Source organism: Arthrobacter sp. 05N428_2 (genome assembly GCF_056397065.1).
The window spans coordinates 57,672-114,708 of the sequence record NZ_JBFTMR010000006.1 but is presented as its reverse complement, the minus strand read 5'-3'; the positions used below and the strand labels follow the sequence as shown (position 1 = coordinate 114,708).

The window sequence follows — 57,037 nt, the reverse complement described above, 5'->3', positions numbered from 1 at the left end:
TCCCGGAAGCGGCCGTCGGTGACATCGATGATGGCGGGCGGTGCCGCGCCGTCCTGCTGCTCCGTGTCCGTCTGCTGGCCGGCGGCGGCGATCCCGGCAAGACGCAGCCGGGTGCGGGAGCCGAAGGAAGTGACCGGCTCGGCCCAGCCCAGCCAGGCGGAGTCGGGCGACCAGCTGAACCCGTCGATGCTGCCCTCGCCGATGCTGCTCAGCAGGGTGAGGGCGCCGGTGCGCGTGTCCGCTAGGTAGATGTCGCCGAAGGAAGTGCCGACGGCGATCCAGTTGCCGTCGGGGCTTGCCTCCATGGCGCTGGCCCGGCTCGGCGTGGGGAAGTCGATCCGGGTCGGCTGGCCGGCCGCGGCACGCTCCATCGCGGAGGTGGCTCCGCCGGGCGCTGCGTCGCCGGCTCCGTCGCCGTGGGTTGAACCGTCCTGGGTTGCACCGTCCCGGGCCGCGCCGGGGGCCGCATCCGCAGCGACGACGGCAGCCGGGGCGGGGGCACCCTGCCCGGTCAGGGCGGCGGCGGAGACCGGCCTGGGCAGCGACGCCGGGGCGTCGGTGCCCTGCGGGGCCTCGCTGGCCTCCGGCGCGGTGACTGGCGCCGGGGCGGCCGCCTGGCCGTGCTGGGCGTGGCCGGTGACGGGCGCGGCGATGGACTTCAGGTAGAGCGCTTCGGCTCCCTCATGGTCTGCGATGTAGGCGATTCGGCCGGCGCCGAAGGGGCGCGGCAGCCGGGCGCGGACTCCCGGAGTGGCCTCGACGATGCGTGAGGGGCCGTCCTTATGCCGCAACCAGTGCAGGGTTCCGTGGGCTTCCACGGCGCTGGATTCCCCGGTGTGGTCGGGGATGACGTCGCCGAGGTGGCGGGAGGGCTTCAGCGCGGACGGGCGCCGGGACTGCGAGGCGGACCCCAGCGTGATATCCAGCTTGACGGCCTCGGCGTCGGCGTCGAGGCCGGGCAGGAGCCACAGCTCGCCGGCGGATTCAAAGACCACGCGGCGGCCGTCGGTGGCTGCGTGCCGGACGTAGAAGTCCTCGTGGTCCGTGTGGCGGCGCAGATCCGTGCCGTTGGGCAGCACGGAGTAGAGGTTGCCGTAGCCCTCATGGTCGGAAAGGAAGGCGATCCTGCCCTGGACCCACATGGGGTCGGTGAGGTTGCCGTCAAGTTCCGGCGCGAGCCGTTCGAATTCGCCGTTGCCGTCTGCGTCGATCCACAGTTTGCCGGCGGCGCCGCCGCGGTAACGCTTCCACCAGGCCGGTTCGCGGGACAACGCGCTGGCCAGGACCACCGGGCGCTCGTCGCCGACCACGGTGCCGAAGGCCACGGACTCGACCGGTCCGAACGGCAGTTCCGCGGCCCAGCCGCCGGCGACCGGCAGGCTGTAGGCGTGCGTGAGGCGGCTGTCCGCCTGCCGGAACGCACTCGTGACCACCACGTCGCCGCCCGGGGTGAAACCCTTCACCTTGGTGGAGCCGTGGCCGAAGTAGCTGAGCTGCCGGTATCCGCCGCCGTTGACGTCGGCGGTGACAACCTCCGGCGCCGTCCCCTGGATGACGGTCCACACCAGACGCTGGCCGTCGGGGGTGAAACGGGGGTTACGGGCGGGCAACTGCAGCGAGGAAACCCGCCAGGCCCGGCCGCCGCCGAGGGGCGCGATCCAGACGTCATCCTCGGCCACGAAGGTGACCAGATCGCCGTGCAGATGCGGGAAACGGAGGTAGCTCGAAGAGGTCATCGTACGATCATAGTCAAAAGCGCCCCTGCCGCCGGGGAGGTTTCCCTGCCGTGCCGGGCATGGTGAGATGGATCATGCGAATCCTAGTTGCCGGCGCCTCCGGGCTGATCGGAACCGCCCTGTCCAACACGCTGCGCGGCAGCGGGCACGACGTCGTGAGCCTGGTCCGGCGGCCGCCCGCCTCGGCCGCCGAGTTCCGCTGGGATCCCGCCGCGGGACGCATCGACGACGCGGCCCTCAAGGGCGCCGACGCCGTCATCAACCTTTCCGGCGCCGGGATCGGCGACCAGCCCTGGACGGCTCGCCGGATCAATGAGCTCAGCACGTCGCGGCTGGGTCCGACGCGGACCCTGACCGCGGCGATGGGCCGGATGGCTTCGCCGCCGCCGGTCTTCGTGAGCCAGTCGGCTTCCGGCTATTACGGCGACGCCGGCGCGGCCGTGCTGCGCGAGGATGCCCCGGCGGGCAGCGGCATCCTGGCCCGGATCTGCACGGACTGGGAAGCCGCGGCGCGCGAGGCGCCGGCCGGGGTCCGCGTGGTTACCCCCCGCACCGGCGTGGTGCTGAGCCGCAGCGGGGGTGCCCTCGGCCGGCTGCTGCCGCTGCTGCGCCTGGGCGCGGGCGGTCCGTTCGGCAACGGCCGCCAGTACTGGCCGTGGATCACGCTTCCGGACGTCGCCGGCGCCTTCGAGTTCCTGCTCACCGCCCCGCTCTCCGGCCCGGTCAACGTCTGCGCGCCCGAGGCCGCGGACGTGAATTCGCTAATTGCCGGTCTTGCCGCTGCACTCCACCGGCCTGCCTTGTTGCGGGTGCCGGCGCCGGTCCTGCGCCTCGCGCTGGGCCAGTTGGCAAATGAACTGCTGCTGGCCAGCCAGCGGATGGAGCCCGCGGCGCTGGCCGGGGCCGGATTCCGGTGGCAGCACGCCTCGCTGGCCCAGGCCGCGGCCTGGGTGGCGGCCCGCGGCTAGCCTCCGGCGGCGCGGGTGGGCCCGGCACCAGCCGCCGGCGGCCCGGGAAGGATTTCCTGGATCCGCCATCTGCCGTCCACCGGCAGCAGCACCAGGCGTAGCCGCTGTTCCGCGGCCGCCGGGGCTTCGGCGACCACCGTCCCCGTGCCGTCCCGTTCCCGATAGGGCGGCGACGCCACGCTGAGCGTCACGACCGCGCGCGCGGCCGTGCTCTCCGGCAGGCTCTCGACCGACGAGAGCCGGGCCTCAAAGCCGTCGAGCACGTGGCCGGACTCGACCAACCGGGCGCCCACCTCGGCGTCGGCGGCGGCGGCAGGTGACGCAGGGACAGTGACTTGCTCCAGCAGCCCCAGGCGCCCGCTGCCAAGGGCGTAGGAGCGGAGGCCGGCGAGGCCGCGAACGGCAACTTCCGGTCGGGCCGCCGCGAGCAGCTCCTGCAGTTCGGCCGGAACGGCTCCGGCGGCCGCGTCGGCGTCGGTCTGGGCAGCCCGCGCGTCGCCCGGCGCAGCGGCCGGCGCAGGCGCCCGCGTGGTTACCGGTCCGGGCAGCAGCGACGCCGCGAAGAGTCCTGCAACCGCAAGGAGCGCCGCCAGAACCAGTGCGGCGGCCGCCCTCCTCACGCCGGCCAACCTCAAGCCGGCCCGCGGGAAGCCGGCCTGGCGGCGGGCTTGGCGGGATGCGTGCCGTGCGGCGGTCGGCCCGGCCGCGGGACCGCGTCCCAGGCGCTGTCGGCGGCGAACCCGGCCCCGGAACGCGCGCAGCCGGGCCGCCCGGCGTTCCCGCCGACTCACGGGAAGCGACCGCCGGGTCAGCAGCTGCGGCAGCACGGTCGGGTGCACCGACACCGAGAGATCCACGGGGGCGGCCGGGGCGCTGCCGTAGATGGCGGCGGCCAGTTCGGAGGCGGACGGCCGCAGGCGCCGGTCGCTGCGCAGCCCCGCCTCCAGGGCCTCCGCCAACCCGGGCGGAACACCCGGGACCAGCAGCGGCAGCGGCGGACGCTGTAGCTCCGGCTCCGGCGCCCTGCCGGTAAGGCAGTACCAGCCCACCGCTGCCACGGCATAGACGTCGCCCTCCGGCTGCAGCCCGGTACGCACAGCATCCACCGGTGCGGGATCGCGGAACCCGTCCGTGCCGGCCCGGGACAGTTCCTGCGGGTCCGCCAGCATCCGGGCCACCCCCAGATCCGCGAGCAACGGTTTGCCCTGGGCGGTGAACAACACGTTGCCCGGTGACACGTCGCCGTGCGTAAAGCCCTTCCCGTGCAGATACGCAAGCGTCTGCGCTATTGGCGTCAGCACCGTGACCGCCTCACCCGGGCCCAGGCTGCCGCGGGCCGCCAGCAGCTCCGCCAGCGATCCACCCGGTGCATAGTCCAGCACCAGCCCCAGCCCGTCGCCGCCGGTCCGGTGGCGCACCCGCACCACGGCCTGCGCCTTGACCAGGTGCTCGTGGTCCAGGGCGGACAGGATCCGCACCTCTCGGCGCACCGCATCCTCGGCGCCCCCGGGCGGCGGCCGGTCCCCGGCGACGGCCCGGCGGGGGCGGGCCGGCGCGAAGCATTTGAGCGCCACGTCCCGACCCGACGCCCGGTCCGTGGCGAGCCAGACGGCAGCCGTGCCGCCGCGGCCCAACAGCCGCCCGACGTCGTAACCGGAGACCTCCGGGGCCGGTCCGGGATCCGGACGCGAAGACAGCTCGTATTCATCCATAGCTCAGGAATAGCCGATCCGCGGGATCCCCGCAGAAGTTATCCACAGGCATGAGAGCTTCGCCACAGAATCAGTAGGCGCGACGGCCGGGGACTAAGCTGAGTGCCATGACTCTTCAGTTCTCCCAGCTGGGTCTCGCTCCCGATTTCGTCGACTACACCCGCGGCTGGGACGTCCAGCGCGAACTCCACGAGAAAGTCGTCGCCGGGACCGCACCCAGCACCGTTCTGCTACTCGAACACTCCTCGGTGTATACCGCCGGTAAACGCACCGAGGACCATGAACGCCCCTTCGACGGCACCCCCGTGGTGCCGGTGGACCGCGGCGGCAAGCTGACCTGGCATGGCCCGGGCCAGTTGGTGGGCTATCCCATCATCAAGTTGAAGAACCCGGCTGGCATCCGGGACTACGTCGAGCGGCTCGAAGCCGTCATCATCGCCGTCCTGGCCGACTACGGCATCGACGCCGTTCGGATCAAGGGCCGCGCCGGCGTCTGGCTCGAACAGGACGAGAAGGGCCCGGCACGCAAGATTGCCGCCATCGGCATCCGGGTCCACGAGGGCGTGACCATGCACGGCTTCGCCATCAATTGCAACAACGACCTCGCCCCCTACGGCCAGATCATTGCCTGCGGCATCGCCGACGCCGGCGTCACCACGATCGCACAGGAGATCGGCCGGGACGTCACTCCGGCCGACCTCGTTTCGCGGATCATCGAGGAACTGCGCAACAATGAAGAAGCCCTAGTTGCAACCCATGAAGGAGCCCTACTGTGACACTGGCACCAGAAGGCCGGAAGATGCTGCGCATTGAGCAGCGAAATGCGGCCACCCCGGTGGAACGGAAGCCCGAATGGATTAAGGCCAAGGTCCAGATGGGCCCGGAGTTCGTCCAGCTCAAAAACCTGGTCAAGAAGGAAGGCCTCCACACCGTCTGTGAAGAGGCCGGCTGCCCCAACATCTTCGAATGCTGGGAAGACAAGGAAGCCACCTTCCTGATCGGCGGCTCCGAATGCACCCGCCGCTGCGACTTCTGCCAGATCGACACCGGCAAGCCCTCCCCGGTGGACATGTTCGAACCCACCAAAGTGGCCCGCTCGGTCCAGGCCATGGCGCTGCGCTACGCCACCGTCACCGGGGTTGCCCGCGACGACCTCGCCGACGAGGGCGTCTGGCTCTACGCCGAAACGGTCCGCAAGATCCACGAACTGAACCCCGGCACCGGCGTCGAACTCCTGATCCCCGACTTCTCCGGCAAGCCCGAGCACATCGCGGCGATCTGCGATTCCAAGCCCGAGGTGTTCGCGCACAACGTCGAGACCGTCCCGCGGATCTTCAAGCGCATCCGTCCCGCGTTCCGCTACGAGCGGTCCCTGGATGTCATCACCCAGGGCCGCAAGCTCGGCATGGTGACCAAATCCAACCTGATCCTGGGCATGGGCGAGACCCGCGAGGAAATCTCCGAGGCCCTCCGCGACCTGCACGACGCCGGCTGTGACCTGATCACCATTACCCAGTACCTGCGCCCGTCCGAGCGCCACCTGCCGGTGGACCGCTGGGTCAAGCCGCAGGAATTCGTGGACCTGCAGCAGGAAGCCGACGAGATCGGGTTCCTCGGCGTGATGAGCGGGCCGCTGGTGCGCTCCTCCTACCGCGCCGGCCGGCTCTGGGCCACCGCGATGCGCAAGAAGGGCTGGGAAATCCCCGCCCAGCTCGCGCACATCGAAAGCTCCGGCAGCACCCGGCAGGAAGCCAGCTCGCTGCTCGCCGCACACTCCTGAAAGACCCCGCACACCATTGCCGCCCAGGGCCGGCGCCGGAGCAATCCGGCGTCCGGCCCTGAGCCGTGCATCACGTAGAATTAAGGCACTATGGCGAAATCCTCTGACTCCAGCACGTCCAATTCTTCAGCCAACGGTTCTTCGGCCGTTGAGCCGAAGCGTGGCCTCTTCTCCCGCAAGCCCAAGGAGGCCAAGGTCAAGAAGCCGAGCCGGCTGAAGCAGATCGGCGAGGTCTTCCAGATGACCCGCCGGCACGACCCGATGGCCCAGTGGCTCATGCTGCTGGCGTTCCTCGGCGTCGTCGCTGTCAGCTTCCTGGTCGGCTTCCTGCTGGACAACTGGATTACCGGCCTGATCATCGGCATTCCGCTGGGCGTCCTAGCGGCCACCTTGATCCTCTCCCGCCGCGCCGAGCGGGCGGCGTTCGCCCAGATTGAAAACCAGCCGGGCGCCTCGGGCGCCGCGCTGGGCACCCTCCGCCGCGGCTGGGTCACCGAAGACCAGCCGGTCGCCGTGAACCCGCGCACCCAGGACGCCGTCTTCCGTGCCGTCGGACGGCCCGGCGTCGTGCTGGTCAGCGAAGGCCCCAGCCACCGGGTCAAGCCGCTGCTCGACGGCGAACGCAAGCGCCTCGCCCGGATCCTCCCCAACGTCACCATCCACGTGATCGAGAGCGGCCGGGGCGAGGGCCAGGTGCCGCTCAGCCAGATCGCGAAGAAGATGGGCAAAATGAAGAACGAATTGACCAAACTCGAGGTCAACACCGTCTCCAAGCGCATCTCCTCGCTCGGCAACCGCCTGCCGATCCCCAAGGGCATTGATCCGTATAAGGCCCGCCCGGACCGCAAGGCTGCCAGGGGCCGCTAGGTCGGCTTCACTAGGACGAGCTTTCCAGGAGCGCCCCGCTTACCGGCATCAGGCCGGGACCCGGGGCGCTTCCTTTTACCCCGCACGACTTCCGCACGACAACACCTGAACGACGACGGCGCCACCTTGCGCGGCCAGGACCGAAACCGGAGACGACCCCATGAACCTTTCCTCGAAGACCGCCATAATCAGGATCTTCCGGGTCCTCGCCGTGGCCGAAGCCTGCAGCTGGGCGGCCCTGCTGGTAGGGATGTTCCTCAAGTGGGTCATCCGGACCACCGAACTAGGCGTGGAGATCGCCGGCCCGATCCATGGTGCGTTCTTCATCGGCTATGGCATCGCCGCACTGGCACTGTGGCGGCAGCAGCGCTGGCCGTTCCGGGTGGCCCTCCGCGCCGGGCTCTCAGCGGTGCTGCCGTTCACCACAATCTGGTTCGAACATTGGGCGGCACGGCACGGTTATCTGGACGAAGAGCCGCGCGAAGTCGCATCAACGCCAGCCGAGGAGACGGCCGGGGTCTAGCCTCCGCGGGGTCCGCCCTGCGCCCAAATCAGCACGAATTCCGGCGTCGACCTCGCCCTCGTCTCCCCGATTCCGGTTACCGTCTTAACGCCCGGTTTTCGCGCGCCGTTCTACGGGGTCGCTTGAGTTAACAGCGGGCGCGGCGTCCCTGCCACGTCAGAACCATGGCCCATTCGGCAGAATCGGCCGCTCTGCGGGGCGCCGTGGCGGCCCTCGTCGGCAATCGGCGCGTTCTCAGTCTGCGCAGAGGTGACCCAGCGGCCACCTGCGGCAAGGGGCATAGGTCTAAGACGGGGACGGGGTGGGAAAACCCCCTGAGCCCCGCTGGTTGCGGAGTACACCTGCGCCCGGCGGACCCGCCCCTCGCCATTCACCACCCTGGACGCGATTCGCCACAACCGGCCGCTCTGCGGGGCGCCATAGCGGCCACCATCGGCAAATCGGCGCGCGGGTGCTCCGCCAGGTCGCCAACGTTAGCCAGTTGGTGCAGGCTCGGCGAGGTCCGCAGCCTCCCATCGTCGGATCCCATCGTCGGGACCCAGTTGCGGGCGAGACGCCTACCCGGTGCCGGCGACCACTACATCCGGACGAGGACCGTGTTCATGGCTTTGTCGTGCAGGCCGCGGTGGTCGGGGTCGAAGATGACCGCGGGGATCACCAAGCAGAGCAGCACGCTGCGGACCAGGGCCGCGAGCGGGCCCGCCGGGCCGCCGCCGAGCCGGACGACGTGGATCCCCATGATCCGGTGGCCGATGCTGTACCCCAGCGTACCGACCAGGAGGGCTTGCTCGACGGCGAAGACCGCGAGGGTGGCCCATGAGTTGCCGGCAAAGGCGAAGTTGCTGATCAGCAGGGCGATCCCCCAGTCAACGCAGATGGCCACGATCCGGCGGCCCGCGCGGGCAATCGAGTCAGTACCGGACTCAGGCAGGCCCAACCGCTCCCCCGGATACTTAGAGATGCCGGACGTGTCCGGTCCGGTGAGCCACGAGCCTATGTCTTTACGATCAACCACCCTCCAAGCCTATCGGCTCCCGGGAGGGCTCCGGACTGTCCACCACTTGGACTCCCGCTGGTCACGTTACGGACCCGGATAGGCCACACTGTGGACAACGACTAGCTTTAACACGTCAGCGCATTCTGTAACCTGCCCGAAACAAAGCGGACACCGCGGGGAAATCCCATGTCCTTAGGGTGGTAACAGTTGCCAGCGGCGAGCTACGCGGGGCGGACGTTGCGTTTTCCCCGCCGTCCGGCTGCGCTGGACCACACGGCCTGACGGCCAGATCTTTTCATATGCGTAAGGAGCATAGATGTTCAAGACTGCGGACGAAGTCCTCAAGTTCATCAAAGACGAAGACATCAAATTCGTCGATATCCGCTTCACCGACCTCCCGGGCGTCCAGCAGCACTTCAACGTGCCCGCCAAGAGCGTAGACGCGGACTTCTTCGTCAACGGCCAGCTCTTCGACGGTTCGTCGATCCGCGGCTTCCAGGGCATCGCCGAGTCGGACATGCAGCTCATCCCGGACGTCACGACCGCGTTCGTTGATACCTTCCGCTTGGAGAAGACCCTTGCGCTGAATTTCTCCATCGTGAACCCGCGGACCGGCGACCCGTACCACCGCGACCCCCGCGGCGTGGCCGAGAAAGCCGAGGCCTACCTGGCCTCCACCGGCATCGCGGACACCGCATTCTTTGCCCCCGAGGCCGAGTTCTTCGTCTTCGACAACGTGCAGTACCAGTCCTCCCCGCAGGGCAGCTTCTACAAGATCGACTCCGAGGAAGCACACTGGAACAGCGGCCGCGAAGAAGAGGGCGGAAACCTCGGCTACAAGACTCCGGTCAAGGGCGGCTACTTCCCGGTCTCCCCGACCGACAAGCAGGCCGACCTGCGCGACGCGATGTGCATCGCGTTGGATGAGGCCGGCCTTGAGGTCGAGCGCAGCCACCACGAGGTCGGTTCCGCCGGTCAGGCTGAGATCAACTACAAGTTCACCACCCTGACCCACGCGGCCGATGACCTGCAGAAATTCAAGTACGTCATCAAGAACACCGCCGACGCCTGGGGCAAGTCCGTCACCTTCATGCCGAAGCCCGTTTTCGGTGACAACGGCTCGGGCATGCACTGCCACCAGTCGCTGTGGACGGGCGGCGAGCCGCTGTTCTACGACGAGAAGGGCTACGCCGGCCTCTCGGACACCGCCCGCTGGTACATCGGCGGCCTCCTCAAGCACTCCTCCGCCGTCCTGGCCTTCACCAACCCGACGGTGAACTCCTACCGCCGTCTGGTCAAGGGCTTCGAAGCTCCGGTCAACATGGTCTACTCGCAGGGCAACCGCTCCGCCGGTATCCRCATCCCGATCACCGGCTCCAACCCGAAGGCCAAGCGCATCGAGTTCCGCGCTCCGGACCCGTCGTCGAACCCCTACCTGGCGTTCGCCGCCCAGCTGATGGCCGGCATCGACGGCATCCGCAACCGCATCGAACCCCCGGCTCCGATCGACAAGGACCTCTACGAGCTCCCCGCCGAGGAAGCCAAGGACATCCCCAAGGCCCCGGGCACGCTCGAGGAAGCCCTGGAAGCCCTCGCCGAGGACAACGAGTTCCTGCAGGCGGGCGGCGTGTTCACCCAGGACCTGATCGACACCTGGATCGAGTACAAGTACGAGTACGAGATCCGCCCGCTGTCGCTGCGCCCGAACCCATACGAGTTCGAGCTCTACTACGGCGTCTAAAGTCCACGCACACAGAGGCCGGTCCGAGGTTTCAAACCTCGGGCCGGCCTTTGCGTTGTGCCCGGCCGCGCCTGGTCTTCCCTTGGTGGCCTTTAGGTTGTCGTCGCCGCCTCAGCGCTTGCCGTACTTCTTGTGGACGGCCTGCTTGCTAATGCCGAGGCACACCGCAATTGCCTCCCAGGAGAGCCCGGCCCGGCGGGCGCGGAGCACCGCCTCGGTTTCCGTGCGGGCCAGCTCCTTGTGCAACTCTGCTACCGCGTAAAGCGCCTCCGCCGGCCCCTTGCCGTCCATCGAGCCAATCAGCGTCTGCATGGCGCACCTCCTGGCGTCAACATTAGTTGACGGGGGGAAGCGACGTCAACGAAGGTTGACGGGGCGGCTCGAACAAGCTGGAAAAGCCGGATACCGCAGCGTGGTCAGTAATTGGACGCGTACCGATCCTGCCTTGACGCAGGTTGCGTGCGGACGGGGAGAGCATCAATCTTTGCCAGTGCCCTGTGGGTTGCCACGATCAACATAACGAACCCCACCAAGGCGAGCACACCCCCGACGAACACCACACCCATGAACACGGCCACCATGCCGCCGTCTCCCCTCGAAGCCGACCAGGTCAAAAACAAGACCGCGACATAGCTCAGGAGCGGGCCCCCGAACAATAACGAAATACCGGCCACGAAGACTCCGGCTGCACGCTTGAACTCCACAATTCCCCCAATTTTCACGATGTCCTTCGCAAGCGTACAGCGGACCTGCCGGGCGTGCCCGGCAGCGACGCGACGCCCCGGACGAAGTGCCCTGGCGCCGCGCCGCGATGCGCTGTGGCAGCCCCGGAGGGCCGGTTCAGAACCCCCGGTACATGATCCGTTGCGGGCCGGCGTCGCCGCCGAGGTATTGCCCGCGGTCTTCGAAGCCGGCCTTGCGGTAGGCGGCCTGCCCGGCCGGGTTGGCCTCATTGACGGACAGGACGACGCCGCGCTGGTCCCCGCCCAGCGCGGCCGTCAGCCGGGCAGCCTCCCGCACGGCCCCGGCCGCGCCGGCGGCGCCGAAACCCCTGCCCTGCCGCCGCCGGTCCACGAGGAAGCCGCGGAGCAGCCAAACCGAGTCGTCATCGGCCCAGCCGGCGGCGCGGGCAGCGCCGGCCTGCAGGGTCGCGACGCCGACGGCCGCGCCGTCCGAATCGAGGACGTATGGAAAGCGGGTGTCCTCCTCGAGGCCCACCAGCATCGTCCGCAACGGGTCGCCGACAAACTGCTGCTGCCCCTCGCCAAGCTCCAGCCCGGCAACCTCGCCCAGCTTGATCGCCCGGGCGTCGTCGTCGAGGTTTTTCAAGGCGATCAACCACACGTGTTGGGACATGACTGAAACCTATCCAATCGACCGCTCAGAGGACCTTGGAGAGGAACTCCCGGGTCCGGGGCTGCTGCGGGTTGCCGAACAGGTCCTCCGGCGCACCCTGTTCGCAGATGACGCCGTCGGCCATGAACAGGACCCGGTCCGCCACTTCACGGGCGAAGCCCATCTCGTGGGTGACCAGCACCATCGTCATGCCTTCCCGCGCCAGGTCCTTGATGACCTGCAGCACCTCGCCCACCATTTCCGGGTCCAGCGCCGACGTGGCCTCGTCGAAGAGCATGATGTCCGGGTTCATCGCCAGTGCCCGGGCAATGGCAACGCGCTGCTTCTGGCCGCCGGAGAGCGACGCCGGCCGGGCATCGGCCTTCTCGGCGAGTCCGACGCGTTCCAGCAGCTTCAGGGCGCCAGCCCGGGCTTCAGCCTTGCCCTGCTTCCCCGATTCGACCGGTGCCAGCATGATGTTCTCGATCACGGACATGTGCGGGAACAGGTTGAAGTGCTGGAAGACCATGCCGATATGCCGGCGGACCTCGTTGATGTCCACCTTGGGGTCGGTCACGTCGAAGCCGTCCACCGTGACGTGGCCCCCGGTGATGTCCTCCAGCTTGTTCAGGCAACGCAGGAAGGTGGACTTGCCGGAGCCGGACGGCCCGATCACGCAGACCACCTCGCCCTCGGCGACCTCGGCGTTGATGCCCTTGAGGACGTTGTTGGTGCCGAAGGACTTGGTCAGCTCCCGGACGGAGATCTTGCTGGGTGCAGTGACTGCAGCGCTCATTTGTTGAACCTCTTATCCGCAACGTTGGCCAGCTTGGTCAGCAGCATGATGACCACGAAGTACAGGACAGCGACGATCAGCAGGGTTTCGGTAATCCGGAAGTTCCCGGCGTAGATCTGCTGGCCCTGGTAAAGCAGTTCGGCGAAGCCGATGGCGAGCAGAAGCGAGCTGTCCTTGAGCATGATGATCAGCTGGTTGATCAGGGAGGGCGTCATGATCTTGAACGCCTGCGGGACCACGACCTTTTGCATGGACTTCGCGTAGCCAAGGCCCAGGCTGCGGCTGGCTTCGAGCTGGCCCGGGTCCACGGACTGGATGGAGCCCCGGACGATCTCGGTGATGTAGGCGCCGGAGTTGAGGCTGAGCGTCAGCACGCCGGCCACCCAGATGTTGATCGGCTGGCCGGTCAGCTGCGGGATGCCGAAGTAGAAGAAGAACGCCCAGACCAGCAGCGGCGTGCCGCGGAAGACGCTGACGAAGGTGGTGGCGATCCCGCGCAGGACAACGTTCGTGGAGATCTTCAGGAAGCCCATCAGCAGGCCGATCAGCATGGCCACGGCGAAGGAAATCGCGGTGACCAGGACGGTGTTGCCCAGGCCCTTCATGAGGGCGGGGAAGCTGTTGACCAGCAGGTCCCAGAAACTGGTCGGGGTGGCCTGCGTCGGGTCTTTGAGGTACTTGTCCAGGATCTCCTGGTACTTGCCGCTGGACTTCAGGTCCGCCAGTCCGGTGTTGAACGCCTGCAGCAGTTCCGGGTTCCTGCCCTTGTTGACGGCGAATCCGTAGGAGCCGCCCTTTTCCTTCCCGGTCACGGCCTTGAGGCCGTTGTTCTGGCTGATGCCGTAGGCCAGCACCGGGTAGTCATCGAAGACGGCGACGGCGTTCCCGGACTTTACGAGCTCGTACATGGTGGCGGACTGGTCCAGTGACTTGACCGTGAAGCCGTACTTATCGGCTATCGACTTCGCGAACGTTTCGCCCTCGCTGCCGGTCTTGGCCGTGACGGTCTTACCCTTCAGGTCACCGTAGCTCTTGATGTCCGAGTTGGCCTTTGCGACTGCCATCTGGACGCCCGACTCGAAGTAGGGGTCGGAGAAGTCGTAGATCTGCTTGCGGGGCTCCGTGATGGACATGCCGGCGATCACGCCATCCACTTGGTTGGACGAGAGCGCCTGCAGGGCCGCGTTGAAGCCGAGCGACTTGATCTCGACGGCGAATCCCTGCTTCTTGGCGATCTCCCGGATGATGTCCATATCGATGCCGGTCAGTTCACCGCCCGCGTCGCGGAACTCGAACGGGGCGAACGTGGTGTCCGTCCCGATGACAAAGGTCTTTCCGGAAAGGCTCGACGGCGCGGCGGCCGGATGCGCTGAACCGGCGGTGACCGACGGTGCGTCCGTCGGCGCCGCGGCGGCGCCTACGGCACCGAAGAGCATGGCGGCAAAGGCCAGCAACGCTCCGATGACCGTGACCCACCGCGGCCTGGCGGCCCCGGTCTGCTGGAGTCTGGGCAAGTTCAAACAACCCCTAGGTAAGTGCGACAACCGGTCCCCAGGACCGGCAAAGTACCCCTCGAGGTTACCCGCATTTGTACGCCGGTAGCGGACACGGCCTGCACAGCCGCCTATTGGCCGTAAAAGACGCGCTCAAAAACGGCACGTGCCCGGCGGCTGAGCCGCAGGTAGTCCTCCTCCAGCGCGGCGGCATTTCCGTGCCCGTAGCCGCACCAGCGGGCCACCGCCTCAAGGTCGCGTCGTGAGGACGGCAGCAGGTCCGAGGCCCGGCCGGTCCAGATCACGTTGGCCGAACGGATCCGGCTCGCCAGCCGCCAGGCCCGCAACAACAGCACCACCTCCCCGGCCTCCAGCAGCTCCAGGCTGGCAGCCGCCTCGAGGGCCTCCACGGTGGAGGTGGTCCGTAGCTCCGGGTGCCGCCCGGCGTGCCGCAACTGCAGCAACTGGGCGAGCCATTCGACGTCGCTCAGGCCGCCGCGGCCCAGTTTCAGGTGCCGGGCCGGGTCCGCGCCGCGGGGCAGCCGCTCGGCCTCCACCCGGGCCTTGACCCGCCTGACCTCGCGGACGTCGTGGTCGGACAGCCTGTCCGGGTACCGGATGGGATTGATCAAGGCCACGAAATCGGCGGCGAGCTGGTCGTCGCCGGCCATCGGCCGGGCCCGCAGCAGCGCCTGGGCCTCCCAGACGAGGGACCAGCGCCGGTAGTACTCGGCGTAGGACTCGAGGGACCGCACCATCGGCCCGTTCTTGCCTTCCGGCCGCAGGTCCGCATCCACCGCGAGGACACGCTCGGCGAGGATCGCGGGCCTGAGCGGCTGGGTCAGCAGGCTGGAGAGCTTCCCGACGATCCGCGCTGCCTGCTGCTGCGCCTCGTCCTCCGGAACGCCCGGCAGGCCGCGGTGCACATAGATCACGTCGGCGTCGGATCCGTAGCCGATCTCCCGGCCGCCCTGGCGCCCCATCGCCACCACCAGCACATGGGTCTTCAGCGGCTCCCGCGCGGTGACCACCGTCTCGGCGACCCGGAGCGCGCCGAGCACGGCGGCGCGGTCGGTATCGGCCAGCGCCTCCCCCACCTGGTCCTGGTCCAGCAGCCCGGCGCTGTCCGCGATGGCGATCCGCAGGATCTCGCGGCGACGGATCAGCCGGATGAGGCGCATCGCGTTTTCGGGGTCCGCGTGGCGGGACATCTTGGAGGTGATCTCCAGCCACTGCGCCTCATAGCTGAGCGGGAGCAGATCCTTGTCCGAGCCCAGCCACGCGACGGACTCGGGCGAGACTTCCAGCAGATCCGAGATCAGCCGCGAATTGGAGAGCACATGGCACAGCCGCTCGGCAGCCGCCGTCGAATCCCGGAGCAGGCCAAGGTACCAGTGCGTGGTGCCGAGCGCCTCGCTGACCCGCCGGAAGGCCAACAGGCCGCCGTCGGGGTCCACGCCCTCGGCGAGCCAGCCGAGGAGAATCGGCAGCAGCTGCCGCTGCAGCGCGGCGCGGCGGCTGACCCCGCCGGTGAGCGCCTCAATGTGGCGCATGGCGCCGGGCGGGTCGAGGTAACCGAGCGCGGCGAGCCGGCCCTGGGCGGCTTCCGGGGTGAGCCTGGCGTCCTCGCTGCTCAGCGCGGCCGCGGTGTTCAGCAGCGGCCGGTAGAAGATGCGCTCATGCAGCTCCCGCACGGACCTCTTGGTCTTCCGCCACGCCGCGAGCAGCGCATCGGGATGCGGGCGCTCGTTCGAGAACGGGCCCAGCACCGCCTTGGCGAGGGAGCGCAGCGAGGCTTCCTTGACCGGCATGAGGTGCGTGCGGCGCAGCTGGAACAGCTGGATCCGGTGTTCGAGCAGCCGGAGGTAGCGGTAGTCGCGGTCGAATTCCTTGGCGTCGGACCGTCCAATGTAGCCCCCGGCCGAGAGCGCAGCGATGGCCGAGGTCGTGTCCCGGCAGCGCAGGCTCTCGTCCGCTTTGCCGTGCACCAACTGGAGCAGCTGGACGGTGAATTCGACGTCGCGCAAGCCGCCGCGGCCCAGTTTGATCTGCCGCTGTTCCTCTTCGGCAGGGATGTGGTCCGTGACCCGGCGGCGCATAGACCGGACCGACTCGACGAACCCCTCGCGGCCGGCGGAAGACCAGATCAGCGGCGCGACGGCCGCCTCGTAGCGGGCGCCGAGCCCGGCGTCGCCGGCGATGGTGCGCGCCTTAAGCAGGGCCTGGAATTCCCAGCTCTCGGCCCAGCGCGCGTAGTAGCTCTCATGCGAGGCCAGGGTGCGGACCAGCGGCCCGGACTTGCCCTCCGGCCGGAGGTTGGCGTCCACCTCCCACAACCCGGGCTCCCGGCTGGTGGACGTGATGGCCCGCGAAATGCCCGAGGCCAGGGCGGTCCCGATGCTGTTCGCCCGGGAGTCTTCCAGCCTGCCGGCGTCGATCACGTAGATGACGTCGACGTCGGAGATGTAGTTCAGCTCGCGGGCGCCGCACTTGCCCATCCCGATCACGGCCAGTCCGACGTCGGCCACGTCGCCGGCGCCGAACTGCGCCGCCGCCTCGGCCCGGGACACGGCCAGGGCTGCCTCGATCGCGGCGCCGGCCAGGTCCGCCAGTTCGGCCCCGACGGAGGGCATGAAGTCCAGCGGATCGGCGGCGCAGAGGTCCTTGACGGCCAGCTCCACCAGGCCGCGCCGGTAGGCCGTGCGCAGGGCGACGTAGCCCTCCTGGCCGGTCAGGCCCGCGACCGGGCGGTCGGCTTTGGGGTCGGCCCGGACGGCGTGCAGGAGCCGGGTGCGCAGCGCGTCGGCGTCCGCGGGCCGGGGTTCCGGGCTCGCCTTGGCCTGGAAGGCTTCCAGGTGTTCGGGGTGCCGGATGAGGAACTCGCCGAGGGCTTCGGACGCCCCGAGCACCCGGTAGAGCGGCTCGCTGCGGTCCGGGTCCGCGGCCGCAAGCCGCCGTAGGTCCGGGTGTTTCTCGATCAGCCGGACCAGTGACTGGAGCGCCGTGTCCGGGTTGGCCGCCAGCTGTAGCCCGGCGAACAGGGCGTCCTGGTCCAGGCCCTCGAGTTCCGGGGCGGCCAGGAACCGTTCGCCCTTCTCGAGGTCGTTGAAACCGGCGGCGATGAGGCGCCGCGCCAGGCTCACCGCGGCCGTCCTAGAGGATGGCCAGGTTGCGCCGCAGCTCGTAGGGCGTCACCTGCAGGCGGTAGTCCTGCCACTCCGCGCGCTTGTTGCGCAGGAAGTGCTCGAAGACCTGCTCGCCCAGGATCTGCGGCATGAGCTCGGATTCTTCCATGGTCCGGATCGCGTCGTGCAGGCTGGCCGGCAGCGGATCGTGGCCCATCGCGCGGCGCTCGGCCGAGCTGAGCGACCAGATGTCGTCCTCGGCGGCGGCCGGCAGCTGGTAGCCCTCCTCGATGCCCTTCAGGCCGGCGCCGAGCAGCACCGCGTAGGCGAGGTACGGGTTGGCGGCGGAGTCGATGCCGCGGTATTCGATCCGCGCCGACTGGCCCTTGCCCGGCTTGTACAGCGGCACCCGGACCAGGGCCGAGCGGTTGTTGTGACCCCAGCTCAGGTAGCTGGGTGCCTCTCCCCCGCCCCAGAGCCGCTTGTACGAGTTCACGAACTGGTTGGTCACGGCCGTGAATTCGGGGGCGTGCTTGAGGATCCCGGCGATGAACTGCCGGGCCGTTTCGGAGAGCTGGAACTCCGCGCCGGCCTCATAGAAGGCGTTGGTGTCGCCTTCGAACAAGGAAAAGTGGGTGTGCATGCCGGAGCCCGGGTGCGCCGTGAACGGCTTGGGCATGAACGTGGCGTAGGTGCCCTGCTGCAGGGCGACCTCCTTGATCACGGTGCGGAAGGTCATGATGTTGTCCGCGGTCTGCAGGGCATCGGCGTAGCGCAGGTCGATCTCGTTCTGGCCCGGTCCGGCCTCGTGGTGGCTGAACTCCACCGAGATGCCCACGGATTCCAGCATGGTCACGGCCGTGCGGCGGAAGTCCTGCGCCACGCCGCCGGGCACGTGGTCGAAGTAGCCGCCCTCGTCCACCGGAACCGGTGCACCGTCCGGGCCGGGTTCCTGGGATTTGAGCAGGTAGAACTCGATCTCCGGGTGCGTGTAGCAGGTGAAGCCGAGGTCCGCGGCCCGGGCGAGGTTGCGTTTAAGGACGTTGCGCGGGTCCGCCGCGGAAGGTTCGCCGTCGGGCGTCAGGATGTCGCAGAACATCCGGGACGTCGCTTCCGTCTCGCCGCGCCAGGGCAGGATCTGGAAGGTGGCCGGGTCCGGCTGCGCCAGCATGTCGGATTCGAAAACGCGGGCGAGCCCTTCAATGGCGGAGCCGTCGAAGCCTAGGCCCTCTTCGAAAGCGCCCTCGACCTCTGCCGGCGCCAACGCCACGGACTTGAGGGACCCCACGACGTCGGTGAACCAGAGGCGCACGAAGCGCACGTCGCGCTCTTCGATCGTCCGCAGGACAAACTCTTGCTGGCGGTCCATGGTGCTGCCTCTTTCCGGGTGGGATCCGTGCCCCGGACCTGGCCCGACTCCACGTCGGGGCCGTCACGCGGCTGCTCACGAATCACTCTACTAAGCATTCCCGGCGATTGCTGGACGGGCGTCCCTGCACCGCGGCTGCGGCCCCCCGGCATCCCGTGGCAACAAGTCGGCGCGCCGCCAACCCGCCTCGGCGCCCCGCTTTGTGACAGGTTTTCAGCGGCTTGCCCCGCCGTGGTGGCTGGGACACGGGATCTCCCAGTACGCTCGTGGCATGGCCCCCAGCGATAGCCCAGAATCCCGCATGTCCGCAGAACTCGCCGCACCCTACGGTGCCGGCCCGTCCCCGGCCGTGCCGGCAGCGGCCGCCAAGCCCGCGGCCCGGATCCGCACGCACCACCTGCGCGAGGCGAAGCGCAACGGTGAACACTTCGCCATGCTCACAGCCTATGACCAGTACAGTGCCGAGATCTTCGACCAGGCCGGCATCGAGGTGCTGCTGGTGGGAGATTCCGCCTCGAACAACGTCTTCGGCAACGAAACCAGCCTGCCCGTCACCGTGGATGAGCTGATTCCGTTATGCCGGGCCGTCGCCCGCTCCGCGCGGCGCGCCCTGGTGGTGGCCGACCTGCCCTTCGGCAGCTACGAGGTCTCGGCCGAGCAGGCGGTCGCCACCGGTGTGCGGTTCCTCAAGGAGGGACTCGCCCACGCGGTGAAGATGGAAGGCGGCAGGTTTTACGCCGACACCGTCCGGGCGATGGTGCAGGCCGGCATCCCCGTGATGGCGCACATCGGCTTCACGCCGCAGAGCGAGCACTCCCTCGGCGGCTACCGCGTCCAAGGCCGCGGCGACGACGCGCAGGGCCTCATCGACGACGCCGTGGCGCTGACCGAAGCCGGGGCGTTTTGCGTGCTGATGGAAATGGTTCCGGCGGCAGCGGCGGCCGCCGTGGACGCCGCCGTCGAGGTCCCCACCATCGGCATCGGGGCCGGCAACGCCACCACCGGCCAGGTGCTGGTGTGGCAGGACATGGCCGGGCTGCGCGGCGGGAAGATGGCCAAGTTCGTCAAGCGGTACGCGGACCTGCGGACCGCCCTGGCGGACGCCGCGAAAGCCTACGGCGAGGACGTGCGCTCGGGCCAGTTCCCCGGCCCGGAGCACTCCTTCTAGGCCTGCCTAGGCCTGCGTGGCCGCCTCGGGTGTCTTCAGCGTGCCCGTGTTCGCTGCGGCCTCAGCCTGCGGCGGGCTCGGCGGCGGCGTCGTCGACCTTGATGGCGGACACCTCAAACTCCAGCGTGACCTTGTCCGATACCAGCACCCCGCCGGAATCCAGGGCGGTATTCCACTTGAGCCCGAAATCCTGGCGGTCGATACGCCGGGACCCTTCAAAGCCCGCTCGCAGGGTGCCCGTGGGATCCCGTTCGACGCCGATGAAGTCGATCGGAATCGAAATTTCTTTCGTGATGCCCTTAATCGTCACGTCGCCGCTGACGATGAAGTGGCCTTGGTCCACCTGGTCCACCCGGCTGCTCACGAAGGTGATCTCCGGAAACCGGGGGGCGTCAAAGAAATCGTTGGTCCGCAGATGCTGGTCGCGGTCCGCGTTGCGGGTGTCGATGCTCGCGACCTTGACGGTCAGCTCGACCTTCGAGCGTTCCGGGTTCTCCGCGTCCACGGTAATGAAGCCGTCGACGTCGTTGAAAGCTCCGCGGACCTTGGTGACCATTGCGTGCCGGGTCGAAAAACCGATGCGCGTGTGGGCCGGGTCGAACCGCCACTGTCCTGCATATTCGGGGCTGAGTTCGGCCATCTTGTGCCTCCTTGCACTACCGGTGGAGCCGGTATTCGGATGTAGGTAAAGTCATTCTTGCCCACGGAAGACCGCTTTGGACAGTGCGCGGCCGGGCTGCATCCTAGTCGTCGTCGCCCTTGTCCCAGGCCTCGTTGCGGGCCTTGACCTTCTCGAGCGCGTGTTCGGCCTCCTCGCGGGTTTTGTAGGGGCCGATCAGCTGGCTCCAGTCGGACATCGCGTCTTCCTCGATCTCATGGGTGTTGACGTTGTACCAGTACTCGGTCATCGGCTCTCCTTCGCGGTTCCTGCTGCTGCCTTTTGCGGTTTCTCTTGTCCCGGCCCTACATTCCCCCGGGCGCCGTATTCCCCAGGCTTTGCCCGGGGGCTTATAGAATCAATGTATGCCTTCTCTTACCTCGACTGCACCCATTGGCACCCTTGTCCCGGGAGCTGTGAGCCCCCAGCTTGCCGTGCCGGCGTCCATTCCGCGCCCCGAGTACGTCGGCAGGCCCGCTCCGGCCAAGTTCACCGGCTCCGAGGTCAAGTGCGCCGAGACCATCGAGAAGATCCGGATCGCCTCGCGGATCGCCGCCCAGGCCATTGTGGAGGTGGGAAAGCACATCGTTCCCGGCGTCACCACCGACCAGCTGGACAAGGTGGGACACGAGTTCCTGCTGGACCACAAGGCGTACCCCTCCACCCTCGGCTACCGCGGCTTTCCCAAGTCCCTGTGCTCCTCACTCAACGAAGTGATCTGCCACGGCATTCCGGACAGCACTGTGGTCCAGGACGGCGACATCCTCAACATCGACATCACGGCGTTCATCGGCGGCGTGCACGGCGACACCAACTACACCTTCCTCGTGGGCGACGTCGACGAGGAGTCACGGCTCCTGGTCGAACGCACCGCGGAGTCCCTGCGCCGCGCCATCCGGGCGGTGGCACCGGGCCGCGAAATCAATGTGATCGGCCGGACCATCGAGTCCTATGCCAAGCGCTTCGGCTATGGCGTTGTCCGGGACTTCACCGGCCACGGCGTCGGCGAGGCCTTCCACACCGGGCTGATCATCCCGCACTACGACGCAGCCCCGGCTTACAACACCGTGATGGAACCCGGCATGGTCTTCACCATCGAACCCATGCTCACGCTCGGCACGGTCGACTGGGACATGTGGGCCGACGATTGGACGGTCGTGACGCGCGACCGCAGGCGGACCGCCCAGTTCGAGCACACCCTGCTGGTCACGGAGACCGGCGCCGAGGTCCTCACCCTCCCCTGATTTCGCAACACCGCCCGAAGCGCCACCCGCCCCTGCCACGAACGGAACCCCATTGGCCAACAAGGACGAGAAGACGAAGAAGAACGCCCCGCTGATCGGCATCGACATCGGTGGCACCGGGATCAAAGGCGGAATCGTCGACCTCAAGAAGGGCAAACTGGTGGGCGACCGGGTCCGCGTGCCCACCCCACAGCCGTCCACCCCTGAGGCCGTGGCCGGCGTCGTGGCGCAGGTCGTCGCGGAGCTGTCCAAGCGTCCCGACGCCCCGCCGTCGGATTCCCCGGTGGGCGTGACCTTCCCCGGGATCATCCAGCACGGCGTCGTCCACTCCACAGCCAACGTGGACCACTCCTGGCTGAACCTGGACATCGACGCGCTGCTGACGGCCCGCCTGGGCCGTCCCGTGGAGGTCATCAACGACGCCGATGCCGCCGGCCTGGCCGAGGCGCGCTACGGAGCCGGCGAAGGCGTCCACGGCACCGTCCTGGTCATCACCCTCGGCACCGGCATCGGTTCGGCGTTCATCTTCAACGGCAAACTCGTCCCTAACGCCGAACTGGGCCACCTGGAAATTGACGGCTTCGACGCCGAGAGCAAGGCCTCCGCCGTCGCCCGTGAACGCGACGGCCTGAGCTGGACCGAATACAGCGTGCTGCTGCAACGCTACTTCTCCCACGTCGAGTTCCTGTTCTCCCCGGAACTGTTCATCGTGGGCGGCGGCATTTCCAAGCGCGCCGACGAGTTCCTGCCGCACATGTCGCTGCGGACGCCGATCGTCCCGGCCGAACTGAAGAACGACGCGGGCATCGTGGGTGCGGCGATCGAGGTGGCCCTCACGCACAAGCTGGCCAAGTAGCACCGAGGCTTAACCCAACTAACTCGCACTAGTTGTCGTTCTGAGAGATCAAAACGACAACTACTGCGAGTCAGTTGGGTTGGAGCCGGTGGTGGCCGCGGCTTCCCCTCCGCTGCCACCACCGGAACTTGAGTGAGCCTAGAGCTGGCTCTTCTGCGGGCTCTTGCCTTCGAGTCCCTTGGACTCGGCCTCGTGGCGGAGCAGGGCGATCGCCGACTCGAAGTCTTCCAGCGATTCGAAGGCCTGGTACACGCTCGCGAACCGGAGGTAGGCGACCTCGTCGAGGCGCTGCAAGGGGTTGAGGATGGCCAGGCCCACCTCATGGGCTTCGATTTCGGCGGCGCCGGAGGCCCGGATGGTCTCCTCGACCTCCTGCGCCAGCATGGCGAGGTCGTCCTCGGTGACTGGACGGCCCTGGCAGGCCTTCCGCACGCCGTTGATGACCTTGCTGCGGCTGAACGGTTCGCCGACGCCGGAGCGCTTGATGACGGTCAGGCTGGTGGTTTCCACCGTGGTGAAGCGGCGTCCGCATCCGGGGCACTGCCGGCGGCGCCGGATGGCGGAGCCGTCGTCGGCGATGCGGCTGTCCACCACGCGCGAATCAGGATTACGGCAGAACGGGCAATACACGTCGATTCCTCCCCTGCCGCAACCTGGACACTCTTGAACGAGCTTGAGCACCGCGGATGGTGCTTCCGGGACCAGTTTACGACTAGATGTTGCTGAATAACAAGCCTGTAATTACTACATGTAGTGGTTTGCTGCGCCGGCTGCCGGCGTCAGCCGCCTGCTGGGAACCGGGCAGTGACCGCCTCGCCGTGCGCCGGCAGGTCTTCCGCCCGGGAGAGGCTGACGATGTGTCCGCTGACCTCCGCCAGCGCCGCCCTGCTGTAGTTGATCACCTGGATGGCGCGCAGGAACGTAGTCACGTTCAACCCCGAGGAGAACGCAGCGGTTCCGCTGGTGGGCAACACGTGGTTGGACCCGGCGCAGTAGTCCCCGAGGCTGACCGGGCTGTAGTCCCCCACGAAGATCGCGCCGGCGTTCCGGATCCTGGCGGCCACGGCGGCGGCGTCGGCCGTCATGATTTCGAGGTGTTCGGCGGCGTACGCGTCGCAGGCGGCGATGCCTTGTTCGAGGTCGTCGACCAGGACAACGCCGGACTGCGGGCCGGACAGGGCTTCCCGGACCCGGGCGCCGTGTTTGGTCGCGGCGGCCAGGGCGTCGAGTTCGCCGCGGACGGCGGCCGCGAGTTCCTCGGAATCGGTGATCAGCACCGACGCGGCCTTAGGGTCGTGCTCGGCCTGGCTGACGAGGTCGGCGGCGACGAGTTCCGGCCGCGCCGTGGCGTCGGCCAGGATCGCGATCTCGGTGGTGCCCGCCTCCGAGTCGATCCCGACCACACCCTTGACGAGCCGCTTGGCGGTGGCCACGAAGATGTTGCCGGGCCCGGTGACGACGTCGACCGGGTCGATGCCGGCGGCCGTGCCGGGTGCGGCCCCGTCCGCCGGGCCGATGCCGTAGGCGAACGCGGCTATAGCCTGGGCGCCGCCGATTGCGTAGACCTCGTCGATGCCGAGCAGGCACGCGGCCGCCAGGATGGTGGGGTGCGGCAGGCCGCCGAAGTCTTTTTGCGGCGGTGAGGCCAGGGCAATCGACTGGACGCCCGCTGCCAGCGCCGGGACCACGTTCATGATGACCGAGGAGGGGTAGACCGCCAGTCCGCCGGGGACGTAGAGCCCGACGCGGGCAACCGGGACCCAGTTCTGGCTGACTACGGCGCCTTCACCTAGTTCGACGTCGGTATCGGCCGGGCGCTGCGCGTCGGCAAAGCGGCGGGCCCGGCGGATCGATTCCTCGAGGGCGGCGCGCACGGCCGGGTCCAGCCCGTCCAGCGCCGCCGTGAGGGCCTCGGCGGGAACGCGCGGGCGGGTCTGTTCGACGCCGTCGAACTTCAACGCCAACTCGCTCAGCGCCGCAAAGCCCCGTGCGCGGACCGCCGAAATGATATCCAGGACCTTCTGCTCGGCGTCCGCCAGGGTGTCGTGCTGTGCCCGCGGGACGGCGGCGCGGAGCCCGGCGAGGGACAGCCGGTGCCCGCGCAGGTCCACGGTGCGGAAAGTGAGGGCGGAGGGTGCGGGGTTGTCAGCAGTTGGGGTCACGCGTCCATTTTACGCGTCGGCGGTGCCGGGGCCGGACGCTGTTACGGGAGCCGTTCCTCAGGCGCGCCCGGCCCCTGCTCGGGCTCCGGCCGGCTGAAGACGGTGGCCAGGAAGATTGACAGGGCGGTGGCGGCGGGCCAGACCAGGAGTATCGGGTAGGCCCGCAGCGAGAATGCGATCCCGGCGGCGCCGTGGGCATCCGGCGCGGGGCTCCACCAGCTGCCGGCAAGCACTCCGGTTCCGCACGCCAGGAGCGCGCCCGCGGCGCCAGCGGCGACGGCGAGGACCACTGTCGCGGTTGTCAGCCGGGCGGGCCGGTTGCCGGCGGTGAAGACGCCGGACAGGCAGCCCGCCAGGAGGAACAAGCCGGCCAGGACCAGATCCCGGGGAAGCCAGGTCGCGGGGTTGCTGCCGGCGGCCAGGGCGGGGTCGCGGGTGATGAGGTTGAGCCCGGTGGGCGCCAGGAGCCACCACAGCAGGCCCGCCGGAAGACCTGCCGCCACGATCGCGGCGGGTCCCTTCCACCGTGCAGTACGGCCGGGCCGGGCGGGTCCGGCGTGCCCCGGGCCGCCGTCGTGCTGGTCAACGGGAAGGGGCGCCGCGGGTTGTGTCATGCAACAAACCTTAACAAAGGATCCGGCGCTGCCGGTCATGACGGGGCCGGCCGCCACGTGACGTCCGGATGCCGGATAGTGCCGGCCGAATGCCGCGGGCGGGGCTTCGCCGGAATACGCTGGCAGGAAGTACCAGTCGCACGAACAACAGGGAGATGAACCAGTGGCAGCCGAAGAAGCCTTCGAAGGAACGTTCAGGGAGATGTTCCGCCGGCACGCCGCCGGCGTCGCCATTATCACGGCGAACTACGACGGCGTCCCCTACGGTTTCACCGCCACCTCGGTGGCGTCCCTTTCGGCCAAGCCGCCGCGCTTCACATTCAACATGGCCCGCACCTCCAGCTCCTGGCCCGCGGTGGCCAACTCGGCGTACGTCGGGGCGCACATGCTCGGGCTGGAGAACCAGGGCCTCGCGGACCGGTTCGCCCGCACCCGCGACCGGTTCGGGGGCGACCACTGGGAGCTCGGCCCGCACGAGGTGCCGATCCTCAAGGACGTCTCAGGCTGGCTGATCGGCAAAATCCAGATGCGGCTCTCCTTCGAGAACAACGCCGTGGTGGTCGTCGAGGTGGTCGACGGCGCAATCGGCGGCGACGGCGTGCCGTTGCTGTACCACGGGGGCAGCTACAGCCAGCCGGCGCCGCTCGACTACGAAATCTAGGCCGGCGCAGACCCGGGCAGGCCGGCCGGCCTGCCCATCAGCTGTCCAGGCAGGTGGGGCCGAGCAGCACCTTGAGGTCGCCAAACAGGGACGGGCTGGGGTTGACGCGCAGATGCACGGGCAGCCCCATCACCTCCACCCGGGAATCACCGTGCAGGTGCAGCCGCACCTCCGACCTGCCGCGGTGGGTCTTGAGCACCTCACCGAGTTCGTTCACCACGGCTTCGGTGGCTTTGTGCGTCGGCATGGTGATCACCAGCGGCCCGTCGAGGCCTTCGCTGAGGTCCGGTACCGAGAGTTCCATGCAGTTGACGGCCACCGCGCCGTCGTCCCGGCGCTGCAGCCGGCCCTTGATGACGACGATCAGGTCTTCGGCCAGCACCGAGGCGATCGGTCCGTAGACCTGGCCGAAGAACATCACTTCCACCGAGCCCCCGAGGTCCTCGATCTCGGCGCGCGCGTAGGCGTTACCGCTGGCCTTGGCGATCCGCCGGCTCAGTGAGGTGATCATCCCCGCGATGGTGATGATGGCGCCGTCGTGCGGGCCGTCCTCGGCGATCACGGAGGTGATGGACTGGTCCGCGTGCTGGGACAGCAGCCCCTCCAGGCCCTGCAGCGGGTGGTCCGAGACATAGAGTCCCAGCATGTCGCGTTCGAAGGACAGTTTGTCCTTCTTTTCCCATTCGGGCAGCTCGGGGATCTCGATGCTTAGCGAGGACTCCGACTCGGTGGCATCGATGCCGGCGAACAGGTCGAACTGTCCGATCGCCTCGTTGCGTTTGAGCGTGATCACCGAGTCGATGGCCTCCTCGTGGATCATGGCCAGGGCCCGGCGGTGGTGTCCGAGCGAGTCGAACGCGCCGGCCTTGATCAGCGATTCGATGGTCCGCTTGTTGCAGACGACCGCGGGGACCTTCATCAGGTAGTCCTTGAAGGAGGTGTACGCGCCTTCGCTTTCGCGTGCGGCCACCATCGCGTCGACGACGTTGACGCCGACGTTGCGGATGGCGCCCATGCCGAAGCGGATGTCGTTGCCGACCGGGGTGAAGTTGAGAGCAGACTCGTTGACGTCCGGCGGAAGCACTGTGATGCCCATCCGCCGGCACTCGTTGAGGTAGATCGCGGACTTGTCTTTGTCGTCTCCGACCGAGGTCAACAGGGCGGCCATGTACTCCGGCGCGTAGTGCGCCTTCAGGTAGGCGGTCCAGTACGAAATCACGCCGTACGCAGCCGAGTGCGCCTTGTTGAAGGCATAGTCGGAGAAGGGCAGCAGGATGTCCCAGAGCGTCTTGACCGCTTCCATGGAGTAGCCGTTGTCCTGCATGCCCTGGGAGAAGCCGGCAAACTGTTTGTCCAGCTCGGACTTCTTCTTCTTGCCCATGGCCCGTCGCAGGATGTCGGCCTGGCCCAAGGAGTAGCCGGCGAGCTTCTGCGCCACCGCCATGACCTGCTCCTGGTACACGATCAGGCCGTAGGTCCCGCCCAGGATCTCCTTCAGGGGTTCCTCGAGCTCGGGGTGGATCGGGATGACTTCCTGGATCTTGTTCTTGCGCAGGGCGTAGTCGGTGTGGGCGTTGGCGCCCATCGGGCCCGGCCGGTACAGGGCCAGCACGGCGGAGATATCTTCGAAGTTGTCCGGCTTCATCAGCTTGAGCAGCGAACGCATCGGACCGCCGTCGAGCTGGAACACGCCCAGGGTGTCGCCCCGGGCCAGCAGTTCGTACGAGGCGGCGTCGTCGAGGGCCAGGGCCTCCAGGTCCAGGTCCACGCCCCGGTTCATCTTAATGTTTTCCAGCGCGTCGGAAATGATCGTCAGGTTCCGCAGGCCGAGGAAGTCCATCTTGATCAGGCCGAGGCCCTCGGAGGTCGGGTAGTCGAACTGCGTGATGACCTGGCCGTCCTGGAAACGGCGCATGACCGGGATGACATCGATGATCGGGTCCGAGGACATGATGACACCGGCGGCGTGGACGCCCCACTGCCGTTTCAGGCCTTCGATGCCGAGGGCGGTCTCGAAGACTTTGGCCGCCTCCGGGTCCGTGGCGATCAGTTGCCGGAAGTCCGCAGCCTCGCTGTAGCGCTTGGAGTCCTTGTTCTGGATGTCCGCCAGTGGGATGTCCTTGGCCATCACGGCCGGCGGCAGCGCCTTGGTGAGCTGTTCGCCCATGCTGAACGGATAGCCCAGCACGCGCGAGGAGTCCTTGAGCGCCTGCTTGGTCTTGATGGTGCCGTAGGTGACGATCATGGCGACGCGCTCGTCGCCGTACTTGCGCGTCACGTAGTCGATCACTTCGGAGCGTCGCCGGTCATCGAAGTCGACGTCGAAGTCAGGCATGGAAACGCGGTCCGGGTTCAGGAAGCGTTCGAAGATCAGGCCGTGGTGCAGCGGGTCCAGGTCGGTGATGCGCATCGCATACGCGACCATGGAACCGGCGCCGGAGCCGCGGCCGGGACCTACCCGGATGCCGTTGTTCTTGGCCCAGTTGATGAAGTCCGCCACCACCAGGAAGTAGCCGGGGAACCCCATCGAGGTGATGACGCCCAGTTCGTAGTCCGCCTGGGTGCGTACCTTGTCCGGCACGCCGCCCGGGTAGCGGTACGCAAGCCCGGTGGCCACCTCCTTGACCAGCCACGAGGTCTCGTCCTCGCCCGGCGGGCAGGGGAACCGCGGCATGTAGTTGGCGCCGGTGTTGAAGGAGACCTCGCAGCGTTCGGCGATCAGCAGCGTGTTGTCGCAGGCGTCCGGGTGGTCCCGGAAGAGTTCCCGCATTTCCTGCGGCGATTTCAGGTAGTACCCGCTGCCGGAGAAAGCGAAGCGGGAGCCGCCGTTGTCGTAGGTGGGTTCCAGCAGCGTGGAGCCGGACTGGATGGCCAGCAGGGCCTCGTGCGCCTTGGCGTCATGCTCGTGCGTGTAGTGCAGGTCGTTGGTGGCCACCAACGGCAGGTTCAGTTCCTTGGCCAGCCGGAGCAGGTCCCCGGTGACCCGCCGTTCGATGTCCAGGCCGTGGTCCATGAGTTCGCAGAAGTAATTCTCGGCCCCAAAGATGTCGCGGAACTCGGCCGCGGCCTCGACGGCTTCCCGGTACTGTCCGAGCCGGAGCCGGGTCTGGACTTCGCCGGACGGGCAGCCGGTGGTGGCGATCAAGCCCTCGGAGTAGGTGTTGAGCAATTCGCGGTCCAGCCGCGGCCACTTGCCGAAGACAGAGTCCAGGGAAGCGATCGAGGAGGCGCGGAACAGGTTCCGCATGCCGACGTTGTTGTAGCTCAGCAGCGTCATGTGGGTGTAGGCGCCGCCGCCGGAGATGTCATCCTTGCGCTGGCTTTCCTCGCCCCAGCGGACCCGGCTCTTGTCGGTGCGAGCGGTTCCCGGCGTGACATAGGCTTCGACGCCGATGATCGGCTTGATGCCCTTGTCGGTGGCGCGCTTCCAGAAGTCGAAGGCCCCGAAGAGGTAGCCATGGTCAGTGGTGGCCAACGCGGGCATGCCCAGCCGCTCGGTCTCATCGAAGAGTTCCCCGAGTCGCGCCGCACCGTCCAACATGGAGTACTCGGTGTGGTTGTGGAGATGGACGAACGAGTTGTTGCTGGAAGTCACCGAACCATTCTAGTGCCGGGCCCGGACTCTTCCTGCCCGGCACGCGGCCGGTCAGGCCTGGCCGGACTCCAGCACCTCAAGGGCGTACTGCAGGTCCTGCGGATACTCGCTGGTCACGGTGACCCGCTCCCCCGTCCGCGGGTGGTCGAAGGAAAGCTGCCGGGCATGCAACCACTGCCGCGTGAGGCCCAGGGTGGCGGCGAGCCGGGGATCCGCGCCGTAGGTCAGGTCTCCGGCGCAGGGGTGGCGGAGTGCCGAGAAATGCACCCGGATCTGGTGGGTGCGGCCGGTTTCCAGGTGCACCTCCACCAGTGAGGCCTTGCCAAAGGCCTCCAGCACCTCGTAGTGGGTCACGGAGTCACGGCCGTCCTCGATCACGGCGAAGCGCCAGTCGTGCCCGGGGTGGCGTCCGATCGGCGCGTCGATGGTACCGGCCAGCGGGTCGGGCAAGCCCTGGACGACGGCGTGGTAGACCTTGTCCACGGTGCGCTCCTTGAAGGCCCGCTTGAGCGCCGTGTAGGCTCTCTCGGTCTTGGCCACCACCATGACGCCGGAGGTCCCGACGTCGAGCCGGTGCACAATGCCCGCGCGTTCGGGCGAACCCGAGGTTGAAATCCGGTAGCCGGCGCCGGCGAGGCCACCTACCACTGTCGGCCCGACCCAGCCGGGCGACGGGTGCGCGGCCACACCGACGGGTTTGTCGACCACGACGAACTCGTCATCGTCCAACAGGATCTTCAGGCCTTCCACGACTTCCTCCACGACTTCCAAGGGATCCCGGCGGGCCGGCACGACGACGTCGAGCTCGGCGCCTGCGCTGAGCTTGAGCGACTTCCCGACGGCTTTGCCGTGGCTGCTGACGTTGCCCTCAGCGATCAGCGTGGCCGCCTGTGAGCGGGAGATGCCCATCAGCTTCGCCAACCCGGCGTCGACCCGGGCCCCCGCCAGTTCGTCGGGGACGGTAAAGTGCCGGCGCTCCGGCGCCGTCACCGGTCCGGGCTCAGACATTGTGCTCCCGGGCGTTGTGTTCCGGCGCCTTGTGCTCACGGGTACCGTGGTCCGGCGCGGCCGGGCCGGTGGCGGCCGTGTCCTGGCGCTTGCCCAGGCGCGAGCCGTCCAGGCCTAGGCCGCGCAGGGTGAGCAGGCAGATGATGACCACCGCGGAGACCACAGCCGAGTCGGCGATGTTGAAGATCGCGAAATTGGGCAGCTGGATGAAGTCCACCACATGGCCCATCGCGAACGAGGGCTCCCGGAAGAGCCGGTCGGTCAGGTTCCCGAGCGCGCCGCCTAGTAGCAGCCCGAGGGCCAGCGCCCACCAGGCGGAGCCGAGCCGGCGCAGCTGCAGCAGGATCGCAACCGACACGGCGGCCATGATGATGGTGAACACCCAGGTGACGTTTTCGCCGATCGAGAACGCGGCGCCGGAGTTGCGGATGTAATACCAGTGCAGCAGCGGCGGCAGTACGGGGATCCGCTCGCCTTCAGTCATGGTGGCCGTGACCCACAGCTTGGTGAGCTGGTCGAACACGTAGGCGAACACCGCGAACCCGGCGAACAGGGACAGCAGCAGGGCGCGCCGCGGCTTGCGCACGGCGCCGTCAGCGGCCGGCAAAGGCTGGGCGGAGTCTGCGGGCTGGGCTGAGTCTGGGGTTGGTGCGTCAGTCATAGTGCTTTCGTTCCGGAGCAGGTTAAGGCAAAAGCCGGTGGCCGAGGGAGTCCTCAGCCACCGGCTTTCAGAATACTTGCTAAACGTCCTAGCTGTTGGCTTCGACCTCGGGGGCCGCCACCGAACCACGGGCGTCCAGGTCACGCAGCTGGCCTTCGATGTAGGCCTTCAGGCGGGAACGGTAGTCACGCTCGAAGCCCCGCAACTGCTCGACCTTGCGCTCCAGCACGGAACGCTGCTGCTCGAGGGCGCCGAGGATCTTGCGGGACTTTTCCTGCGCATCGTTGACGAGGCTGCTGGCTTCAATCTGCGCCTCAGCGATGATCTTGTCGCGCTGCTGCTCGCCGTCGGACACGTGCTTGTCGTGCATCTGCTGCGCCATGGCCAGCAGTCCTGCTGCGGACTCGGCGGACGGCGTGGAAGCGACACGGGCGGCCGGGGCGGCAACGGGTGCCGGCGCCTGCTCGGCTTCCTTCTTCTTGGCGGCTTCGGCGGCCTTGGCCTCGGTTTCTGCCTTGGCGCGGTCGTCCTTTTCGGCCTTGACGGGTGCAGGCACCTTTTCCACGACGGGAGCGCCAGCAGCGGAGCTGGCAGCCGTGCCGGAACCGGACTCGGCGAGCTTCTTGCGCAGCTCGTCGTTCTCCTGGTTCAGGCGCCGCAGTTCGACGACGATCTCATCCAGGAAGTCATCAACCTCGTCCTGGTCGTAGCCTTCACGGAACTTGGTCGGCTGAAAGCGCTTGTTGACAACGTCTTCTGGCGTCAAAGCCATCTGGTCACCTCGTTGGTCTAGTTAGTCAGGGGCCTTCCGGCCGTCAAAACTACGGTACCTAAATATGGTCTGGTTCCTCTAATTCAACACCGCAGTGTCAAACCGGAGTTTCAATCTTTTCGGCGTCGGACCAGGTCCGCCGCCGCGGCTACGCGGCGATGGGCTGCGCGAAGGTAAAGTACCTGGCGATGCCCATGGCCACCGAAACGGCCAGGAAGAGCGCCAGGAACGCCAAGTCAAGCGAGATTCCGCCGAGCCGCAGCGGCGGCAGGATCCGGCCGAGCAGCTTGAGCGGCTTGTCCGTAACGGAGTACACGGCGTGCGCGGTGACGAGCGCGGCGCCGCGCGGACGCCAGCTGCGGGCGAACATCTGCACCCAGTCGAAGATGAGGCGGACGATCAGGGCAACAAAGAAGAGCAGCAGTGCAACGTAAGCCAGTCCGAAAACAATTCCCATGACTTAAGTTATATCTCTCTGTTCGCTCGGGATACCGCAGTGTCCTGACAGTGGTTACGCATCTATTCCAACACGGATTGTTCAGCACTGATGCCAGACAGGTCTCCCTGCCTGGCATCAGTGCGTCAATCGTGGACTAGCTCTGGTTGAAGAAACTGGCCTGCGTCTCGCTGATCTTCTTGTCGTCACCAATCACTTCGACGTACGACGGCGATAGCAGGAAGACCTTGTTGGTCACCCGTTCGATGCTGCCGCGCAGGCCGAACACGAGGCCTGCGGAGAAATCGACGAGGCGCTTGGCATCGGCCTCGCCCATGTCGGTGACGTTCATGATGACGGGGATGCCGTCACGGAAACTCTCACCGATGAGCTTGGCATCGTTGTAGGACCGGGGGTGGATCGTCGTGATCTGCCGCAGTCCGGTGGTCTCTTCGCGGCTGGCCGCCGCTCGCTTGATGGGTGTCACGGGTGCGCGGTATTCCTCTTCAGCGGCGTAGGAATCTTCCTGGGGTGCCTCGCGGACAGGGGCCGGTGCGCGGCGCTCCTCGCGGTCGTGCTCCATGGAATCGTCCTCATCCTTGTGCAGTGTGTGATGCTCGGACTCGTAATGTTCATCGCCATCGGCGAGCCCAAGATAGATCATTGTCTTGCGCAGAGCGCCGGCCATGGTCGACTCCTAATCGTGTCCTATGCGGGCCGCTCAGTGACTTGACAGTTCTGGAGTCACTCCATCGGAATCACTGAATTGGAATCCCCGCCATTACCTTCCAATACGACGAACCTACCCCACTGCCGGGCGCGGACCGAGAATATCGGCACCAATTCGAAGGTGTGTCGCCCCGAACAGGATCGCCGCTTCGAGGTCCTGGCTCATCCCCGCCGAAATGGCTGTGGCCTGCGGATACTCGGCGCGGAGTCGGGCGGAGATACCGGCCAGTTTCTCGAACGCTGCGTCCGGAGCCACCCCCAAGGGTGCCACAGCCATAACGCCGGCCAGCCGGACACCGGCGGCTGCGGCGAGCAGTCCGCCCAGTTCCGGGACCGCGGCGGGCAGGGCGCCCCCGCGGCGCCCGTCGGCGTCCTCGTCCAGGCTGACCTGGATGAAGCACTCGAGGTCCTCGCGGCCGGTGCGCTCATGTTCGGCGGCCATCGCCTTGGCGAGGGCGGCGACCAGCTGGGGCCGGTCGACCGAGTGCACCGCATGGGCGTACTTCACCACGGATTTGGCCTTGTTGCTCTGCAGCTGGCCGATGAAGTGCCAGCGGAGCCGCAGCCCTGCCAGCCGGGCAGCCTTGTCCGCCGCTTCCTGGTCCCGGTTTTCGCCGACGTCCGCAACGCCGAGCGAAGCCAGCCGCGCGACGTCGCCGGCGGGGTGGAACTTGGTGACCACGATTAGTTCCGGCGGGGCGTCCTGCCGCCCGGCGCCGGCCGTGGCGGCGTCGATCCGGAGCCGGACGGCGGCTAGCCGCCGGCGCAGCTCGGCGAGGCGCGCGTCGTCGCGGCCGTCCCACATGGCTGGCTCGGTCACTGGACTTCCTCCGTCCAAACCAGCCCTGCGAACCGGCCCGTCCGGTTGTCGCGGCGGTACGAAAACAGGTCCGCATCCTCCCGGGTGCAACCGCCGGCATATTCGACGGCGACGTCGTCAGCCGCCAGCTGACTCCGCACCCCGGCGGGAAGGTCCAGCCCGGGGGTGCCGTGCGACGTCGTGCACCAGGCCGCGGGAACGAGCGCGGCCACCTCCGCACGCATGGCCTCGGGAACCTCATAGCAGTGTCCGCAGATCGACGGGCCGACCCAGGCGGCGAGGTCTTCGGCTCCGAGCGCACGCATCCGCGCCAYGGCGGCCGGGACCACCCCGGCGGCCATGCCCGGCCGGCCCGCATGGACGACGCCCAGCACCGGCGCAGCCCGGCCGGCGACCGCGCGCTCCCCCACCAGCACGATCGGCACGCAGTCGGCCACCATGACCGCCAGCGGCTCCCCGGCCGAAACCATGGCGTCGGCGGTCGGCGCCGTCACCGGGCCGTCCCGGCCGGCGTCGGCGGCGCCTGCGGCGACGACTGCCACCGCGTTGCCGTGGACCTGGTTCATGTACCGGAAGTGGCGGGAACCGAGCCCGGCGGTTTGTTCAAGTTCATCCCGGCGGCGGCGGACCGCGGCCGGATCGTCGCCGACGTGGAGCGCCAGGTTGCCTGCCGCGACGTTCGTGAACGCCGCCCACACGCCGGGCCGCACCTCGGCTCGCCAGGAAAACACTCAGCCCACCGCCGCATCAAGTACCAGCAACATTGAAATCTTCATACCAATCACCGTAACCCGCCAAAGCAGCATGGCACCGCCCGCGGGCGGTGCCATGCTGCTTTGGCGGTAACGGACGCGCGGCCTACTTCAGGAAGTCGGGAACGTCCAGGTCATCCGAATGGCGTCCGGACAGATCCGGCTCGACCACCGAGGGAAGGTCGACGTCGAAGCCCGAGTCGGCAGGCAATGCCGACGAACGCTGCTGACCCCAGTTGCTCAGCCCAGAAGCGCCGACACCGGCGTGCTGCGGCTGGGCCGGCGCCGAGGCGGGAGCCTGGGCGGGCGCCGGGGTGGCGGGCCGCGCCGGAGCGGGCAGCGACTGGTCCATCGACGGCGAAGTGGCCTTGACGTCGTCGAACCCGGCCGCGATCACGGTCACGCGGGCCTCGTCGCCGAGGGCGTCGTCAATCACGGCGCCGAAGATGATGTTGGCTTCGGGGTGGGCGACTTCCTGGACGAGGCGGGCGGCCTCGTTGATCTCGAACAGACCCAGGTCCGAGCCGCCCTGGATGGACAGCAGGACACCGTGGGCGCCGTCAATCGACGCCTCCAGCAGCGGCGAGGCGATGGCCAACTCGGCGGCCTTGACCGCACGGTCTTCGCCGCGGGCCGAGCCGATGCCCATCAGTGCGGAGCCCGCACCCTGCATCACGGACTTGACGTCGGCGAAGTCAAGGTTGATCAGGCCCGGAGTGGTGATCAGGTCGGTGATGCCCTGGACACCGGACAGCAGGACCTGGTCGGCGGAACGGAAGGCATCCAGCACCGAAACGTTGCGGTCGCTGATCGAGAGCAGCCGGTCGTTCGGGATGACGATCAGGGTGTCGACTTCGTCGCGCAGGGCGTCGATGCCGGCTTCGGCGGAACCGGCGCGCCGGCGTCCCTCGAAAGTGAACGGGCGGGTGACGACGCCGATGGTCAGGGCGCCCAGCGAGCGGGCGATCCGGGCCACGACGGGGGCGCCGCCGGTGCCGGTGCCGCCGCCTTCGCCGGCGGTGACAAAGACCATGTCCGCGCCCCGGATGACCTCTTCGATTTCGTCGGCGTGGTCCTCCGCAGCCTGCTTGCCGACCTCAGGATTCGCACCGGCCCCAAGGCCGCGGGTCAGCTCACGTCCGACGTCGAGCTTGACGTCGGCGTCGCTCATCAACAGCGCCTGCGCGTCGGTGTTGATGGCGATAAATTCGACGCCGCGAAGACCGACTTCGATCATGCGGTTGACTGCGTTCACGCCACCGCCGCCGATGCCGACGACCTTGATGACGGCCAAGTAATTCTGCGGAGCTGCCACGTTACGTGTCCCTTGTTCGTGTTTATTGCGAAAACTGATGGAGTCAAGCTTGAAGCCCAGGAGGTTAACCTTCTAGTTGAAGGTTATAGTTATGTCAAGTAACTCATGTCTGTGACGCTATTTCCTATGCCGGGGACATTCAATAACCGGCTCCGCGTGTCGCGGTAATACCGAGAAAATACCCAGCGTTTGTGTCCGCGGGTCGCTATTAGCGCCGGTTGGGCAGCACCGGTCCCGGCCCGGGCACCTATAGGACTATCGCCCGGCCGCGCGCCGATGTAAGTAGTTGGCAACTATCGCGTGACCGGATGCCGCGGCACACTGACGTCGTATACCCGGACCGGATTTTTCGGATCGGCGGGCGCCTTCAGCAGCGCCGCGAGCACCTTAGCCTTGAGCTCCTTCTCCCCTTCGTTGCCCCAGACAATGGTCTGTCCGTCCACCAGCTTGAGTTCGACCGCATCGACCGACTTGGCCGAGGCGTCGGAGAGCCGCGCGAGCACGTCGGCCGGAAGCGCCCCGAGAACGGCGGTAATGGCATGGAACAGGTCCTGGGGCAGCGCGCCCGCACCGCCGTCGATGACCGGGAGCTTCACCGAGGAAGGATCGGGCGTGGTGCTGAGCTGGACGCCGTCGGCATCCACCAGCTGGAAGACGTCCGCCTGCTTGACCAGCGCCACCGGGACCCGCTCGGTAATCTTTACCTCCAAGGTGGACGGCGGCCGCGCCTCGGTGGTGACCGCCTTGACCTGGACGAGCGGCTTCAGCAGGCCGCTGACGTCCTGATCGCTGATCTGCGGCAGCGGCTTGCCCTGCAGCGGAGCCAGCGCGGCCTTGACCTGGTCCGGACTGAGCATCCGGGTACCTTCCACCGTGACCGTTTGGAGCGCCAACCACGGCGAGTAGACGGCGGCTGCCACGATTCCCGCGATCAACACCGCCATCACCCCCACCGTGCTGAGCACGATCCGGCGGCGCCGTTTGGCCTTCGGCTCGGGGAAAGACAGCACATTGCCACGGCCGGGGCCTGGTGAGGCGGTTCCTGCCGTGCCCGGTCCTGTTGGTGCCGCCGGGGTGTCCGATTTGGACGCAGAGATGACGTCCGACGGTCCCCCGGAGCCGTACCCGGGGCCGCGCGTGCTAGCCACCGGGCGCCGCCAGGGTCAACGCCTCAACGATTCGGGGACCGTAGGCGGTGACGTCCCCGGCACCGACTGTCAGCACGATGTCGCCGGGCGCGGCGACCTCCAGGACGGCCTGCACGGCATCGTCACCGGACCCCACGAGCCGGCCGCGGTCCCCGAGGTGGTTAGCGATCAGCTGGCTGCTCACGCCCGGGATGGGGTCTTCCCGCGCCGGATAGATGTCCAGCACCAGGGCGGTGTCCGCCGTGTTGAGGGCGTCTGCGAACTGATGGGCAAATTCCCGGGTCCGGGAGAACAGGTGCGGTTGGAACAAGACGTGGACCCGGTGATCTCCCGCCACCGATCGGGCCGCGGCGAGGGCAGCGCGCACCTCGGTGGGATGGTGGGCGTAGTCGTCGTAGACCCGCACGCCCCGGCCCAGACCCTTGAATTCGAAACGGCGCGAGGCCCCGGAGAAGTTCGCCAGCGCGCCTGCCGCCGCCTCGGGAGCGACGCCGAGCTCCAGCGCGACGGCGAACGCGGCTGCAGCGTTCAACGCGTTGTGCCGGCCCGGCACCTGCAGCTGGACGTCGAAGCGTCCCGCCGGGGTCGAGATCCAGACATCGCCCGGGCCGCCGTCGTGCAGCTTCACATCGGCGTCCGCGGCTGTGCCGTAGAGGACGACCCGGGTGTGGGCCTGTTCGCGGGTGCGCAGCGCAAGGGCGCGCGCGCCGTCGTCGTCCGCGCAGGCGACCAGCAGGCCGTCCACGGGGAGCAGCGCGACGAAGCGGTCGAACGAGGCGTAGACGGCTTCCGCCGTGCCGTAGTGGTCCAGGTGGTCCGGTTCGACGTTGGTCACCACCGCGATCTGCGGGCGGTAGTTCAGGAACGACCCGTCGGACTCGTCGGCTTCCGCGACGAACACCGGGGACGTGCCGGAAGCCGCGTTGACGCCGAGGGCGGGGACGTTGGCGCCGATCGCGAAGGACGGATCCATCCCGGCGCCCTGCAGGAGCACGGTGATCATCGACGTCGTGGTGGATTTGCCGTGCGTGCCGGCCACCGTGACTGCCGTGTCCTGCGCCATGGTGGCGGCCAGTGCCTCGGAGCGGTGCAGCACCGGCAAGCCGGCGGCGCGGGCAGCGGCCAGTTCGGGGTTGTCGGCGCGGATCGCCGAGCCGGCGACGACGGTCTGCGCATCGCCGAGGTTCGCTGCGCCGTAGCCGACGGCGATCCGGGCTCCGGTGGCGGCGAGCTCGGCCATGACCGGCAGGTCCTTGGCGTCGGAGCCGCTCACGGGGACGCCCCGGGCAACCATGATGCGGGCGACGGCGGACATCCCCACACCGCCGATGCCGATGAAGTGCACGCGCCCCAGCGAATCCTGGGTACGGGCGGCCGGCGGGGTGCTGTTCCGGGCCTGGGTCATTGCTATACCGCTTCCTGCCTGCTGTTCAAGGTCACTGCTGTTCAAAGTCACCGCTGTTCTTCAAGGTCACTGCCGTTCACTGCTCACGCTTGCTGGGACCACCGGCGCTGGGTTCGCTGTTGCCAGGGCCCCGTCCGGTCGTGGACTGCGCGGCCTCGAGGACCAGGGCGGCCATCTGCCGGTCGGCGTCCCGGATGCCGAGCTGTTCGCCGGCGGCGGCCATCTGGTCCAGCTGCGCGGCATCACGCAGCAGCGGGACGATGTGCCCGCTGACCCAGCCGGCGTCGAAGTCCGCGTCCTCAACCAGCACCGCGGCGCCGGCATCGACCAGCCCGGCCGCGTTCAGCGCCTGTTCGCCGTTGCCGATCGGAAGCGGGACAAAAACCGCGGGGACGCCGACGGCGGCGACCTCGCAGACGGTCGCGGCGCCGGAGCGCGCCAGGAGCAGGTCGGCGGCAGCGTAGGCCAGTTCCATGCCGTCCACGTACTCGACCTGGCGGTAGCCGGGTGCCTCCAGCAGCCTGCCCTGGGCGTCATGGACGGTTTTGCCCCGCCCGGTGATGTGCAGGGTCTGGATGCCGGCCTCGGCAAGGGCGGCAACCGAGGCGGCGATGGCACGGTTGATGCTCTGCGCACCGGAGGAGCCGCCGGTGACGATCAGGGTGGGTTTGTCCTGCTCGAGCCCGAGTGCTGTGCGGGCGGCGGCGCGGGAAGCGCGCCGGTCCAGACCGGAGATTTCGCGGCGCATTGGCATTCCGACGTGCCGCGCGCCGCGGAGCCGAGTGGCGGCGAACGCGACGGCGACGTGCTGGCTCAGCCTGGCACCGACCATGTTCGCGAGCCCTGGCCGGGTGTTCGCCTCATGGACGACGATAGGGATCTTGCGCCGCCAGGCGGCAAGGTACAGCGGGGTGCAGACGTAGCCGCCGACGCCGACGAGGACGTCCGCCCGGGCGTCATCAAGGATGCCGCCGGCCTGCCGCACGGCGCCGGCAAGCTTACCGGGTAGCCGGAGCAGCTCCAGCGACGGCTTGCGCGGAAAGGGCACCCGGCTGACGGTGGCCAGCTCGAGTCCGGCGGACGGCACCAGCCGGGCTTCCATGCCGCCGGGGGTGCCGACGGCCAACAGCCGCGCCTCGGGCCGGACCTCAAGGAGGGCGTTCGCGATGGCCAGCAGGGGGCTGATATGCCCAGCGGTGCCGCCGCCGGCGAGGACGACGGACAAGGACGATTCGGTCTTCATGGTGGGCTAGGTACGCTTCCGTGCGGGGTTCTTGGGGGCGGCCGTTCTGGTGCCGGGCTTCCGCACGGCGGTGCTTCCGGTGGTGCTTCCGGTGGCCGGTGTCTTGGGAGCCGAAGCCTTGGGGGGCGTGGCTTTGGCGGCCGGCGCTTTGGCTGCCGGCGCCTTGGCCCGGGCGGGAGGTTTGGCGGGCGCAGCTGCGGTCTTCCGTGCCGCCACCCGCTTGCGGAGGACGGTGGCGAACCCGGCGGGACCGAACTTGAGCAGTCCCTTCGGCTGCATGCCCGGTTCCATCTGCGCCCGCGCCAAGGACAACACTACGCCGACGGCGCACAGCGACATGAGCAGGGCCGAGCCGCCATACGAAATGAACGGCAGCGGAACACCCACCACGGGGAGCAGCCCGGTGACCACGGCCATGTTGACGGTGGCCTGGCCGAGCAGCCACACCATGATCGCGCCGGCAAGGACGCGGTGGAAGAGGTCCTGCTGGGCCACCACCACGCGGTAGATGGCTGTGCCCAGGATGGCGAACAGGACCAGGACAACGATGGTGCCGATCAGGCCGAGTTCCTCACCGATGATGGCGAAGATGAAGTCGTTGTGGGCTTCCGGAATCCAGCTGTACTTCTGCCGGCTCTGGCCCAGGCCGACGCCGAACCACCCCCCGGACGCCAGCCCGTAGAGGCCGTTGGTGGACTGGTAGTTCAGGTCGGATCCATCGGCGCAGGTCTGGCCGGTCCAGGACAGGATGCGGCACATCCGGTTGGGGCTCGTGATCGCCAGGAATGCGGTTCCAGCAGCGAGCACCGCACCGGCGATGCCAAACAAGTAGAGCCTCACGCCGGCAAAGAACAACCCGGCGGACAGGATCATCATGACGATCATGGCCGTACCGAGGTCGTTTCCGGCCAAGATGAGTACCAGCACCGCGGCGGCTCCGGGCACGACGACCGGAACCATGACGTGACGCCAATTGTCCAGGAGCTTGGCCTTGCGGTTGAGCACCGTCGCCATCCACAGGGCCAGCGCGAGCTTCGCCGCTTCCGACGGCTGGAAAGTAAACGGTCCGACGTCGATCCAGTTCTGGTTTCCCAGGGTGCTGCGTCCAACGATGAGTACCAGCGCCAAGAGAACGATCGCCAGCATGATGGCCGGCCACGCGAAGCGTTTCAGCCACACCACGTTGACCCGGGACAGCACGAACATCACGAACACTCCGATGCCCGCGAAGAGCCCTTGCTTCAGGGCGGCGGAGTAGGGCGACTCCCCCGCAGCGATCGCTTCCACGCTTGAGGCGGACAGCACCATCATGATGCCGATCGCGGTCAGCGCGAGGGTCGACCCGAGAATGAGGTAGTAGGTGGAGCCGTTGCGGGACTTTCCGTTGCCTTCGAGGGCAGACCAAAAATGCCGGAACCAGCCGCGGACCCGGACCGCAGGGGTGGGCCGTGCCCCGAAGGTCGGAACGGCCGAATCGGCGGCCCCGGCGGCGGTACTGCCTTTTTTGCTGCCTGGGGCAACCGTCCGTTCCGCTGCGGAACGGGTGGGCGTGCTGACCATTGCTACTCCTCGGTGGTCTGAGCCTGCCCTTCCACGAGCTCGCGGACAGCTTCGATAAAGGCGTCGCCACGGTGAGCATAGGAAGAGAACTGATCCATGGATGCAGCTGCCGGGGCCAGGAGCACAGTGTCCCCGGAGGTGGCCAGCTGCGCCGCCGACGCAACCGCCCGTGCCATCACAGTCTCGCCGTAAATCGGCGGAGGGCCTGCGTCGGCGTGGGCCGGTCCGGCAGTCTGCACCGTCTCAGTGTCGCCCTTGGGCTGGCCGATCACGGGGACATCCGGCGCGTGTCGCTGGAGCGAGGCCAGCAGGTCCGAAGAGTCGGTCCCGATCAGCACCACGGCTTTGAGGCGGCGGGCGTTGTCACGGACCAGTGAGTCGTAATTCACACCCTTGGACAGGCCGCCGGCGATCCACACCACCTGCTGGAAAGCGGACAGGGAGGCTGCCGCCGCGTGCGGGTTTGTGGCCTTGGAGTCGTTGACCCAGAGCACGCCGTCGTAGCGGGCGACCGGCTGGATGCGGTGGTCTCCGGGCAGGTAGTTCTGCAGCCCCTGCCGGACGGCGGCGGGCTCCACTCCGTAGGCCCGCACGAGGGCGGCTGCGGCGAGGGCGTTGGCCACCATGTGCCGCGGCGCGACCGGTCCGAGGTCGGTCATCGCGGCCAGTTCGGCGGCGCTGTCCTTGCGCTCGGGGATGAAGGCCCGGTCCACGAGCAGGCCTTCGACCACGCCGAGCATGCTGACGGCGGGGGTGAGCGTGGTGAAGCCGACCGCACGGCAGCCCTCCACCACGTCGGCGTCTTCGACCATGCGTTCGGTTTCGATCTGCTCGGCGTTGTAGATGCACGCCTTCTGCGTCCGCTCGTAGACCTTAGCCTTGTCCGCCAGGTAGGAGGCATAGGAGCCGTGCCAGTCGACGTGGTCTTCGGCGACGTTGAGGCAGACGCTGGCAACCGGCGACAGGGAGTGGCTCCAGTGCAGCTGGAAGCTGGAGAGCTCGACGGCGAAGACGTCATAGTCAACCGGGTCGCGGAGCGCATCCAGGATCGGCGTGCCGACGTTGCCGACCGCGATGGCCTTGAGCCCGGCGGCCTGGAGCATGGATTCGGTCAGGCCTACGGTCGTTGTCTTGCCGTTGGTGCCGGTGATTGCGATCCAGTCCGCCGTCTTGCGCCCCTCGCGTTCGCGGACGCGCCAAGCGAGTTCGACGTCGCCCCAGACCGGAATGTGAGCCCGGGCGGCGGCGGCGAGCAAGGCCTGGTCGGGCCGCCAGCCGGGTGAGGTGACGATCAGGTCGGGCTTCCCGCCGTCGATCTTGGGAACCGAATTTACGGCGTCCTCGCCGAGCAGCACGTCAACGGCGCCGACGATCCGGAGCGTGTCCGCCTGGGCGCGGGCCTTCGCGCTGTCCGCGGCGTCCACGACCACAACCCGGGCGCCGAGCTCGATCAGGGTGTCCGCGGCAGCGAAACCGGAGACGCCGATGCCGGTGACCACGACGCGGAGCCCCGACCAGTCGGCGTCCCAGCTGGTGAGCTGCTCCAGCCGCGGCGAGCTGGCCAGTGGTTCGGGAATGTTCCCGCTCACAGCAGCACCACCCATTCGGCGTAGAAGACGCCCAGACCGGCGGCGACGAAGAGTCCGCAGAGGATCCAGAAGCGGACCACTACCGTGACTTCCGCCCAGCCCTTGAGTTCGAAGTGGTGTTGCAGCGGGGCCATTTTAAACACGCGCTTGCCCTTGGTGAGCTTGAAGTAGCCCACCTGGATGATGACCGAGAGGGTGATCAGGACAAAGAGACCGCCGATGAACGCCAGCAGCAGTTCGGTCCGCGACAGGATCGCGAAGCCGGCCACGGCGCCGCCAATGGCGAGCGAGCCGGTGTCGCCCATAAAGATCTTCGCCGGCGAGGTGTTCCACCACAAGAAGCCGACCAGCGCGGCGCTGAGGATGGCCGCGAGCAGCGCGAGATCCAGCGGGTCGCGGACGGTGTAGCAGCCGGCGCCGGCCTGCCGGGGCGAGCCGCAGGACTGGTTGCTCTGCCAGATCCCGATCAGCGTGTACGCCCCGAAGACCATCACGGACGCGCCGGCGGCCAGCCCGTCGAGACCGTCAGTGAGGTTCACGCCGTTGGTGGCGGCGGTGACGATCAGGTTCGACCAGAGGACGAACAAGATGGCGCCCAGCACGGTGCCGCCGAACGCGAGGTTCAGCCACGGGATGTCGCGGACCAGGGAGATCTGGAAGGACGCCGGCGTGACCTTGTTCTCGTTCGGGAAGTTGAGCGCGAGCACGGCGAAGATGATCCCGACGGTGGCCTGGAGCACCAGTTTGGCCTTGGCGTTAAGTCCGAGGCTGCGTTGCGCGGAGATCTTGATGAAGTCGTCCAGGAAACCGACCAGCCCCATGCCGACCATCAGGAAGAGCAGCAGCAGGGCCGAGGCGGACGGCCCGGCCGAGAGGGGGTTCATCAGCCACATCAGGAGGTGCGTGATGCCGTAGCTGGCCAGCACCGCGAGGATGACGACCATGCCGCCCATGGTGGGGGTCCCGCGCTTGGTGTGGTGCGAGGTGGGCCCGTCATCGCGGATGAACTGTCCGTAACCCTTGCGGACCAGGAATCGGATGAACAGCGGGGTGCCCAGGAAGGAGAACAACAGGGCCAGTCCGGCGCCCATCAGCAGTGCGATCACGGCAGCTTGCTCCCTTCAGTGGCGGCTCCGGCTGTGGCGGTTCCGGCTTCGGCGGTTCCGGCGGCGGCCGGGGCCGCCGCTTCGGGGGCCAATGGAGGCAATGCTATCCGATCCCCCAGATGGCGCAGGCCGATGCTGTTGGAGGACTTGAAAAGGACCAGGTCGCCGGGCTCCAGCTCGGAGCTCAGGATCTCGTAGGCTTCGTCGGCCGTCTCGGCGAAGATGCACTCGTCACCCCAGGACCCCTCGTTGACTGCCGAAACGTACAGGGCGCGGGCTTCGCGCCCGATCACCAGCAGCCGGGAGATGTTGAGCCGGACCACCTGGGTGCCGACGGCGGTGTGCTCACGGATGGAGTCCTCGCCGAGTTCCAGCATGGCGCCGAGCACTGCCCAGGTACGGCGGCCGCGGCCCAGGTCTGCCAGGGTCCGCAGGGCTGCGCGCATGGACTCCGGGTTGGCGTTGTAGGCATCGTTGATGATGGTGACGCCGTCGGGCCGCTCGGTCCGTTCCATCCGCCAGCGGCTGGCAGCGCCCTGCGCGCTTAGCGAGGCGGCAATCCGGGCGCCGGGGATTCCGGCGGCGTGGGCGGCGCCGGCCGCTGCGAGCAGGTTCGCCACGTGGTGGGCGCCGATCAGCCTGGCAGCGACGTGGTGCCAGCCCCCGTCCGGAAGCACAAGCTCGAATTCAGGGCTGCCGCCGGCGTTCAACTCGACGTCCTCGGCCCGGACCGCGGCCGGCTGGCCGTTCCTGGCGGGCTGGGAGGAGAAACCGAGGACGGACGCCGCAGTCCGGTCGGCCATGGCCGACACCCGGGCGTCGTCCAGGTTCAGCACTGCGGTGCCGTCGGCGGGAAGGGCCTCGACGAGTTCGCCCTTGGCCAAGGCAATGTTCTCGACGCCCCCGAACTCGCCGGCGTGGGCAGTACCCACGCAAAGCACCACGCCGATTTCGGGGCGGACCATGTCCGCCAGGTAACTGATGTGGCCGATTCCCGTGGCACCCATCTCGATGACGAGGTACCGGGTCTCGAAGTCTGCCTTGAAGACGGTCAGCGGCACGCCAACTTCGCCGTTGTAGGAGCCCTGTGGCGCCACCGTCCCGCCGTGTTCGGCGAGCATGCCGGCCAGCAGGTCCTTGGTGGTGGTCTTGCCGGCGGACCCGGTAATGCCGATGACGGTGAATGCGTCCCCCGCCGCGGCCCGGTGGTCCCGGATCCGGCGGACGGCTTCGGCGGCCAGGGCGCCCATCGCCAGGACGGAGTCCTCGACGACGACTGCCGGGTAGTTCTGCCCGGCGGCGTCGGTGACGTCGTGTTGCACGAGGGCCAGCACGGCACCGCGTTCGAAGGCGGCGGCGACGAAATCGTGCCCGTCGGCGGCCTCCCCCGGTTTGGCCACATAGAGGGAACCCGCCGTGGCTTCGCGGGAGTCGGTCACCACCGAATCGGGTGTCAGGCCCGGTGTGGCGGCCAGCCGGCCGTGGGTTATTTCGGCGATTTCCGCCGCGGTAAATGCAATCATCTCGGTTTAGGACTCTATCCGCTGGTCGTCGAGAACGGTGAATCCTCGTGCTGTCAAGGAGGACCGCAGTTCCACCCGGTCATCGAGGGCAAGGTTCACGCCCTTGACCTCCTGCCAGACCTCGTGGCCCCGGCCGGCCACCAGGATGGTGTCCTCCGGGCCGGCCAGCTCCACCGCTTTGCGGATGGCGGCGTCGCGGGGGAAAACCTCCAGGATGGTGCAGCTGAGGTCCCCGCTGTCCTTGGCCGCCAGGGCGCCTGCCATCACGTCGGCACGGATGGCGGCGGCGTCCTCGTCGTGCGGGTCGTCGTCGCTGATAATCACGGTGTCGGCCAGCCGCGCCGCGATTGCTCCCATGGCCGGGCGCTTGCCTTGGTCGCGCTGGCCGGTGGCGCCGAAGACGACGATCACTTTGGACCCGGTCTTCGGGGAGCGCACGGCTTCGAGCGCGCGGGCGAGGGCGTCCGGATTGTGGGCGAAGTCGACCACGGCGGCGGGCGCGGTCGCGACGAGCTGCATCCGGCCGGGGACGGCCACGGTGAAGGGATCGGCACCGTCCAGAGCTGCCTGGACTTCGGCGGCGCCGGCGCCTCCGGCGAGCACCATGACGGTAGCCAGCGCGGCATTGGCAACGTTGAAACTTCCGGGCAGACCGGTGTGCACCCGCAGTTCAGTGCCGTCCCGGTGCTGCAGGCCGAACACGGTGCCGAGGCCACGCGGCCGGGGGCCGACGACCGTCCAGTCCGCATCTCCGGTGCCGGTGGCGAGGGTGGTGACGGGGATGCCGGCGCCGGCGGCTAGCTTTTGGCCCCAGTCATCGTCCACGGTCACGACGGCGGCCCGGGCGCGGCCGGCGGTGAAGAGCCGGGCCTTGGTCTGGAAGTACTCTTCCATGCTGCCGTGCAGGTCCAGGTGGTCCTGGGTGAGGTTGGTGAAGCCGGCGACGTCGAACTCCACGCCGTCGACCCGGTGGAAGGCGATGGCGTGCGAGGATACCTCCATCGACGCCGCATCCAGTCCGCGTTCGCGCATGAGTGCCAGCAAGGCGTGCACGTCCGGCGATTCGGGGGTGGTGAGCAGGCTGGGGATTGCCTCGGCGCCGGCCAGGATCTCGATGGTGCCGATCAGCCCGGTCTTCTTTCCCAGGGCCTGGAGCAGGGAGTTGATGAAGTAGGTGGTGGTGGTCTTGCCGTTGGTGCCGGTGACGCCGAACAGTGCCGGGGCGTCGGCATCCGCCGGACGGCTCCGGTAGATCAGCGCGGAGAGGCGCCCGACGAGGCTGCGCGGCGCTGCGGCCACCAGCACCGGCACAGAAATGTCATTGGCCAGCGCCAGCAGGCGTGCCCCGACGTCGTCGGTCAGCACGGCGACGGCGCCAGCCTCCACGGCCTGGGAAACGAAGTCAGCGCCGTGCCAGGAGGCACCGGGCAGGGCGACGTACAGGTCCCCGGCCAGCACGGCCCGGGAGTTCAGCGAGATCCCGGTGACCGGGACGGCGGCGGAGGCACCGGGCACGACGACGTCGATCCACCTGCCGATGGTTTCCAGCGGCACCGCGGCGACCGTCGCGGGTCGGAACGCCGCGGCGGAGGCCTGGCCGGAGGGCGCGGAGGCCGCTTCCTGGGCATTGGGATTTGACAAGGGATTCTCCGTCGGTGGTGCCGGGCAGCGCGCGCTGCGCGCGGAGGATTGCCCCGCACCCAGGCTCGGCTGCGTGAATAAATGTGCTGCTGGCGAGTGGTGTTGCGTGCTACTTGGCGTACTGCGGCAGCCTGACTGGCGCACCGGTGGAGGGCTGGACGTTGTAGGTCCGCAGCGTCTGGCCCATCACCGAACGGAAAACGGGTCCGTTGGTGATGCCGTAGATGCTGCCCTTGGGCCGCTGCAGGACCACTTCAACAATAAACCGCGGATCGTCCATCGGCGCCATCCCCACCATGGAGGCGGTGTAACCGCAGAAGCCAGGCTTGCCGTCGTCGCACGGGGATTCCGAGGTACCGGTCTTGGCGCCGACCCGGTAGCCGTCGATGGCCGCGTCCTTGATCTCACCTTCGGTGACGGCGCTTTCCAGGATGTCGCGGACCTGCTTGGCGGTGTCCTTGGTGACCACCTGGCGGCTGTCCTTGGCGGGCACCTTTTCCTCGGTGCCCTCCGGGCTGATGTAGCTGTCGATCAGGCGCGGCTGGAGCATGACGCCGTCGTTGGCGATGCTCTGGTAAGCGCGCACCGTCTGCAGCGTCGACTGCGCCACGCCCTGGCCGAACAGGACTGTGTACTGCTGCCGGCCGTCCCACTGGTCCGCGGGGGTCAGGATGCCCTTAGTCTCGGCGGGCAGCCCAATGTCCGGGGCTTCGCCGATGCCGAACTTCTGCAGCCAGTCATACCGCTGCTCCTTGCTGAGCTTCTGGCCGACCATCACGATGCCGGTGTTCATCGAGTAGCCGACGATGCCGGCGAGGGTGCGCTGTTCGGTGCCGTGCTCGAACGCGTCGGTGAAGGTCTGGCCGTCCACGGTGTACGTCGGCGGGATGGTGTAGGTGTCCAGCGGGTGCGAGGTCCCCCCCTCGATGGCGGACGCGGCCGTGATCATCTTCTCCACCGAGCCCGGCTCGTAGGCGGCGGTGACGGCCCGGACGCCGCGGTCCTTGGCGTCGACCTTGCCGGGATCGTTCGGGTCCGGTGCGTCCGTGTCAGCCATCGCGATGATGTTGCCGTTCTTGGCGTCGGCGACCACGATGGTCCCCCACTCGGCGCCGAGCTTGTCTTTTTGGCTCTGGATCGCCTGCTGGGCGAAGTACTGCAGGTCCGAGTTCAGGGTGAGCTTGACGTCCTTGCCGTTGACCGCCGGTGTCAGCTGATCCACCCCCACAGGAATGCGCAGGCCGTCGGCGCCGATCTCGAAGACGCGCTTGCCGGGCGTGCCCTTGAGCACGTCGTCCTGGGTCTGCTCCAGCCCGGCCTGCCCGGTGGTGCCGTCCTTGAGGAAGCCCACGATCCCGCCGGCCACCGAGCCGTTRGGGTAGACMCGCTTGCTGGTGCCYTCSGTGACGATGCCGGGAATCTGCAGCTTGGAGATCCKGTCCTCTACATCGGGTCGGATGTCCTTAGCGACGATGTAGTAGCGCTGGGTTCCGGTCAGGGCGTTCTTGACGTCGTCTTTCTTCATACCGAGGACGTTCGCGAGCTCTTCGATGCCCTGGTCGCGGGGGATCTTGACGATGGTGTCCTTGCCGTCCACCGGCTCGAGACGGGGGAACGACTCAGTCTTGGTGTTGACTGTCTGGTCCACCACCACGTTGTAGCGGATCACGCTGCTGGCCAGGACGTTGCCGCTGGCGTCAAGGATCTTGCCGCGCTCGGCCGGGAGCACCGTGGGCGTGAGCCGGTTCTTCAGTGCTGCCTCGGCCATGCCGCCCATGTCCAGGCCCTGAACGAGGAAGAGTTTTCCGCCGACCACCAGCAGGAGCACAAGCATGATGCCGAGCCCGATCCGCAGCCTCCGCGTGGCGCCTGGCGTCTTGCCTGTTCGTGCCTTGCTGGTGTTCTGCGCCACGATCTTTCCTCGCTGCTTGCCTGGTTGGTCGGTGGTCCCGTCCGCTATTTTCCGGGGGCCTTCTGGGCTGGGGCCGGGACGGACCCGCCGTGCAGGTCCACGGCCGGAGCGGCGGGTGCCGGCGCCGGTACGACGAGCGCCGGAACCGGGGCTGCGGGCACCGGAGTGCTCTCGGCGGGTTTGCGGTTGTCGAGCGGGTCCTTCGCCGTCACGGCCGGAAGCACGTCCGCCACCCCTGTGACTGCGGGAGGGGCAATCACGGCACCGGGAGCGTCACCCTTCACGGCGGGTTTGGGCTTTCCGGTCACCGCAAGCGTGGACAGGTCGATCTGGCCCTTGGCCGTCGCGGCCACCATGCCCAGCTCCGTGGCCTTCGCGGCGAGGTTCTGGGGGGCGTCGAAGTGTTGCACCTGCTGTGTGAGGTCCTGGTTCTGTTTGGTCAGCGTCGACTGCTGGGCGCGGAGTTCCACCAGCTGGTACTGCGCCGAAGAAACGGAGATGTTCAGGACCAGCACCGCCATGAGCGCCAGCGCCAGGATTCCGAAGCACATGACTACGAATGGGGCACGGCGCTTGCGCGGCGCGGACCGGACGACGGACAGCGGGGTGCGGGTCTTGCGGGCCGGCCCGCCCGGGTGCAACTCCGGCAGGGCACGGGCCGTCGCAGCTGTGGCAACGGGGAATCTGTTGACGGCGGCGGTGCTCATGCGACTCTCCTGGCTTTGATACGTTCCACGGCCCGGAGCCTGGCGGAGGCAGCGCGTGGGTTTTCGGCGATTTCTGCGGCGGTGGGCACCTCGGTGCCCTTGGTCAGGGTCTTCAGTTCGGCCTTGTGCTCCTCAAGCTCCACCGGGAATCCGAGCGGGGCCGAGGATTTGGAGCCTGCCTGGAAGACACCCTTGACGATCTTGTCTTCCAACGAGTGGTAGGACATCACGACGATCCGTCCACCCAGCGCGATGGAGGCCACCGCTGCCGGGATCGCCCGTTCCAGGACGTCGAGCTCCTCGTTGACCTCGATCCGGAGCGCCTGGAAAGTCCGTTTGGCGGGGTGGCCGCCGGTTTTGGCGGCACCGGCGGGAACCACGGCGCGGATCGTTTCGACCAGTTCGCCGGTCGTGGCGAAGGGCTTCGCGGCCCGTGCGGCGACGATCCGGTTGGCGATCCGGCCCGCGAACTTCTCCTCGCCCCACTTCCGGATGATCCGGACGAGTTCTTCTTCGCTGTAGTTGTTCACCACATCGGCGGCAGTCTGGCCTCGGCTGGTGTCCATCCGCATGTCCAGCGGGGCGTCGAAGGAGTAGGCAAAGCCGCGTTCGCGCTCGTCCAGCTGCAGCGACGAGACGCCCAGGTCCATCAGGATGCCGTGCACTTCGCTGAAGCCAAGGTCTTCGATAACTTCGGCGATTTCGTCGTACACCGCGTGGACCAGGTCGGTGCGGTCGGCAAACGGCCGGAGGCGCTCCCCGGACAGAGCGAGAGCTTCCTCGTCACGGTCGATGCCAATCAGGTGCAGGTCCGGGAACCGCTGCAGCATGGCTTCGGAGTGGCCCCCCATGCCGAGCGTGGCGTCCACGACGACGGGCGTCTCACCCCGGCGTCGTGCTTCCTCGAAAGCGGGGGCCAACAAATTGATGCACCGGTCCTTGAGGACCGGTACATGGCGTTCGGACGTAGGCTTCGCCTGGTTGGAGTCGTCACTCATGCCTGCGTCCTTTCGTTGCCGGGAGTGCCTGTCAGTTGCTGCTGCGAGATGTTGGTGTGCTGCTTCTTGATCCAGATCCCCATCCGCGCCTACCCGGCTACCGCCTGGCTCCGGGGAAGTGAGCCAGGTGAACTGCCGGATGGGCGGCTGGAGATCTCGGTCAAGAAACGTTGTGTTGCTGGTGCTGGCGGAGCTTGCGGGGCGTTAGAGAATCCCGGGGATTGCGTCGTCGGTCTCCGAGAAGGCGGTTTCCTTTTCGGCGAGGTACTCGTTCCAGGCTTGGGCGTCCCAGATCTCTGCGCGGGTGCCGGCGCCAATGACCGCCAGTTCCCTGCCGAGACCTGCGTATTCCCGGAGCGCCGGCGGAATCGTCACGCGCCCCTGCTTGTCAGGTACCTCGTCGGAGGCTCCAGAGAGGAAAACGCGGATGTAGTCACGAGCCTGCTTGGAGGAAATTGGAGCCTCCCGCATCTGTTCGTGAACCCGTCCGAATTCCGCCTCACTGAAGACGTAGATGCAACGTTCCTGGCCCCTTGTGAGAACCAGTCCGCCGGCAAGTTCCTCGCGGAACTTCGCGGGAAGGATAATCCGACCTTTTTCGTCCAGACGCGGCGAATGTGTGCCGAGAAACACGGCCCACCGCCTGTCTTTAGTAGAAAGTCCAACGTCCCCTGTGCTGCACTACCCTCTTACGTCCTCCACATTACTCCACTTCACTCCCCCGTCAACGACATCGGGGCTATTTTCGCGCAATTTTGAGGCAGTTTGGGCTCAACCGTCCCTTGCGAACAATGGGAAGGAGGAAAAGTGGTGGCCAGTGGAGGGATTTGTGCGCCGCGGCGCCGCGGCTTCCCGCCTGCCGACCACATCGACTGCTCCGTAACCGCCGTTTTAGCCCCGCATAAGGGCAGTTACGGAGCAACCGACGCCGGATTAACAGGAAAAGACCCGCCGAAGCGGGTCTTTCCGGCCGGATACAGGCCGTGGTGGTGCGGAGTGGAGGTGTGTCCTGGTGGGCGTGCGGCGGCGGTCAGGAGTCCCCGCGGTGCCTTTCCTCCCAGCGCTCCTCAAGGTTGCTCATGAAGGAACTGCGCGGCTTGCCGGACTTTTTGGTCGCACCGCCGGCCTTGGTCCTGCCGCTGGAGCTGCGCAATGTGGCGTAATAGACACCGGCGCCCATGACGACGAAACCCACTACCCCTACGAAGATGTTTTGCAACGTCACGCCAAGCAACAGCAACAGAATGCCGGCAAGGGCGCCCAGGACCCCGATGACCAGATGACGGGTGGACCAGGAGCGACCCGGATCCGAGCCCATGGAGCTGGCGAACTTGGGATCGTCCTCGTGCAGCTGCTTCTCAAGTTGCTCCAGCAACTTCTGTTCGTGCTCCGAGAGCGGCATCACGACCTCCTTAAGTCGGCCAACGTCCGGACTTGACGCGGCCCTTGTCCCTAAACCCCTAACGTCCGGGAGGGCCGGCTGGTTCCCATTGCTCCAATCGGAGGAGAAGGTCGCCTCACGGTGTCCCTGAAAGGTGTTTAGTTGGCATGAACCACGGTCCGAACGTTCGATCCGGTCGTTCGAAATCTACGTATATCTAGGATAGTTTGTTGCGCCCCGTTCTGAAAGACGCTGTGGCCAGCTTCGCCCCAGTCCCATGCCTGCCGGTCCGCCATGTGCCGGCCCGTTCAGCCTTGGACCGGACCGGGTTCCGGGCGGGACGCAGGGCCGGGGTCCAGCAACCGGGCCGGAAGTACGGATTTGTTCCCGAACTTGCGGGTCACTCGGTCCAAGGCCTGCTCGGCGGCGCGCCAGTTGTCGTCCCGGCGGTCCAGGCTGAGCTGCAGCGGCGCCTGTGCCGCTTCCTCGAGCTGCTCCGCACGGATCCCAACCAGCCGCACCGTCATGGGCCGCGGGCCGACCGACTCAAGCAGCTGCAGGGCGACGCCGTAGAGCAACTGCGCGCTGTCGATCGGGGTGGCCACGGTGCGGCTTCGGGTGATCGTGGAGAAGTCGGCGTAGCGCAGCTTCAAGGCGACGGTCCGGGCGTGCATGCCCGCGCTCCGCAGCCGCTCAGCCGTGCGGTGCGCCAGCCGGAGCAGCTCCCGGTGAAGCAGCGCATCGTCAGCCGTGTCGACCGCAAAGGTCTCCTCGGCGCCGATGCTCTTCTCCAGCCGGACGGGCGTCACGGGCCGGGGGTCGATCCCCCACGAGAGCCGGTAGACGTGCTCGCCGGTGGCGCCCAGGATCTTTCGCAGCGAGGGCAGCGGCGTAGCTGCGACATCGGCAACCGTGCGGATCCCCATTCGGGCGAGCATCTCCACGGTTTTGGCGCCGACCCCCCATAGCGCGTTGACCGGCAGGGTGTGCAGGTAGGGAACGGTCTCGTCCGGACCGATCAGCAGCAGGCCGTCCGGCTTGCACCGGGTTGAGGCGATCTTGGCGACGAATTTGCTCGCCGCGATCCCCACCGATGCCGTGATGCCCAGTTCGCCGGCAACCCGACGTCGGACCAACTCGCCGATCTCCCGCGGTGTCCCCAGCCGGCGGATGGCGCCACCGACGTCGAGGAAGGCCTCGTCGACGCTCAGGGGCTCGACCAGGTCGGTAATCGACTCGAAGATGGCCATGATCTGGCCGGATACCTCGTAGTACAGCTTGTGGCGGGGTTCGATGATGACCGCTGAGGGGCACATCCGTGCCGCGACCACCATGGGCATCGCGGACTTGACGCCGAACTTGCGGGCCTCGTAGGAAGCAGACAGCACCACGGAGCGGTCCGCGGGATAGCCCACGATCACGGGCCGGCCCTTGAGGTGCGGACGGCTGCGAAGCTCCACCGAGACGAAGAAGGCGTCCATGTCCACGTGCAGGATGCTGCTGCGCCGGAGTTCGCGAAGGCTCGCTTCGCTGTTCTGATTCCCGCTCTCCGGCCCCACGCATCAATCCTATGCGCAGGGACTGACTAAACTGGAGGCTGCATCCGGCGTCAACACCAGGAGGAATGTCCCTGTGAAGGTTTTTGGAGAGCGCAAACGCGCCGTGGCGGTACTGGCCGCCGCCGGCGCCCTGCTGGCCCTGGCCGCCTGCACCCCCGGCCAGGGGGCCACGTCAGCGTCGTCGCCGTCGGCGTCTACGGCGGCCGCGACCAGCGAGGCCTCCACCACGGCCCCTCCCAGCCCGTCCGCCCAGCCTGGCACCTCCGCCACCGTGGGCGCCCTCGTGGCCGGCTTCCCGGAGCAGCTGCTGCCGGTGATGCCGAGCGCCAAGGTGGAGTCAAGCAGTTTCGACAAGACCCGGACCCCGGCGACGGTCGCGCTGGTGGGGAAGATCACCTTACCGGCTGCCGGCGTCGTGGCGTACTACAGCAAGCAACTGGAAGACCAGGGCTTCAAGCCGGTCCCCGGCGAGGCCGTGGGGTCCGTGGCATCCAAGGACTTTCTCCGCGGTGACAATGAAACGGTGAACCTCGCTGTGGTGGAGACCGCCGGGGTCTCCACGTTCACCATCGGCGCCAACGTCGCCGCTGAGTCCGTCAAGTGAGCGTGGCCGAGCAACTGCGGGTTGAGCAGACAGACTTCGTAGCCGCCGTCGCCGGCAAGCTGACCGGCTTCCTGACGGATCGCACCACGCTGATGTCGGCCATATCTCCGGACATCGACCCGCTGATGGGTTCCATCTCGCACCTCGTAACGGGCGGCAAACGCCTCCGCGCCCTGATGTGCTACTGGGGCTGGCGCGGGGCAGGCGGCGACGCCGGTGCCCGCGAGGTGGTCACGGCCGGCTCGGCACTCGAGCTGTTCCAGGCCGCCGCCTTGATCCACGACGACATCATTGACCGTTCCGACACCCGCCGCGGCGGACCGAGTGTGCACCGCCGCTTCAGCGAACTGCACGCGAGCCAGGGCTGGGCCCTCGATCCGGAGCGCTTCGGCCACGCCGCTGCCATCCTCACCGGTGACCTGTGCCTGTCCTTCAGCGAGGAGTCGTTCACCGAAATCGGCGACCGGGCGGCTTCCGGAAGCCGGGCCCGGCTCATCTTCAACCTGATGCGCGCCGAGGTTATGGCCGGTCAGTACCTGGACATCCTGGAGGAGGTGGCCGGGCCGCACCGGGACCGGGCCGGCGCCGTCAGCCGCGCCCAGTCGATCATCCGCTTCAAATCGGCCAAGTACTCCACCGAGCACCCGCTCGCGCTGGGGGGTGCGCTGGCGGGCGCTCCCGACGAGCTGCTCCGCGGCTATTCTGCCTTCGCGCTCCCCCTCGGTGAGGCGTTCCAGCTCCGCGACGACGTCCTGGGAGTGTTCGGCGACCCCCTCACCACCGGCAAGCCGGCCGGCGACGACCTCCGCGAAGGCAAACGGACTGTGCTCATCGCCTTCGCCCTCGATCAGGCGTCACCGGCCGAATCGAGCTTCATCGACGCCAAGCTGGGCAGCCCGGACCTGGGCGACGGCGACGTGGCGGAAATCCGCCGGATCATCATCGATTGCGGGGCGCTCCAGGCCACCGAAGTCCTGATCGAGGAGTTTGGCCGGGCGGCACTGGCGGCCCTGGACCTGCTGCCGCTGGAGGAGCTTCCCAAGACGGCGCTCCGGAAACTGGCCGAGGCCGCGGTCAGCCGCGCTGCCTGACGGCACCAGCCTGACGGCGTCCGGAGATGCGAAAGGCCGTGCAGGGCATCAGCCGCCGTGCACGGCCTTCGCCGTACTGCTCTACTTCATCCTGAAATATCGTGCTGCTGCTTACCAGGCCATGGTTTGGGCCCGGCGCCGGATCTCCGTCTTGCGGCCCTCACGGAGCGCGTCGATCGGCCGGCCGCGCAGGGACTCGTCAGCGGTGAACAGCCAAGTAATGAGTTCCTCGTCCGAATAACCAGCGTCAGCGAGGACAACGATCGTGCCCTTGAGGCTCTCCACGGCGTGGCCGTCTTGGATGAAATCCGCCGGGACGGAGCGGATCCGCCGGTCGCCGATCCGCAGTGCCGCCAGCGCGCGCTCGTCCAGCAGCGCATGAACCTTCGTGATGGAAACATCCAGCAGCTTGGCCACATCGGGCAGGGGCAACCATTCGCCTACAAGGCTTTCTACAGTACTCACGGATCAAGATTGCCATGCCGGGGCGGATTGCGCCTAGTCGGCCACGGCCTGCTAATGCGACCTCTTAACGTGGCGAAACCCAGATGCAGGCTAATAAGCCGCCCCCGCTGGCCGTTCGCGGTGCGGAACGGGCCCGGGAGGGCCGCCCCAGGGCCGCCGGCCGGGCCCACCTGTCGGGTCGGCGGGCGACACTCCAGAAATCCGTGTTTGCGGAATGTCAAACAGTTCTTGTGCTATTTCGCAATTCATGAGAGATTCACATAGTTCACATTTGTAACGACAGTATCTTCAGTATCTTTAGTCACACTGGTAACACCAGTAATACCGGCCTGACCTGCAGCGTTCGCCGCTGAGAAGAGGATCTTTCCCATGACGACGTCTCGTACGCCGAAGTCCCACACGAGGCCCGGCCTCCCGCTGATCGCGGCGACGACGGCGGCCCTGCCCGCCGTCGTGCTTTCTTCTCTGGCGATCGCACAACCGGCCTTGGCCGAACCGCAACCGCGCGCGATCCCGGCGACACTCGCCGCCGCCATGCAAGCCCAGGCCCAAGGGCTGACCGCCAAGTCGCTGCCTGCGCTGATTCCGGCCGCGTCCGTCCCGGCCACCATCCCGGCCGCGTTCCAGCCCGCGCAGGTGTCCGCCCCGGCGGAGTACACGATTGCCCGCGGTGACACCGTCAGCGCGGTCGCCGGCAGGTTCGGCCTAGACACCTATGCGGTGCTCAAGCTGAACAACCTGCAGGCCAACACCGTGATCTACCCCGGCCAGACGATCAAGCTCACCGGCGCGGCGAGCCCGGCGGCACCTGCGGCGCCCTCGGCTCCCGCTCCCGCGGCCCCGGCCGGCGGACAGGTCTACACCGTGAAATCCGGCGATACCCTGAGCGGCATCGCGGCCCGCCACGGCGTGAGACTCTCTGAGGTCTTCGACTGGAACGGGCTCAACATGCGTTCCGTGATCTACCCGGGACAGCAGGTCAAGGTCGGCGCCGGCGCGGCCGCACCTGCTTCTCCGGCTCCGGCGGCACCCGCTCCCGCCGCCCCGACGCCCGCCCCGGCGGCCCCCGCTCCCGCGGCACCGGCCAGYTCCGGSTCCTACACCATCAAGGCCGGCGACACCCTGTCGGGCATCGCCGCCCGGTACAGCGTCAAGCTCTCGGACATCCTGTCCGCGAACCAGCTGACCATGAGCAGCATCATCTACCCGGGC

Annotated in this window: 52 protein-coding genes (2 of these 52 only partly in view); 13 read left to right on the top strand and 39 right to left on the bottom strand. The window is 67.8% G+C overall.

The genetic code is table 11. The features are described 5' to 3' along the window. Nucleotides 1-1,736 carry the beginning of a S41 family peptidase gene (locus tag AC1DGI_RS08795; RefSeq protein ID WP_476898498.1) on the bottom strand. It extends 1,909 nt beyond the left edge of the window, so the window shows 1,736 of its 3,645 coding nt (coding positions 1-1,736); its start codon is at nt 1,734-1,736; the stop codon falls past the left edge of the window. Nucleotides 1,737-1,810: 74 nt separating this feature from the next. Here AC1DGI_RS08795 and AC1DGI_RS08790 point away from each other — a divergent pair, with 74 nt between their 5' ends. Beyond that, nucleotides 1,811-2,704 carry a TIGR01777 family oxidoreductase gene (locus AC1DGI_RS08790; RefSeq protein ID WP_476898497.1) on the top strand — a complete coding sequence of 298 codons (894 nt, stop codon included), beginning with the start codon at nt 1,811-1,813 and terminating at the stop codon, nt 2,702-2,704. Here AC1DGI_RS08790 and AC1DGI_RS08785 read toward each other — a convergent pair. Further along, the gene (locus AC1DGI_RS08785) at nt 2,701-4,416 is read right to left on the bottom strand and encodes a serine/threonine-protein kinase (RefSeq protein WP_476898496.1); all 1,716 of its coding nucleotides are present in this window, start codon (nt 4,414-4,416) and stop codon (nt 2,701-2,703) included. The genes AC1DGI_RS08790 and AC1DGI_RS08785 overlap by 4 nt on opposite strands. 107 nt (nt 4,417-4,523) lie before the next feature. Here AC1DGI_RS08785 and lipB point away from each other — a divergent pair, with 107 nt between their 5' ends. The 4 genes from lipB (at nt 4,524) to AC1DGI_RS08765 (ending at nt 7,586) form a co-directional block, all read left to right on the top strand. Then, a complete protein-coding gene (gene lipB / locus AC1DGI_RS08780) occupies nt 4,524-5,192 on the top strand; it encodes a lipoyl(octanoyl) transferase LipB (protein WP_476898495.1) in 669 nt (222 codons plus the stop codon). Then, a complete protein-coding gene (gene lipA / locus AC1DGI_RS08775) occupies nt 5,189-6,196 on the top strand; it encodes a lipoyl synthase (protein WP_476898494.1) in 1,008 nt (335 codons plus the stop codon). Before lipB ends, lipA begins: the two co-directional genes overlap by 4 nt. A 90-nt stretch (nt 6,197-6,286) precedes the next feature. Next, a complete protein-coding gene (locus AC1DGI_RS08770; protein ID WP_476898493.1) occupies nt 6,287-7,063 on the top strand; it encodes a DUF4191 domain-containing protein in 777 nt (258 codons plus the stop codon). A 160-nt stretch (nt 7,064-7,223) separates the two neighbouring features. Continuing rightward, the gene (locus tag AC1DGI_RS08765) at nt 7,224-7,586 is read left to right on the top strand and encodes a DUF3817 domain-containing protein (protein ID WP_476898492.1); all 363 of its coding nucleotides are present in this window, start codon (nt 7,224-7,226) and stop codon (nt 7,584-7,586) included. 577 nt (nt 7,587-8,163) lie between these two features. On the opposite strand, the gene AC1DGI_RS08760 is transcribed toward AC1DGI_RS08765, so the two are convergent. Next, nucleotides 8,164-8,601, bottom strand: a complete 438-nt coding sequence (locus AC1DGI_RS08760) for an RDD family protein (RefSeq protein WP_476898491.1) — start codon at nt 8,599-8,601, stop codon at nt 8,164-8,166. 298 nt (nt 8,602-8,899) lie between these two features. Between AC1DGI_RS08760 and glnA (AC1DGI_RS08755) the strand changes: the two genes are divergently transcribed. Continuing rightward, nucleotides 8,900-10,324, top strand: a complete 1,425-nt coding sequence (gene glnA / locus AC1DGI_RS08755) for a type I glutamate--ammonia ligase (RefSeq protein ID WP_476898490.1) — start codon at nt 8,900-8,902, stop codon at nt 10,322-10,324. A gap of 111 nt (nt 10,325-10,435) precedes the next feature. Here glnA (AC1DGI_RS08755) and AC1DGI_RS08750 read toward each other — a convergent pair whose 3' ends face one another. From AC1DGI_RS08750 to glnA (AC1DGI_RS08720), 7 genes are all read right to left on the bottom strand, one after another. Then, on the bottom strand, nt 10,436-10,636 hold the full coding sequence (locus AC1DGI_RS08750) for an AsnC family protein (RefSeq protein ID WP_476898489.1): 201 nt from the start codon (nt 10,634-10,636) through the stop codon (nt 10,436-10,438). A 104-nt stretch (nt 10,637-10,740) separates the two neighbouring features. Continuing rightward, nucleotides 10,741-11,046 (bottom strand): hypothetical protein, encoded by a 306-nt coding sequence (locus tag AC1DGI_RS08745; RefSeq protein ID WP_476898488.1) that lies wholly within the window; start codon nt 11,044-11,046, stop codon nt 10,741-10,743. A gap of 118 nt (nt 11,047-11,164) precedes the next feature. Beyond that, nucleotides 11,165-11,680: a GNAT family N-acetyltransferase gene (locus AC1DGI_RS08740; RefSeq protein WP_441401484.1), complete on the bottom strand. Its 516-nt coding sequence runs from the start codon at nt 11,678-11,680 to the stop codon at nt 11,165-11,167. 25 nt (nt 11,681-11,705) lie between these two features. After that, complete coding sequence (locus AC1DGI_RS08735; protein WP_476898487.1) at nt 11,706-12,455, bottom strand: amino acid ABC transporter ATP-binding protein; 750 nt, start codon at nt 12,453-12,455, stop codon at nt 11,706-11,708. Then, nucleotides 12,452-13,891: an amino acid ABC transporter substrate-binding protein/permease gene (locus AC1DGI_RS08730; protein ID WP_441401490.1), complete on the bottom strand. Its 1,440-nt coding sequence runs from the start codon at nt 13,889-13,891 to the stop codon at nt 12,452-12,454. Before AC1DGI_RS08730 ends, AC1DGI_RS08735 begins: the two co-directional genes overlap by 4 nt. Nucleotides 13,892-14,079: 188 nt before the next feature. Next, nucleotides 14,080-17,091, bottom strand: coding sequence for a bifunctional [glutamine synthetase] adenylyltransferase/[glutamine synthetase]-adenylyl-L-tyrosine phosphorylase (locus AC1DGI_RS08725; RefSeq protein ID WP_476898486.1), 3,012 nt, complete (start codon nt 17,089-17,091; stop codon nt 14,080-14,082). A 10-nt stretch (nt 17,092-17,101) separates the two neighbouring features. After that, complete coding sequence (gene glnA / locus AC1DGI_RS08720; RefSeq protein ID WP_441403205.1) at nt 17,102-18,442, bottom strand: type I glutamate--ammonia ligase; 1,341 nt, start codon at nt 18,440-18,442, stop codon at nt 17,102-17,104. A gap of 271 nt (nt 18,443-18,713) precedes the next feature. Between glnA (AC1DGI_RS08720) and panB the strand changes: the two genes are divergently transcribed. After that, nucleotides 18,714-19,610 (top strand): 3-methyl-2-oxobutanoate hydroxymethyltransferase, encoded by an 897-nt coding sequence (gene panB, locus AC1DGI_RS08715; RefSeq protein ID WP_476898485.1) that lies wholly within the window; start codon nt 18,714-18,716, stop codon nt 19,608-19,610. 61 nt (nt 19,611-19,671) lie between these two features. Here panB and AC1DGI_RS08710 read toward each other — a convergent pair whose 3' ends face one another. Further along, on the bottom strand, nt 19,672-20,250 hold the full coding sequence (locus AC1DGI_RS08710; RefSeq protein WP_476898484.1) for a YceI family protein: 579 nt from the start codon (nt 20,248-20,250) through the stop codon (nt 19,672-19,674). A 103-nt stretch (nt 20,251-20,353) separates the two neighbouring features. Then, nucleotides 20,354-20,518, bottom strand: coding sequence for an SPOR domain-containing protein (locus tag AC1DGI_RS08705; RefSeq protein WP_441403253.1), 165 nt, complete (start codon nt 20,516-20,518; stop codon nt 20,354-20,356). A gap of 115 nt (nt 20,519-20,633) precedes the next feature. On the opposite strand from AC1DGI_RS08705, the gene map reads away from it, so the two are divergent. Continuing rightward, nucleotides 20,634-21,512 (top strand): type I methionyl aminopeptidase, encoded by an 879-nt coding sequence (map, locus tag AC1DGI_RS08700; protein ID WP_476898483.1) that lies wholly within the window; start codon nt 20,634-20,636, stop codon nt 21,510-21,512. A gap of 52 nt (nt 21,513-21,564) precedes the next feature. Next, nucleotides 21,565-22,368 carry a polyphosphate--glucose phosphotransferase gene (gene ppgK, locus AC1DGI_RS08695; protein WP_476898482.1) on the top strand — a complete coding sequence of 268 codons (804 nt, stop codon included), beginning with the start codon at nt 21,565-21,567 and terminating at the stop codon, nt 22,366-22,368. Nucleotides 22,369-22,506: 138 nt separating this feature from the next. Here ppgK and nrdR read toward each other — a convergent pair whose 3' ends face one another. The 3 genes from nrdR to AC1DGI_RS08680 all read right to left on the bottom strand — a co-directional run bounded on the left by nrdR (nt 22,507) and on the right by AC1DGI_RS08680 (nt 25,144). Further along, nucleotides 22,507-22,998, bottom strand: coding sequence for a transcriptional regulator NrdR (nrdR, locus tag AC1DGI_RS08690; protein ID WP_476898481.1), 492 nt, complete (start codon nt 22,996-22,998; stop codon nt 22,507-22,509). A 149-nt stretch (nt 22,999-23,147) separates the two neighbouring features. Then, nucleotides 23,148-24,530, bottom strand: a complete 1,383-nt coding sequence (hisD, locus tag AC1DGI_RS08685) for a histidinol dehydrogenase (protein WP_476898480.1) — start codon at nt 24,528-24,530, stop codon at nt 23,148-23,150. Nucleotides 24,531-24,571: 41 nt separating this feature from the next. Next, on the bottom strand, nt 24,572-25,144 hold the full coding sequence (locus AC1DGI_RS08680) for a hypothetical protein (RefSeq protein WP_476898479.1): 573 nt from the start codon (nt 25,142-25,144) through the stop codon (nt 24,572-24,574). Between the two features lie 202 nt (nt 25,145-25,346). On the opposite strand from AC1DGI_RS08680, the gene AC1DGI_RS08675 reads away from it, so the two are divergent. Beyond that, on the top strand, nt 25,347-25,805 hold the full coding sequence (locus tag AC1DGI_RS08675) for a flavin reductase family protein (protein ID WP_476898589.1): 459 nt from the start codon (nt 25,347-25,349) through the stop codon (nt 25,803-25,805). A 37-nt stretch (nt 25,806-25,842) separates the two neighbouring features. Here AC1DGI_RS08675 and dnaE read toward each other — a convergent pair whose 3' ends face one another. From dnaE to dinB, 23 genes are all read right to left on the bottom strand, one after another. After that, nucleotides 25,843-29,400: a DNA polymerase III subunit alpha gene (dnaE, locus tag AC1DGI_RS08670; RefSeq protein WP_476898478.1), complete on the bottom strand. Its 3,558-nt coding sequence runs from the start codon at nt 29,398-29,400 to the stop codon at nt 25,843-25,845. Nucleotides 29,401-29,451: 51 nt separating this feature from the next. Next, a complete protein-coding gene (locus tag AC1DGI_RS08665; protein ID WP_441403381.1) occupies nt 29,452-30,408 on the bottom strand; it encodes an RluA family pseudouridine synthase in 957 nt (318 codons plus the stop codon). Further along, nucleotides 30,401-31,069 (bottom strand): signal peptidase II, encoded by a 669-nt coding sequence (gene lspA, locus AC1DGI_RS08660; RefSeq protein ID WP_476898477.1) that lies wholly within the window; start codon nt 31,067-31,069, stop codon nt 30,401-30,403. The genes AC1DGI_RS08665 and lspA overlap by 8 nt, the downstream gene beginning before the upstream one ends. An 88-nt stretch (nt 31,070-31,157) precedes the next feature. Further along, complete coding sequence (locus AC1DGI_RS08655) at nt 31,158-31,841, bottom strand: DivIVA domain-containing protein (protein ID WP_441403566.1); 684 nt, start codon at nt 31,839-31,841, stop codon at nt 31,158-31,160. Between the two features lie 148 nt (nt 31,842-31,989). After that, nucleotides 31,990-32,298 (bottom strand): YggT family protein, encoded by a 309-nt coding sequence (locus tag AC1DGI_RS08650; RefSeq protein WP_476898476.1) that lies wholly within the window; start codon nt 32,296-32,298, stop codon nt 31,990-31,992. Between the two features lie 136 nt (nt 32,299-32,434). Further along, complete coding sequence (locus tag AC1DGI_RS08645; protein WP_476898475.1) at nt 32,435-32,965, bottom strand: cell division protein SepF; 531 nt, start codon at nt 32,963-32,965, stop codon at nt 32,435-32,437. Nucleotides 32,966-33,079: 114 nt separating this feature from the next. Then, nucleotides 33,080-33,811, bottom strand: coding sequence for a YggS family pyridoxal phosphate-dependent enzyme (locus tag AC1DGI_RS08640; protein WP_476898588.1), 732 nt, complete (start codon nt 33,809-33,811; stop codon nt 33,080-33,082). 11 nt (nt 33,812-33,822) lie between these two features. Then, entirely contained in the window at nt 33,823-34,557 is a 735-nt protein-coding gene (locus AC1DGI_RS08635; RefSeq protein ID WP_476898474.1) for a purine nucleoside phosphorylase YfiH/LACC1 family protein, read from the bottom strand. A 127-nt stretch (nt 34,558-34,684) separates the two neighbouring features. Continuing rightward, nucleotides 34,685-35,893, bottom strand: coding sequence for a cell division protein FtsZ (gene ftsZ / locus AC1DGI_RS08630; RefSeq protein WP_441402530.1), 1,209 nt, complete (start codon nt 35,891-35,893; stop codon nt 34,685-34,687). 293 nt (nt 35,894-36,186) lie between these two features. Further along, nucleotides 36,187-37,041 (bottom strand): cell division protein FtsQ/DivIB, encoded by an 855-nt coding sequence (locus AC1DGI_RS08625; protein WP_441402529.1) that lies wholly within the window; start codon nt 37,039-37,041, stop codon nt 36,187-36,189. Next, complete coding sequence (gene murC / locus AC1DGI_RS08620; protein ID WP_476898473.1) at nt 37,034-38,446, bottom strand: UDP-N-acetylmuramate--L-alanine ligase; 1,413 nt, start codon at nt 38,444-38,446, stop codon at nt 37,034-37,036. Before murC ends, AC1DGI_RS08625 begins: the two co-directional genes overlap by 8 nt. A gap of 76 nt (nt 38,447-38,522) precedes the next feature. After that, nucleotides 38,523-39,689: an undecaprenyldiphospho-muramoylpentapeptide beta-N-acetylglucosaminyltransferase gene (murG, locus tag AC1DGI_RS08615; protein WP_476898472.1), complete on the bottom strand. Its 1,167-nt coding sequence runs from the start codon at nt 39,687-39,689 to the stop codon at nt 38,523-38,525. A gap of 6 nt (nt 39,690-39,695) precedes the next feature. After that, nucleotides 39,696-41,249: a putative lipid II flippase FtsW gene (ftsW, locus tag AC1DGI_RS08610; protein ID WP_476898471.1), complete on the bottom strand. Its 1,554-nt coding sequence runs from the start codon at nt 41,247-41,249 to the stop codon at nt 39,696-39,698. 2 nt (nt 41,250-41,251) lie between these two features. Further along, nucleotides 41,252-42,853 carry a UDP-N-acetylmuramoyl-L-alanine--D-glutamate ligase gene (murD, locus tag AC1DGI_RS08605; protein ID WP_476898470.1) on the bottom strand — a complete coding sequence of 534 codons (1,602 nt, stop codon included), beginning with the start codon at nt 42,851-42,853 and terminating at the stop codon, nt 41,252-41,254. Further along, the gene (gene mraY, locus AC1DGI_RS08600) at nt 42,835-43,944 is read right to left on the bottom strand and encodes a phospho-N-acetylmuramoyl-pentapeptide-transferase (protein ID WP_441402063.1); all 1,110 of its coding nucleotides are present in this window, start codon (nt 43,942-43,944) and stop codon (nt 42,835-42,837) included. Before mraY ends, murD begins: the two co-directional genes overlap by 19 nt. Then, entirely contained in the window at nt 43,941-45,467 is a 1,527-nt protein-coding gene (locus AC1DGI_RS08595) for a UDP-N-acetylmuramoyl-tripeptide--D-alanyl-D-alanine ligase (protein ID WP_476898469.1), read from the bottom strand. The genes mraY and AC1DGI_RS08595 overlap by 4 nt, the downstream gene beginning before the upstream one ends. 6 nt (nt 45,468-45,473) lie before the next feature. Next, nucleotides 45,474-47,108, bottom strand: coding sequence for a UDP-N-acetylmuramoyl-L-alanyl-D-glutamate--2,6-diaminopimelate ligase (locus tag AC1DGI_RS08590; protein WP_476898468.1), 1,635 nt, complete (start codon nt 47,106-47,108; stop codon nt 45,474-45,476). Between the two features lie 109 nt (nt 47,109-47,217). After that, nucleotides 47,218-49,020: a peptidoglycan D,D-transpeptidase FtsI family protein gene (locus AC1DGI_RS08585; RefSeq protein WP_476898467.1), complete on the bottom strand. Its 1,803-nt coding sequence runs from the start codon at nt 49,018-49,020 to the stop codon at nt 47,218-47,220. Between the two features lie 44 nt (nt 49,021-49,064). Continuing rightward, nucleotides 49,065-49,727 carry a cell division protein FtsL gene (gene ftsL / locus AC1DGI_RS08580; RefSeq protein WP_476898466.1) on the bottom strand — a complete coding sequence of 221 codons (663 nt, stop codon included), beginning with the start codon at nt 49,725-49,727 and terminating at the stop codon, nt 49,065-49,067. Then, complete coding sequence (gene rsmH, locus AC1DGI_RS08575) at nt 49,724-50,725, bottom strand: 16S rRNA (cytosine(1402)-N(4))-methyltransferase RsmH (protein WP_441401624.1); 1,002 nt, start codon at nt 50,723-50,725, stop codon at nt 49,724-49,726. The genes ftsL and rsmH overlap by 4 nt, the downstream gene beginning before the upstream one ends. A 204-nt stretch (nt 50,726-50,929) precedes the next feature. Continuing rightward, nucleotides 50,930-51,358 carry a division/cell wall cluster transcriptional repressor MraZ gene (gene mraZ / locus AC1DGI_RS08570; protein WP_160666519.1) on the bottom strand — a complete coding sequence of 143 codons (429 nt, stop codon included), beginning with the start codon at nt 51,356-51,358 and terminating at the stop codon, nt 50,930-50,932. A gap of 397 nt (nt 51,359-51,755) precedes the next feature. Beyond that, nucleotides 51,756-52,127, bottom strand: coding sequence for a DUF3040 domain-containing protein (locus AC1DGI_RS08565; RefSeq protein ID WP_476898465.1), 372 nt, complete (start codon nt 52,125-52,127; stop codon nt 51,756-51,758). Nucleotides 52,128-52,414: 287 nt separating this feature from the next. Beyond that, on the bottom strand, nt 52,415-53,665 hold the full coding sequence (dinB, locus tag AC1DGI_RS08560) for a DNA polymerase IV (RefSeq protein WP_476898464.1): 1,251 nt from the start codon (nt 53,663-53,665) through the stop codon (nt 52,415-52,417). Between the two features lie 73 nt (nt 53,666-53,738). On the opposite strand from dinB, the gene AC1DGI_RS08555 reads away from it, so the two are divergent. Both AC1DGI_RS08555 and AC1DGI_RS08550 read left to right on the top strand, forming a co-directional pair. Continuing rightward, the gene (locus tag AC1DGI_RS08555; RefSeq protein ID WP_476898463.1) at nt 53,739-54,269 is read left to right on the top strand and encodes a hypothetical protein; all 531 of its coding nucleotides are present in this window, start codon (nt 53,739-53,741) and stop codon (nt 54,267-54,269) included. Further along, the gene (locus tag AC1DGI_RS08550) at nt 54,266-55,360 is read left to right on the top strand and encodes a polyprenyl synthetase family protein (protein WP_441401633.1); all 1,095 of its coding nucleotides are present in this window, start codon (nt 54,266-54,268) and stop codon (nt 55,358-55,360) included. Before AC1DGI_RS08555 ends, AC1DGI_RS08550 begins: the two co-directional genes overlap by 4 nt. A gap of 111 nt (nt 55,361-55,471) precedes the next feature. On the opposite strand, the gene AC1DGI_RS08545 is transcribed toward AC1DGI_RS08550, so the two are convergent. Further along, the gene (locus tag AC1DGI_RS08545) at nt 55,472-55,825 is read right to left on the bottom strand and encodes an Rv2175c family DNA-binding protein (RefSeq protein ID WP_441401635.1); all 354 of its coding nucleotides are present in this window, start codon (nt 55,823-55,825) and stop codon (nt 55,472-55,474) included. A 369-nt stretch (nt 55,826-56,194) separates the two neighbouring features. Here AC1DGI_RS08545 and AC1DGI_RS08540 point away from each other — a divergent pair, with 369 nt between their 5' ends. Further along, a protein-coding gene (locus AC1DGI_RS08540) for a LysM peptidoglycan-binding domain-containing protein (protein ID WP_476898462.1) crosses the window boundary here: on the top strand, nt 56,195-57,037 show its 5' portion. 573 nt of this gene lie beyond the right edge of the window; the window shows 843 of its 1,416 coding nt (coding positions 1-843); it begins with the start codon at nt 56,195-56,197; its stop codon lies beyond the right edge, outside the window.

What these genes read in the sequence shown, in the direction of transcription:
- AC1DGI_RS08790 (WP_476898497.1), top strand. Translation starts at nt 1,811, where the DNA reads ATGCGAATCCTAGTTGCCGGCGCCTCCGGGCTGATCGGAACCGCCCTG.
- AC1DGI_RS08785 (WP_476898496.1), bottom strand. Translation starts at nt 4,416, where the DNA reads ATGGATGAATACGAGCTGTCTTCGCGTCCGGATCCCGGACCGGCCCCG.
- lipB (WP_476898495.1), top strand. Translation starts at nt 4,524, where the DNA reads ATGACTCTTCAGTTCTCCCAGCTGGGTCTCGCTCCCGATTTCGTCGAC.
- AC1DGI_RS08770 (WP_476898493.1), top strand. Translation starts at nt 6,287, where the DNA reads ATGGCGAAATCCTCTGACTCCAGCACGTCCAATTCTTCAGCCAACGGT.
- AC1DGI_RS08765 (WP_476898492.1), top strand. Translation starts at nt 7,224, where the DNA reads ATGAACCTTTCCTCGAAGACCGCCATAATCAGGATCTTCCGGGTCCTC.
- AC1DGI_RS08750 (WP_476898489.1), bottom strand. Translation starts at nt 10,636, where the DNA reads ATGCAGACGCTGATTGGCTCGATGGACGGCAAGGGGCCGGCGGAGGCG.
- AC1DGI_RS08740 (WP_441401484.1), bottom strand. Translation starts at nt 11,680, where the DNA reads ATGTCCCAACACGTGTGGTTGATCGCCTTGAAAAACCTCGACGACGAC.
- AC1DGI_RS08735 (WP_476898487.1), bottom strand. Translation starts at nt 12,455, where the DNA reads ATGAGCGCTGCAGTCACTGCACCCAGCAAGATCTCCGTCCGGGAGCTG.
- AC1DGI_RS08730 (WP_441401490.1), bottom strand. Translation starts at nt 13,891, where the DNA reads ATGCTCTTCGGTGCCGTAGGCGCCGCCGCGGCGCCGACGGACGCACCG.
- glnA (WP_441403205.1), bottom strand. Translation starts at nt 18,442, where the DNA reads ATGGACCGCCAGCAAGAGTTTGTCCTGCGGACGATCGAAGAGCGCGAC.
- panB (WP_476898485.1), top strand. Translation starts at nt 18,714, where the DNA reads ATGGCCCCCAGCGATAGCCCAGAATCCCGCATGTCCGCAGAACTCGCC.
- AC1DGI_RS08710 (WP_476898484.1), bottom strand. Translation starts at nt 20,250, where the DNA reads ATGGCCGAACTCAGCCCCGAATATGCAGGACAGTGGCGGTTCGACCCG.
- AC1DGI_RS08705 (WP_441403253.1), bottom strand. Translation starts at nt 20,518, where the DNA reads ATGACCGAGTACTGGTACAACGTCAACACCCATGAGATCGAGGAAGAC.
- map (WP_476898483.1), top strand. Translation starts at nt 20,634, where the DNA reads ATGCCTTCTCTTACCTCGACTGCACCCATTGGCACCCTTGTCCCGGGA.
- AC1DGI_RS08680 (WP_476898479.1), bottom strand. Translation starts at nt 25,144, where the DNA reads ATGACACAACCCGCGGCGCCCCTTCCCGTTGACCAGCACGACGGCGGC.
- AC1DGI_RS08675 (WP_476898589.1), top strand. Translation starts at nt 25,347, where the DNA reads ATGTTCCGCCGGCACGCCGCCGGCGTCGCCATTATCACGGCGAACTAC.
- AC1DGI_RS08665 (WP_441403381.1), bottom strand. Translation starts at nt 30,408, where the DNA reads ATGTCTGAGCCCGGACCGGTGACGGCGCCGGAGCGCCGGCACTTTACC.
- lspA (WP_476898477.1), bottom strand. Translation starts at nt 31,069, where the DNA reads ATGACTGACGCACCAACCCCAGACTCAGCCCAGCCCGCAGACTCCGCC.
- AC1DGI_RS08655 (WP_441403566.1), bottom strand. Translation starts at nt 31,841, where the DNA reads ATGGCTTTGACGCCAGAAGACGTTGTCAACAAGCGCTTTCAGCCGACC.
- AC1DGI_RS08650 (WP_476898476.1), bottom strand. Translation starts at nt 32,298, where the DNA reads ATGGGAATTGTTTTCGGACTGGCTTACGTTGCACTGCTGCTCTTCTTT.
- AC1DGI_RS08645 (WP_476898475.1), bottom strand. Translation starts at nt 32,965, where the DNA reads ATGGCCGGCGCTCTGCGCAAGACAATGATCTATCTTGGGCTCGCCGAT.
- AC1DGI_RS08640 (WP_476898588.1), bottom strand. Translation starts at nt 33,811, where the DNA reads ATGTGGGACGGCCGCGACGACGCGCGCCTCGCCGAGCTGCGCCGGCGG.
- murC (WP_476898473.1), bottom strand. Translation starts at nt 38,446, where the DNA reads ATGACCCAGGCCCGGAACAGCACCCCGCCGGCCGCCCGTACCCAGGAT.
- murG (WP_476898472.1), bottom strand. Translation starts at nt 39,689, where the DNA reads ATGAAGACCGAATCGTCCTTGTCCGTCGTCCTCGCCGGCGGCGGCACC.
- ftsW (WP_476898471.1), bottom strand. Translation starts at nt 41,249, where the DNA reads ATGGTCAGCACGCCCACCCGTTCCGCAGCGGAACGGACGGTTGCCCCA.
- murD (WP_476898470.1), bottom strand. Translation starts at nt 42,853, where the DNA reads ATGGGTGGTGCTGCTGTGAGCGGGAACATTCCCGAACCACTGGCCAGC.
- AC1DGI_RS08595 (WP_476898469.1), bottom strand. Translation starts at nt 45,467, where the DNA reads ATGATTGCATTTACCGCGGCGGAAATCGCCGAAATAACCCACGGCCGG.
- ftsL (WP_476898466.1), bottom strand. Translation starts at nt 49,727, where the DNA reads ATGAGCACCGCCGCCGTCAACAGATTCCCCGTTGCCACAGCTGCGACG.
- rsmH (WP_441401624.1), bottom strand. Translation starts at nt 50,725, where the DNA reads ATGAGTGACGACTCCAACCAGGCGAAGCCTACGTCCGAACGCCATGTA.
- AC1DGI_RS08565 (WP_476898465.1), bottom strand. Translation starts at nt 52,127, where the DNA reads ATGCCGCTCTCGGAGCACGAACAGAAGTTGCTGGAGCAACTTGAGAAG.